44 protein-coding genes (1 of these 44 running past the window's edge) are annotated in these 57671 nt (G+C 70.4%); 19 read left to right on the forward strand and 25 right to left on the reverse strand.

Translation table 11 applies throughout. The annotated features are described in order from the left end of the window. Positions 1–563 (reverse strand): LLM class flavin-dependent oxidoreductase (locus BCF44_RS35525; RefSeq protein ID WP_116178855.1); only part of this gene is annotated, 563 nt, incomplete at its 3' end. Between the two features lie 157 nt (positions 564–720). Between BCF44_RS35525 and BCF44_RS55910 the strand changes: the two genes are divergently transcribed. Next, positions 721–870 carry a hypothetical protein gene (locus tag BCF44_RS55910; protein WP_170217922.1) on the forward strand — a complete coding sequence of 50 codons (150 nt, stop codon included), beginning with the start codon at positions 721–723 and terminating at the stop codon, positions 868–870. A gap of 37 nt (positions 871–907) precedes the next feature. Here BCF44_RS55910 and BCF44_RS35530 read toward each other — a convergent pair whose 3' ends face one another. From BCF44_RS35530 to BCF44_RS58700, 3 genes are read right to left on the reverse strand one after another with little or no spacing between them, the layout of a single operon-like run. Beyond that, a complete protein-coding gene (locus BCF44_RS35530) occupies positions 908–1912 on the reverse strand; it encodes an isopenicillin N synthase family dioxygenase (RefSeq protein WP_116178856.1) in 1005 nt (334 codons plus the stop codon). Then, positions 1909–2994 (reverse strand): YeiH family protein, encoded by a 1086-nt coding sequence (locus BCF44_RS35535; protein WP_116178857.1) that lies wholly within the window; start codon positions 2992–2994, stop codon positions 1909–1911. The genes BCF44_RS35530 and BCF44_RS35535 overlap by 4 nt, the downstream gene beginning before the upstream one ends. Then, the gene (locus tag BCF44_RS58700) at positions 2991–3122 is read right to left on the reverse strand and encodes a hypothetical protein (protein WP_281283176.1); all 132 of its coding nucleotides are present in this window, start codon (positions 3120–3122) and stop codon (positions 2991–2993) included. The genes BCF44_RS35535 and BCF44_RS58700 overlap by 4 nt, the downstream gene beginning before the upstream one ends. 325 nt (positions 3123–3447) lie before the next feature. Here BCF44_RS58700 and BCF44_RS35540 point away from each other — a divergent pair, with 325 nt between their 5' ends. The 9 genes from BCF44_RS35540 to BCF44_RS35580 all read left to right on the forward strand — a co-directional run bounded on the left by BCF44_RS35540 (position 3448) and on the right by BCF44_RS35580 (position 15285). Beyond that, the gene (locus BCF44_RS35540) at positions 3448–4623 is read left to right on the forward strand and encodes an ROK family transcriptional regulator (RefSeq protein ID WP_211353364.1); all 1176 of its coding nucleotides are present in this window, start codon (positions 3448–3450) and stop codon (positions 4621–4623) included. A gap of 121 nt (positions 4624–4744) precedes the next feature. After that, positions 4745–5233, forward strand: a complete 489-nt coding sequence (locus tag BCF44_RS35545; RefSeq protein ID WP_116178859.1) for a flavin reductase family protein — start codon at positions 4745–4747, stop codon at positions 5231–5233. A 17-nt stretch (positions 5234–5250) separates the two neighbouring features. Beyond that, positions 5251–6303, forward strand: coding sequence for an ABC transporter substrate-binding protein (locus tag BCF44_RS35550; protein WP_116178860.1), 1053 nt, complete (start codon positions 5251–5253; stop codon positions 6301–6303). After that, a complete protein-coding gene (locus tag BCF44_RS35555; protein ID WP_116178861.1) occupies positions 6300–7139 on the forward strand; it encodes an ABC transporter permease in 840 nt (279 codons plus the stop codon). Before BCF44_RS35550 ends, BCF44_RS35555 begins: the two co-directional genes overlap by 4 nt. Then, the gene (locus BCF44_RS35560) at positions 7115–7849 is read left to right on the forward strand and encodes an ABC transporter ATP-binding protein (RefSeq protein WP_116178862.1); all 735 of its coding nucleotides are present in this window, start codon (positions 7115–7117) and stop codon (positions 7847–7849) included. The genes BCF44_RS35555 and BCF44_RS35560 overlap by 25 nt, the downstream gene beginning before the upstream one ends. Continuing rightward, on the forward strand, positions 7846–9183 hold the full coding sequence (locus tag BCF44_RS35565) for an LLM class flavin-dependent oxidoreductase (protein WP_116178863.1): 1338 nt from the start codon (positions 7846–7848) through the stop codon (positions 9181–9183). Before BCF44_RS35560 ends, BCF44_RS35565 begins: the two co-directional genes overlap by 4 nt. Further along, positions 9180–10511 carry an LLM class flavin-dependent oxidoreductase gene (locus BCF44_RS35570; protein ID WP_116178864.1) on the forward strand — a complete coding sequence of 444 codons (1332 nt, stop codon included), beginning with the start codon at positions 9180–9182 and terminating at the stop codon, positions 10509–10511. The genes BCF44_RS35565 and BCF44_RS35570 overlap by 4 nt, the downstream gene beginning before the upstream one ends. Then, positions 10508–14239 (forward strand): ABC transporter ATP-binding protein, encoded by a 3732-nt coding sequence (locus tag BCF44_RS35575; protein ID WP_116178865.1) that lies wholly within the window; start codon positions 10508–10510, stop codon positions 14237–14239. The genes BCF44_RS35570 and BCF44_RS35575 overlap by 4 nt, the downstream gene beginning before the upstream one ends. Then, a complete protein-coding gene (locus BCF44_RS35580) occupies positions 14236–15285 on the forward strand; it encodes an LLM class flavin-dependent oxidoreductase (protein ID WP_116178866.1) in 1050 nt (349 codons plus the stop codon). The genes BCF44_RS35575 and BCF44_RS35580 overlap by 4 nt, the downstream gene beginning before the upstream one ends. A gap of 200 nt (positions 15286–15485) precedes the next feature. On the opposite strand, the gene BCF44_RS35585 is transcribed toward BCF44_RS35580, so the two are convergent. The 5 genes from BCF44_RS35585 to BCF44_RS35610 form a co-directional block, all read right to left on the reverse strand. After that, positions 15486–15818, reverse strand: coding sequence for a winged helix-turn-helix domain-containing protein (locus BCF44_RS35585; RefSeq protein ID WP_116178867.1), 333 nt, complete (start codon positions 15816–15818; stop codon positions 15486–15488). Continuing rightward, positions 15815–16291, reverse strand: coding sequence for a hypothetical protein (locus BCF44_RS35590; RefSeq protein ID WP_116178868.1), 477 nt, complete (start codon positions 16289–16291; stop codon positions 15815–15817). Before BCF44_RS35590 ends, BCF44_RS35585 begins: the two co-directional genes overlap by 4 nt. A gap of 580 nt (positions 16292–16871) precedes the next feature. Then, complete coding sequence (locus tag BCF44_RS35600) at positions 16872–17903, reverse strand: beta-keto acid cleavage family enzyme (RefSeq protein WP_246015955.1); 1032 nt, start codon at positions 17901–17903, stop codon at positions 16872–16874. 61 nt (positions 17904–17964) lie between these two features. Then, positions 17965–18864 carry a TauD/TfdA dioxygenase family protein gene (locus BCF44_RS35605; protein WP_116178871.1) on the reverse strand — a complete coding sequence of 300 codons (900 nt, stop codon included), beginning with the start codon at positions 18862–18864 and terminating at the stop codon, positions 17965–17967. Between the two features lie 33 nt (positions 18865–18897). Then, positions 18898–19872, reverse strand: coding sequence for a quinone oxidoreductase family protein (locus BCF44_RS35610; protein ID WP_116178872.1), 975 nt, complete (start codon positions 19870–19872; stop codon positions 18898–18900). A 125-nt stretch (positions 19873–19997) separates the two neighbouring features. Between BCF44_RS35610 and BCF44_RS35615 the strand changes: the two genes are divergently transcribed. Next, positions 19998–21056: an AraC family transcriptional regulator gene (locus BCF44_RS35615; RefSeq protein WP_116179132.1), complete on the forward strand. Its 1059-nt coding sequence runs from the start codon at positions 19998–20000 to the stop codon at positions 21054–21056. A gap of 507 nt (positions 21057–21563) precedes the next feature. On the opposite strand, the gene BCF44_RS35620 is transcribed toward BCF44_RS35615, so the two are convergent. The 4 genes from BCF44_RS35620 to BCF44_RS35630 all read right to left on the reverse strand — a co-directional run bounded on the left by BCF44_RS35620 (position 21564) and on the right by BCF44_RS35630 (position 27044). Continuing rightward, on the reverse strand, positions 21564–21977 hold the full coding sequence (locus BCF44_RS35620; RefSeq protein WP_246015956.1) for a YkvA family protein: 414 nt from the start codon (positions 21975–21977) through the stop codon (positions 21564–21566). A gap of 151 nt (positions 21978–22128) precedes the next feature. Then, positions 22129–22254: a hypothetical protein gene (locus BCF44_RS58705; RefSeq protein ID WP_281283177.1), complete on the reverse strand. Its 126-nt coding sequence runs from the start codon at positions 22252–22254 to the stop codon at positions 22129–22131. Between the two features lie 105 nt (positions 22255–22359). After that, the gene (locus BCF44_RS35625; RefSeq protein WP_116178874.1) at positions 22360–26748 is read right to left on the reverse strand and encodes a cation-translocating P-type ATPase; all 4389 of its coding nucleotides are present in this window, start codon (positions 26746–26748) and stop codon (positions 22360–22362) included. Between the two features lie 2 nt (positions 26749–26750). Continuing rightward, complete coding sequence (locus BCF44_RS35630) at positions 26751–27044, reverse strand: hypothetical protein (RefSeq protein ID WP_116178875.1); 294 nt, start codon at positions 27042–27044, stop codon at positions 26751–26753. A gap of 437 nt (positions 27045–27481) precedes the next feature. Between BCF44_RS35630 and BCF44_RS54860 the strand changes: the two genes are divergently transcribed. Continuing rightward, the gene (locus tag BCF44_RS54860; protein WP_147328754.1) at positions 27482–27949 is read left to right on the forward strand and encodes a hypothetical protein; all 468 of its coding nucleotides are present in this window, start codon (positions 27482–27484) and stop codon (positions 27947–27949) included. 372 nt (positions 27950–28321) lie between these two features. Here BCF44_RS54860 and BCF44_RS35640 read toward each other — a convergent pair whose 3' ends face one another. The 7 genes from BCF44_RS35640 to BCF44_RS35670 all read right to left on the reverse strand — a co-directional run bounded on the left by BCF44_RS35640 (position 28322) and on the right by BCF44_RS35670 (position 41686). Next, the gene (locus BCF44_RS35640) at positions 28322–29485 is read right to left on the reverse strand and encodes a pyridoxal-phosphate dependent enzyme (protein ID WP_116178877.1); all 1164 of its coding nucleotides are present in this window, start codon (positions 29483–29485) and stop codon (positions 28322–28324) included. 18 nt (positions 29486–29503) lie between these two features. After that, on the reverse strand, positions 29504–30487 hold the full coding sequence (gene sbnA / locus BCF44_RS35645; RefSeq protein ID WP_116178878.1) for a 2,3-diaminopropionate biosynthesis protein SbnA: 984 nt from the start codon (positions 30485–30487) through the stop codon (positions 29504–29506). Between the two features lie 36 nt (positions 30488–30523). Then, a complete protein-coding gene (gene sbnB, locus BCF44_RS35650) occupies positions 30524–31579 on the reverse strand; it encodes a 2,3-diaminopropionate biosynthesis protein SbnB (RefSeq protein WP_116178879.1) in 1056 nt (351 codons plus the stop codon). Further along, positions 31576–32580 carry a TauD/TfdA family dioxygenase gene (locus BCF44_RS35655; RefSeq protein WP_116178880.1) on the reverse strand — a complete coding sequence of 335 codons (1005 nt, stop codon included), beginning with the start codon at positions 32578–32580 and terminating at the stop codon, positions 31576–31578. The genes sbnB and BCF44_RS35655 overlap by 4 nt, the downstream gene beginning before the upstream one ends. Positions 32581–32702: 122 nt before the next feature. After that, positions 32703–35147 carry a non-ribosomal peptide synthetase gene (locus BCF44_RS35660; protein ID WP_116178881.1) on the reverse strand — a complete coding sequence of 815 codons (2445 nt, stop codon included), beginning with the start codon at positions 35145–35147 and terminating at the stop codon, positions 32703–32705. Positions 35148–35158: 11 nt separating this feature from the next. Continuing rightward, complete coding sequence (locus BCF44_RS35665; RefSeq protein ID WP_116178882.1) at positions 35159–37708, reverse strand: Pls/PosA family non-ribosomal peptide synthetase; 2550 nt, start codon at positions 37706–37708, stop codon at positions 35159–35161. Positions 37709–37837: 129 nt separating this feature from the next. Continuing rightward, a complete protein-coding gene (locus tag BCF44_RS35670) occupies positions 37838–41686 on the reverse strand; it encodes an nSTAND1 domain-containing NTPase (protein WP_281283178.1) in 3849 nt (1282 codons plus the stop codon). Between the two features lie 257 nt (positions 41687–41943). On the opposite strand from BCF44_RS35670, the gene BCF44_RS35675 reads away from it, so the two are divergent. The 6 genes from BCF44_RS35675 to BCF44_RS35700 all read left to right on the forward strand — a co-directional run bounded on the left by BCF44_RS35675 (position 41944) and on the right by BCF44_RS35700 (position 52239). Continuing rightward, complete coding sequence (locus BCF44_RS35675; protein ID WP_246015958.1) at positions 41944–43038, forward strand: PLP-dependent cysteine synthase family protein; 1095 nt, start codon at positions 41944–41946, stop codon at positions 43036–43038. After that, positions 43032–44303 carry an MFS transporter gene (locus BCF44_RS35680; RefSeq protein ID WP_170217923.1) on the forward strand — a complete coding sequence of 424 codons (1272 nt, stop codon included), beginning with the start codon at positions 43032–43034 and terminating at the stop codon, positions 44301–44303. The genes BCF44_RS35675 and BCF44_RS35680 overlap by 7 nt, the downstream gene beginning before the upstream one ends. 15 nt (positions 44304–44318) lie before the next feature. Then, positions 44319–45371 (forward strand): PLP-dependent cysteine synthase family protein, encoded by a 1053-nt coding sequence (locus BCF44_RS35685; protein ID WP_116178886.1) that lies wholly within the window; start codon positions 44319–44321, stop codon positions 45369–45371. Between the two features lie 177 nt (positions 45372–45548). After that, positions 45549–48512: a helix-turn-helix transcriptional regulator gene (locus BCF44_RS35690; RefSeq protein WP_116178887.1), complete on the forward strand. Its 2964-nt coding sequence runs from the start codon at positions 45549–45551 to the stop codon at positions 48510–48512. A gap of 311 nt (positions 48513–48823) precedes the next feature. Continuing rightward, the gene (locus tag BCF44_RS35695) at positions 48824–51136 is read left to right on the forward strand and encodes an ATP-binding protein (RefSeq protein ID WP_170217925.1); all 2313 of its coding nucleotides are present in this window, start codon (positions 48824–48826) and stop codon (positions 51134–51136) included. Positions 51137–51471: 335 nt separating this feature from the next. Further along, on the forward strand, positions 51472–52239 hold the full coding sequence (locus BCF44_RS35700) for a Crp/Fnr family transcriptional regulator (protein WP_116178889.1): 768 nt from the start codon (positions 51472–51474) through the stop codon (positions 52237–52239). Here the strand turns inward: BCF44_RS35700 and BCF44_RS35705 are convergent. From BCF44_RS35705 to BCF44_RS55920, 3 genes are all read right to left on the reverse strand, one after another. Next, positions 52213–53013, reverse strand: a complete 801-nt coding sequence (locus BCF44_RS35705) for a Crp/Fnr family transcriptional regulator (RefSeq protein ID WP_116178890.1) — start codon at positions 53011–53013, stop codon at positions 52213–52215. The two genes, BCF44_RS35700 and BCF44_RS35705, sit on opposite strands and share 27 nt — an antisense overlap. 396 nt (positions 53014–53409) lie before the next feature. After that, a complete protein-coding gene (locus tag BCF44_RS55915) occupies positions 53410–53667 on the reverse strand; it encodes an HC3 family zinc finger protein (protein ID WP_170217926.1) in 258 nt (85 codons plus the stop codon). Continuing rightward, positions 53658–53870 (reverse strand): hypothetical protein, encoded by a 213-nt coding sequence (locus tag BCF44_RS55920; protein ID WP_170217927.1) that lies wholly within the window; start codon positions 53868–53870, stop codon positions 53658–53660. Before BCF44_RS55920 ends, BCF44_RS55915 begins: the two co-directional genes overlap by 10 nt. Before the next feature lie 1083 nt (positions 53871–54953). Between BCF44_RS55920 and BCF44_RS35715 the strand changes: the two genes are divergently transcribed. Further along, a complete protein-coding gene (locus BCF44_RS35715) occupies positions 54954–55325 on the forward strand; it encodes an SSI family serine proteinase inhibitor (protein WP_170217928.1) in 372 nt (123 codons plus the stop codon). Positions 55326–55641: 316 nt separating this feature from the next. Here the strand turns inward: BCF44_RS35715 and BCF44_RS35720 are convergent, their stop codons facing one another. Further along, the gene (locus BCF44_RS35720; RefSeq protein ID WP_116178893.1) at positions 55642–56604 is read right to left on the reverse strand and encodes an MEDS domain-containing protein; all 963 of its coding nucleotides are present in this window, start codon (positions 56602–56604) and stop codon (positions 55642–55644) included. A gap of 524 nt (positions 56605–57128) precedes the next feature. Continuing rightward, a protein-coding gene (locus tag BCF44_RS35725) for an FAD-dependent monooxygenase (protein ID WP_116178894.1) crosses the window boundary here: on the reverse strand, positions 57129–57671 show its 3' end. Its footprint extends 1059 nt past the window's final position; the window shows 543 of its 1602 coding nt (coding positions 1060–1602); the start codon falls outside the window, past its right edge; the stop codon is at positions 57129–57131.

Consider the following 57671-nt stretch of genomic DNA (forward strand, 5'->3'; position numbering starts at 1 on the left):
CCGACGAAGTCGATGTAGTGCAGGCGGTCGCGGTCCAGGTAGCGGCTGGTGGCGACGTCGCGGATGACCGCGTCGTCCTCCCACGAGTCCCACAGATCACGGACGGCCCTCGTCGAGTCGCGTGCCTCCCGGGCGCTGTCCTCGACGAGCGACCGGCCCCAGGCCCGCGCCGCCTCACGCGCCGTGCTGAGGCCGACGAGCCAGCCGGCCCGGCCGACCGAGACGTGATCGATCGACGCCAGCTGGGACGAGACGTGGAACGGCTCGGCATAGGTGGTCGACACGGTCGGGACGATGCCCAGGGTCGTGGTCGACGCGGCGATGAACGCGGCCCGCTCCACGGCCCCGATGCGGCCGACCGGCTGCGGTCGGTCGCCGGGCGGCAGCAGGTCATCGTCCACAGTGGCCAGTGTGAAGCCGGAGTTCTCCACGATGGTGGCGGTCGAACGGATGTGGTGCGGCGTGAGTAGTCGATCGGGTGCGTGGGAGGCGCGCCGCCACGCCGCCGGGTGCGCGCCGTCGCCGTCGATCTCGATGGCCAGATGCAGGCCGGGATTCGGCATGGCTCAACCGTATGTCGCGTGAGATTTCCCGGCCCGGATGTCCACAGCGTGGAACGGGCACGGTCGGCGTTGACGGTTGACGGCGGGCGTTGCCGATGACGGGTGCGTGAGAGGTTCGAAGGATGCGCCGGTCGTCCTTGTGCGGCAGGAAGAATCGGTGTCCGACAGACGTGTGTCGGACACCGAGCTTCTCTCGGCGCGCCTGGTTCCGCTGCTCGGCACCACGCTCCAGCCGGGCACCTCGGGGCTGCCACACGGCGGCCAGGGCATCCAGCAGTCCACGGTCAACCCCGCGCCGACGCTCTGAACCGCTGTATCGGTGAACCCCGTCGAGGGTTCACCGGTCAGCGTTCGGTCAGCACGTCCGACCACCAGCGCTCGGCCACCCGTGGGTGCGAGCGGAGCCAGCCGAGCAGGGCGTTCTCGCCATAGGCCGCCAGCAGTGGGTTGTCCGGGTCTTCGGTGACGCCGCGTGCCCGGGCGGCGAGTCCGGGCGGCAGCGTGACCGGTTCGACGACGGCGTCCAGTCGTGGGGCGAGGAAGAACGCGGCCGAGTACCGGTCGACACCGTTGGCCGGGCTGACCACACGGTGGTTGGTCGCGCGGAGGTAGCCCAGCGTGGCGATCTCCAGCATCTCGCCGATGTTGACCACGAAGCTGCCGGGCCGCGGGGTGACGTCGATCCAGCCGCGGTCGCCGGCCCGCACCTGGAGGCCGCCGATGTCGTCCTGCTGGAGCAGGGCCAGGTAGCCGTAGTCCTTGTGCGCGCCGACGCCCTGGTCGGACGTGGCCCGACCGGGATAGTGGATCAGCTTGAGATGGGTGGCGGCCTCGTCATCGAACCAGGCGGCGAAGTAGCGCTCGTCCTGGCCCAGCGCCGCGGCCAGGGCCCGCAGCACCTCCTGGCTCACGCGCAGGGCTTCGGCCTGCCAGGCCAACACCGTGTCCCGGAGTTCGGGCAGCGCGGTCGGCCACTGGTTGGGGCCGATCAGCCGGAGCCACGCCGGGTCGCCCTCGCGCACCGTGCGCGCCGGTCGTTCCGGGCCGATGTCGATCTGCTCTCGCCAGTCGGGTGTGCCGCCGGTGTGCTCGTTGCCGACCCTGGTGTAGCCACGGAACTGGGCCGAGTTGACGTTCTCGATTTCCAGGCGCTGCTCCAGAGGCAGGGCGAAGAAGCGCCGAGCGGCCCGCGAGACACCGTCGGCGACCGCAGCCGGCACACCGTGTCCGACGACGTAGAAGAAGCCGACGTCGTGAGCCGCGTAGCGCAGATCGGCGAGAAAGGCGGCGCGGACATCCGCTCGCCCCCGGAACCGGGATATGTCCAGTACCGGCAGGCCGGTGCTCATGCCAGCCAGCCGGACGTCAGCAGCACCAGGCCGAGTGAGCAGGCGGCGACCACGACCAGGCCGAGCGCGGCGACGACAAGGGGCCGCAGGCCGCTGCGAGCGAGTTCGCGGAGGTCGAAGTTGAGGCCGACGCCGGCGAAACAGAGCAGGAAGGCCCACTTGGAGAGGTTGCCGAGGCTGGTGACCTCGGCCTTGGTGAACAGGCCGGCGGTGGCCAGCGCGGACACCGCGATGAAGCCGAGCACGAACTTGGGGAAGGTGCGCCAGACGAAGGCGGCCCGCCCGCCGAGGCCGGCGGCGACGGTCCGGCCGCCGCGGGTGGACCAGTAGGCGGCGTAGCCGAGCACGACAAGCCCGATGAGGGCGTTGCGGGTGTTCTTGACGGCGACGGCGATCTGCTGCGCCTGGGCCGAATACGCGGCGCCGGTGGCGGTGGCCTCTGCGGTGTTGTCGACGGCGAGGCCGGCCCACAGACCGAACTGGGTGTCGGAGAGGTTGAGCAGGTGGCCGATGGCCGGGAAGCTGAACAAGGCCACCGCGCCGAGCGCCAGGATGGCGGCGATGGCGTAGCCGGAGTCCTCGTCGTCGGCGTCGATCGCGCCGCGGCCGGCGATGATCGCCGACACGCCGCAGATCGAGGTGCCGATGGCCAGCAGCGTGGAGAGCTTGCCGCTGAGCCCGAACGCCCGGCCGACCAGCAGGATCACGGTGGTGGCGATGGCCATGTCGATCAGGATGATGCCCAGGCTGAAGCCGCCGAGCTTGGCCAGGTCGCCGAGCACGAAGCGAGCCCCGAGCAGCACGATGCCGGTCTTGAGCCAGAACTCGTAGGTGGCCACGCCGGGCCGGAACAGCGCCGGTAGGCCGACCACGTTGCGGATGACCAGCCCGATGACGATGGCCCACAGCACGTACTCGATGTCAGGCAGGGCGGTGCCGGTCGCCTTGCCCAGGCTGCGCAGGCCGTTCTGGGCGAACGTGCCGAGCACGCCGACCGCGAGGAGCAGCAGCAGGCCCGGCAGGTAGCGCACAGCCGGGACGGCCGCGATCCCCCGTCCGGCGGTGGTCTCGGCGGTGCTCATTTGACGAGGAAGGAGATCGCCGGCAGCACGCCGGTCGCGGCCAGCAGGACGAGCACCGTGCCGACGATCACCGCGGCCCAGTCGGCGCCGATCCTCGTGACGGGGTTTCGATCGTTCGGGGATCCCATGGTTCGCCTCCGAGGACTGTCTGCTGTGGACCATCGCCTGGGCGGGTAGCAGCACTGTAGGGGCGATGGTGCCGGCCGACCAGGACGTCCATCACGTGGGACGAACAGGGCAGGCGACGGGTTTCCGTTCCGCGCAAGGGGGGTGCGGCGGCTCTCATGATGTGAACGGGCTGGGCACGCCGGCGCCGTCTCTGTCACCATCGGCGCATGGCTTCCCAGGCGGCCGGGCTCTGCTCCCGCCGGCACATCGACCTCCGCCGCCATGCGGCGGCGATGTGTCGCGCCGGCCGCCCCGGTCCCTGATCCCCGGCACGCTGGAGAAGCCATGCAGCGCACGACATCGACCGCCGGCACGGTGTTACGCGCCGTCCTTGAGCACGGGCCGGTCTCGCGAAGCGCGGTCGCGAGGATGACCGGACTATCGGCGGCGTCGCTGAGTCGGCAGACCGCGGACCTGGTTCGCGCCGGCTTGCTGCGTGAGTTGCCGGAGGTGAGCGGGCCGAACGGACTCGGCCGCCCGCACGTGCCGCTCGATCTCGACACCGACCGACACGTGGTGGCCGGGGTGCACGTCGCCGTTCCGCACGCGACCTCGGTCGTGATGGATCTGCGCGGCCGAATCGTCGCCACGCACACGGAACCGCATCGCGGTGCGGGGCCGGAGGCCGTGCTCAGGCGGGCCGGCGGCACGGTGCGGTCGTTGCTCGACACGTACGCCGATGGCGCGACCCCGCTGGGGGTGGGGTTCGCGTCCGGCGGCTGGGTCGACCCGGACATGGGCACGGTCGTCGAGCACGAACTGCTCGGCTGGCGTCATGTTCCGGTCGCGAACCTGCTGTCCGAGGCCACCGGGCTGCCGGTGCGCATCGACGGCCACTCGCGCGCGCTGGTGCACGCCGAGCAGCTGTTCGGCGACGCCCGCGGCAGCGCCTGCGTGGTGCTGTTCGTCGGCAACGTGGTGGACACGGCCTTCGCCACCGACGGAGTAGTCCACTATGGACGCCGGTCGGCGGCGGGCGGCGTCGCGCACCTACCTGTTGCCGGCAGCGACTACCCGTGCACCTGCGGCCGCCGGGGCTGCTTGCAGGCGTCGGTGTCGGAGTGGGCGATGGTGGGTCGGGCGTTGCGGCGGGGGATCATCGACAGCCCGTCGTTCCCGGCGTTGCTGGCTGCCGCCCGTGATGGTGACACGGCGGCGCTGAAGTTGTTCCGCACGAGGGCGGAGTTGGTCGGGCGGGCCGCCGCGATGTTGTTCGACGTGCTCAATCCCGAGGTGCTCGTGGTGGTGGAACAGGGCGTCAGCAACCTGCCGGGCTGCCTGGACGTGCTGCGGGCCGAGGTGCGGGCCCGGTCGACGGCGTGCGAGCGTCCTGAGGAAACCGTGCTGCCGACCAGCTTTCCCGGCGCCGTGCTGGCCATCGCGGCCGGCGCCGTGCTGTTGGACGTGCTCTACACCGATCCGCTGGGCCCGGTGCGGCGCCGTTTCGCTCCCGCGATGTGAAACGGACTTAATTCCCGGCTGCGTTATGTAGACCGGCCGGAACCGGGCGGCGAGGATCGAATCGTCAGTCCCCAACGGGTTTTCGACACCAGATGTGTCCATCGTGGAACAGGGGTGTGTCATGACCGCGACCGTTCCCGGACTGGAACCGACGCAATTCAGGAACGTGTTCCGCCGGCACCCGGCCGGTGTCGTCGTGATCACGCTGGATGCCGGCCACGGTCCGGTCGGCTTCACCGCCACCTCGCTGAGCTCGCTGTCGCTCGAGCCGCCGCTGGTGTCCTTCGGCATCGGTGTCGGCACGTCGAGCTGGCCGCATGTGAGCCGCGCGAGCTCTGCCGTCGTCAACTTCCTCGGCGCCCACCAGGAAGACGTGGCCAGGACGTTCGCGACCAGCGGCATCGACCGGTTCGCCGCGCCGACCGAGTGGACCCGGCTGCCCGACGGCGAACCCGTGCTCGCCGGCACCGCGGGCTGGCTGCGGGTCACCGTCGAGCAGACCATGGCCGCGGGTGACCACCGCATCGTGATCGGCCGGGTGGTGTCCGCGTCGCTGGCCGACGGCCACCGCCCGCTGATCTATCACGACGGCAGCTATCACTCGATCTGAGGAGCGAAGGAAGAACAATGAGGCCGACCGTACGACGAAGAACTCGAATCCTCGCCGCCATCGCGTTGTGCGTAGGCCTGTCCGCGTGCGCGTCCGGCGAGTCCGACAGCCCGAAACTGGCCGCCGATGCCGTCATCGCGGACACCGTGCCGCCCGGCACCGCGCTGTCCGTGGCGGTGCACACCACCGAGGTCCAGCTCAAGACCACCGGCGACGTGTCGAAGCTGCCGTTCACCGTGAAGGACTGGCCGACGCTGAGCGCCGGGCCCGACGTGATCCAGGGCTTCCGGGCCAATGCCGTCGACATCGCCAACAACGCCGGCATCCCGCCGATCCAGGCGCACAACACCGGCCTGGACGCCAAGATCGTCGCCGTCGAGACCCGCAGCAAGCCGCTGTACCAGCTGGCGACCGCGCCGCACACCTCGATCACCAAGCTGTCGGACCTGCGCGGCAAGAAGATCGCGCTGTCGCCCGGCCAGGCCCAGGGCGTGGTGGTCCTGCGGACGCTCACCGAGCTCGGACTGTCCAAGAAGGACGTCACGCTCGTCGAGCTGCCCAGCACCCAGTTCCTCACCGCGTTGCAGGCCGGCCAGGTGGACGTCGCGCCGCTCGCGGAGCCGACCACCACCAAGTACCTCGGCCAGTACGGCAAGGACGGCGCACGCAAGATCGAGACGCACGCCGTCGACGCGCTGAGCATTCTCTGGGCGCCGACGGCCGTGCTGAACGACCCGGCGAAGGCCGCCGCGGTCAAGGCCTTCATCCCGTTCTGGGCCCGCAGCCAGGTGTGGGCGTGGGAGAACCAGGACGCCTGGATCGCCGCCTACTACGTCAAGGACCAGAAGGTGAGCACGGCCGACGGCAAGCGGATCGTGGCCGCGAGCGAGAAGCCCGCCTTCCCGACCAACTGGGCGGACGCCGTCAAGTGGGAGCAGCAGACCATCGACGTGGTCACCGGCTTCGGCTACTTCGGAAAGTCCTTCAACGCCGCGGACCTGTTCGACCGGCGCTTCGAGAGCGTCGCAGCGAACGCGGTGCCCGCGCAGTACCGGGGAGGACAGTCATGACGACGGTCGTGTCCGAGGCGGTGACCCTCGCGCCGCCGGAGCCGCTGGTGGCGGCCCCCCGCAGACGGCTCCGGCCCGGCAAGCCGATTCCGTTCGGACGCCTCGTAGGCGTCGCCACCGTCGTCGGGATCTGGGCGCTGGCCTCCGCCGTCGGGCTGCTCGATCCGCGCAAGCTGTCCGCGCCCTGGACGGTGTTGCAGACCGGCATCGACCTCGCCCGGGACGGCACGCTGGAGGCCAACACCGCCGCGTCGCTGCACCGGGCGGTGCTGGGGTTGGTGATCGGCGTCGCCGTCGGCACGCTGCTGGCGGTGCTGTCCGGCCTCACCCGCCTCGGCGAGGCGCTCATCGACGGGCCGATCCAGGTCAAGCGGGCGATCCCGGCCCTGGGCCTGATCCCGCTGATGATCCTCTGGCTGGGCATCGGCGAGACGTTCAAGGTGGTGCTGATCGCGATCGTGGTGGCGCTGGCGATCTACGTGCCCACCCACAACGCGCTCACCTCGATCGACAGCCGCTACGTCGAGCTGGCCGAGGTGGTCGGCCTGTCCCGGTGGGGGTTCCTGCGCAAGGTCGTGGCGCCGGGCGCGCTGCCGGGCTTCTTCCTCGGCCTGCGGCTGGCGGTCACCGGCTCGTGGCTGGCGCTGATCGTGGTCGAGGAGGTCAACGCCGTCGACGGCCTGGGCAAGATGATGTACAGCGCCCAGGACTACGGCCAGTCCGACGTCATCCTGGTCGGTCTCGTCCTCTACGGCCTGTTCGGCTACCTGTCCGACAGCCTGGTCCGACTCGTGGAGAGGCGGGTGCTGTCGTGGCGACGGACGTTGGCCAACTGAGCGCGGTGCGCGCGACCGGCCTGGTCCGCCGCTTCGGCGAGCACGTCGTGCTGGACGAGCTGAACCTGGAGATCGCCGCCGGCGAGTTCGTCGCGCTGCTCGGCCAGAGCGGCTCCGGCAAGACCACGCTCCTGCGCGCGCTGGCCGGCCTGGACCGGGACGTGACCGGGGAGGGCACGCTCGCGGTGCCGCCGAAGGTGTCGGTCGCCTTCCAGGACTCGCGGCTGCTGCCATGGCTGCGGGTGCTGGACAACGTCGTCCTCGGGCTGGCCAAGGGCCGTGACGTCGGCAGGGCCGCGCTGGCCGAGGTCGGCCTGGCCGGCCGCGAACGGGCGTGGCCGACCCAGCTGTCGGGTGGTGAGCAGCAACGGGTCTCGCTGGCGCGCTGCCTGGTCCGCGATCCGCAGCTGCTGCTGGCCGACGAGCCGTTCGGCGCGCTGGACGCGCTGACCAGGACCAAGATGCACGGCCTGTTGCGTGACCTGCTCCGCCGGCACCGGCCCGCGGTGCTGCTGGTGACCCACGACGTCGACGAGGCCATCCAGCTGGCCGACCGCGTGCTGGTGCTCGACGCCGGCCGCATCGTCCTGGACCGCGCCGTCGACGTCCCGCAGCCCCGGTCCCTGCGCGACCCCGCGTTCCACGAGTTCCGCGACCTCCTGCTGAGCGCGCTCGGCGCGACGGCCACCGCCGACGGGAGCACCCGATGACCACACGGCAACTGCACCTCAACGCGTTCCTGATGAGCGTGGGGCACCACGAGGCGTCCTGGCGGCTGCCCGAGAGCGACCCGCACGCCAACCTCGACATCGAGCACTACAAGAACCTCGCCCGCATCGCCGAGCGTGGCCGGCTGGACTCGGTGTTCCTGGCCGACAGCCCGGTCCAGATGGGCGATCCGGGCCGGCGGCCCAGCGGCCGGCTGGAGCCGACCGTGCTGCTCACCGCGCTGGCCGGGGCCACCGACCACATCGGACTGATCGCGACCGCCTCGACGACCTACAACGAGCCCTACAACCTGGCCCGGCGGTTCGCGTCGCTCGACCACGTCAGCGGCGGTCGGGCCGGGTGGAACATCGTCACGACCGCGGGTGTGGAGGCGGCGCAGAACTTCGGCCTGGACGACCTGCCGGCGCACCGGCACCGCTACGAGCGGGCCGCCGAGTTCGTCGAGGTCTCGAAGAAGCTGTGGGACAGCTGGGACGACGACGCGATCGTGGCCGACAAGGAACGCGGCGTGCACGCCGAGGCCGACCGCGTGCACGTGATCAACCATGAGGGGCCGCACTTCAAGGTGCGCGGACCGTTGAACGTGCCACGCCCGCCCCAGGGCCACCCGCTGCTGGTGCAGGCCGGATCGTCCGAGGACGGCCGGGACTTCGCCGCACGCCACGCGGAGGCGGTGTTCACCGCGCAGCAGACCCTGGACGAGGGCAAGGGTTTCTACGCCGACCTGAAGGACCGGGCCGCGCGGTTCGGGCGCGACCCCGAGCAGGTCCTGATCCTGCCCGGCATCGTGCCGGTCATCGGCGACACCGAGGCCGAGGCCCGCGAGCTGGACGCCGAACTGGAGCGGCTGATCGTCGCGGAGTACGCCAAGGTGCAGCTGGCCAACCGGTTCAAGCTGTCGCCCGACGAGCTGGACCTCGACCGGGAGCTCCCCGGGAACCTGCCGACCGAGGACGAGATCGAAGGCGCCAAGAGCCGGTTCACGCTGATCGTCGAGCTGGCCCGGCGTGAGCGGCTGACCGTGCGGCAGTTGATCGGCCGGCTCGGCGGCGGACGCGGACACCGCACGTTCGCCGGCACGCCCGTGCAGGTCGCCGACACCATCCAGCACTGGTTCGACCACGGGGCCGCGGACGGCTTCAACATCATGCCGGCCGTGCTGCCGTCCGGCCTGGAGTCCTTTGTGGACAAGGTGGTGCCGATCCTCCAGGAGCGCGGGCTGTTCCGCACCGAGTACACCGGCGCCACACTGCGCGACCACTACGGCCTGCCCCGGCCGGCCGGCCAGTTCGCCCGGCCGGGAGTGTCCGCATGACGCGCCGACTGCACTTCAACCTGTTCATCCACGACACCGGGCACCACGAGGCGTCCTGGCGGCTGCCCGACGCGCATCCGCTGGCGCACCTGGACATCGACTACGTCGAGCGGCTGGCCCGGATCGCCGAGTCGGCCAAGTTCGACTCCCTGTTCCTGGCCGACAGTCCCGTGCTGTGGGGCGACCCCGGGCGGCGGCCCAGCGGCTCGCTGGAGCCGACGGTGCTGCTCACCGCGCTGGCCAGGGCGACAAGCCGGATCGGCCTGATCGCGACCGCGTCGACCAGCTACAACGACCCGTTCAACCTGGCGCGGCGGTTCGCGTCGCTGGACCACGTCAGCGGCGGGCGGGCCGGCTGGAACATCGTCACCACCGCCGGCGACGACGCCGCCCGCAACTTCGGACTCGACGCGCAGCCGGCCCACGCGGACCGGTACGAGCGGGCGGCGGAATTCGTCGAGGTCTCCAAGAAGCTGTGGGACAGCTGGGACGACGACGCGGTCGTGGCCGACAAGGACCGCGGCGTGCATGCCGAGGCCGACCGGGTGCATGTGATCAACCACGAGGGCACGTACTTCAGGGTGCGTGGCCCGTTGAACGTGCCGCGCTCGCCGCAGGGCTATCCGCTGCTGGTGCAGGCCGGATCGTCCGAGGATGGCCGGGACTTCGCCGCACGCTACGCGGAGGCGGTGTTCACCGCGCAGCCGACCCTGGCCGAGGGGCAGGTGTTCTACGCGGATGTCAAGCGCCGGGCGGCCGAGGCCGGCCGCGACCCGGACACCGTGAAGATCCTGCCCGGCATCGTGCCGGTGCTGGGGGAGACCGAGGCGCAGGCCCGAGAACTGGAAGCCGAGCTGGACCGGCTGATCGTGCCGAAGTACGCCGTCGAGCAGCTGTCGAAGCAGCTGGGCGTGCCGGCGGAGCGGCTCGCGCTCGACGATCAGCTGCCGGCCGACCTGCCGTCCGAGGACGACATCGAGGGCATGAAGAGCCGCTACACGCTGATCGTCGAGCTGGCCCGGCGTGAGCGGCTGACCGTGCGGCAGCTGATCGGCCGGCTCGGCGGCGGACGCGGACACCGCACGTTCGCCGGCACGCCGGTCCAGGTCGCCGACACCATCCAGCAGTGGTTCGAGCAAGGCGCGGCCGACGGCTTCAACATCATGCCCGCCGTGCTGCCGTCCGGCCTGGAGTCCTTTGTGGAGCGGGTGCTGCCGGTCCTGCGGGCCCGGGGTCTGTTCCGCACCGAGTACGAGGGGAGCACCTTGCGCGAGCACTACGGCCTCGCCCGCCCGGCCAGCCAGTACGCCCTGGTGACGGCGCAGTGACCAGCAGGCTGCTCGGATACTGTCTGCGGCACCGCCGTGACCTGATCCTGTCGTACGGCGCCGCGCTGGTGGCCGCGACGGCCACGGTGGTGCTGCCGCTGATCATCCGGCAGATCGTCGACGACGTCGCCGCCGGCCGTCCCGGCGTGGTGCTGCCGCTGACGGTCGTGCTGGTGGCCGTGGCGGGCGTGCGGTTCGGCTGCGCCTACCTCCGCCGTTACCGGTCCGGACACCTTTCCCTCGGCGTGCAGTACGACATGCGCGCCGACGTGTTCGACTCGCTGCTGCGCCTCGACGGAGCCCAGCAGGACGACCTGCGCACCGGCCAGGTGGTCAGTCGGTCCATTTCGGACATCACGCTGATCCAGACGTTGTTGCAGATGCTGCCCAACGTGGTCGGCAACCTGCTGATGTTCGTGGTGTCGCTGGTCGTCATGGCCGTGTTGTCGCCGCTGCTGACGGTCATCGCGCTGGCGGTCGGTCCGGCGCTGTGGCTGATCGCCTACCGCAGCCGGCGGGACCTCTTCCCGGCGAATTGGCACGCCCAACAGGAGGCCGCCGAGGTCGCCGGCGGGGTCGAGGCGGCGGTGACCGGCGTGCGCGTGGTCAAGGGCTTCGGGCAGGAGAGCCGGGAACTGTCCGAACTGGAGGGACGTGCCCGCCGGCTGTTCGCGTCCCGGCTCCGGGTCGCCCGGCTGACCAGTCGCTACAGCCCCGCACTCCAGTCCGTCCCGGCGCTGGGCCAGGTCCTCGTGTTGGCCCTGGGCGGCTGGCTGGCGCTGCACGGGCACATCTCCCTCGGCACGTTCCTCGCCTTCTCCAGCTACCTCGCCGGCTTCGTCAGCCCGGTCCGCCAGCTCGCCACCCTGCTGACCGTCAGCCAGCAGGCCCGGGCCAGCGTCACCCGCGTGCTGGAGATCATCGACACCGAACCGGGCGTCGCCGACCCGCCGGACGCCGTGGAGCTGCCGGACCACCCGCTGACCGTCGAGTTCGACGACGTCGTCTTCGGTTACGGCGACGGGGAACCGGTGTTGCGCGGCCTGTCGCTGCGCGTCGAACCCGGCGAGACCGTGGCCGTCGTCGGCGCCGCCGGCTCCGGCAAGTCCACCCTGGCCCAGCTGCTGCCTCGGCTGTACGACGTGCGGTCCGGTTCGGTCCGCGTCGGAGGCGTGGACGTGCGGCAGCTCTCCGTCGCGTCGCTGCGATCCCGGCTGGGCTTCGTGTTCGAGGACAGTTTCCTGCTCTCCGACACCGTCCGGTCCAACATCTGTTACGGCAGAACGGACGCGCCCGAGCAGGCGGTGCTGGCAGCCGCGGCGATCGCCCAGGCGGCGGGATTCGTGGCGGAGCTGCCGGACGGATACGACACGGTGGTGGGGGAGCAGGGCCTGACCCTGTCCGGTGGCCAGCGACAGCGGATAGCGCTCGCCCGCGCGTTGTTGCTGGACCCGCGGGTGCTGGTGCTCGACGACGCCACGTCGGCGGTCGACACCCAGGTCGAGGCGCTGATCCAGGAAGGGCTCGCCGGCGTGACCGGCGCCCGGACCACATTGGTGATCGCGCACCGGCGGTCGACGCTCGCACTGGCCGACCGCGTTGCCGTACTCGACGACGGCCGGATAGTGGACGTCGGCACCATCGAGGAACTGGACGCCCGCTGCGAGCTGTTCCGGGCGTTGCTGTCCGGCGACGACATGCCCGATGTCGACGAGCAAGCGGCCACCGAACCGCCGCGCCCCGACGGGCGCACCCCAGAATTGTGGCCGGCAGTGGTCGAGGCGCGGCCCGGTGGCGTGGAATCCCGCGTGGCGACCATGTTCGCCACCGCGGCCGCCGGGCACGGCGGTCCTGGCCGCTTGGCGTCGGCGGGCGGCGGCCTGCTGATGTCGGCGCCGGCCGGGGAGGAGCTACTGGCCCGGCTGCCCGAGCCACCGGCGCGGGACTACGACCCGGGAGTGCCGCCGGAGCTGGCCCGAGCCGCCGACCTCTCGTTCAGTCTCGGCCGCCTGTTACGTCCGTTCCTGACGCCGTTGCTGGCGGGCCTGCTGCTGGTCGTGCTGGACGCGGCCGCGCAGATCGCCGTGCCGGTGCTGGTGCGGACGGGCGTCGACCAGGGCGTGGCGCAGGGTGCCGTGACCGCGCTGTGGATCGCTTCGGCGGTGGCGGGTGTCGTGGTGGTGCTGGACTGGGCGGTGAGCGTGGCGCAGGTGCGGGTCACCGGCCGAACCGGGGAACGGCTGCTGTACACGCTGCGCGTCAAGACGTTCGCACAGCTGCAACGGCTCGGGTTGGACTACTACGAGCGCGAGCTCGGCGGCCGGATCATGACCCGGATGACCACCGACGTGGACGCGCTGTCGAACTTCCTCCAGACCGGCCTGGCCACGGCCGTCGTCAGCGTGTTGACCATCCTCGGCGTTCTGGTCGCGCTGGTGGCGATCGACGGCGGCCTGGCGTTGGTGCTGGTCTGCGTGCTGCCGGTACTGGTGGTGGCGACGGTGGTGTTCCGGGCCCGATCGGTGCCGGCATACACCGAGGCCCGGGAGCGGGTCAGCGCGGTGAACGCCTATCTCCAGGAGCACGTCGCCGGTATCCGCGTCACCCAGGCGTTTCGACGGGAACGGCACAACGCCGCCGAATTCGCCCGCCGTGCCCGGGCGTTCCGCGACTCGCGGCTGCGCGCCCAGCGGTACATGGCCACCTACTTCCCGTTCGTGGAGTTCCTCTCGGCCGTGTCGACCGGCCTGGTGCTCGTGATCGGCTCGGACCAGGTGCGGGCCGGCGCGGTCACCGCCGGCACGCTGATCGCCTTCGTGCTCTACGTCGACCTGTTCTTCTCGCCGGTGCAGCAGCTTTCCCAGGTTTTCGACGGCTACCAGCAGGCCGTGGTCGGCATGAGCCGGCTACGCGGCCTGATGCGCACCCCGACCACGACACCGGCGGCCACCGATCCCTCACCGGTGCGGGAACTCCGCGGGGAGGTCGTGTTCGACGACGTGCACTTCGCCTACGGGCAGGGGAAGGAGGCGCTGCGCGGCATCACATTGCGCATCCCTGCGGGCAGCACCGTCGCCCTCGTCGGGGAGACCGGCGCCGGCAAGTCGACGGTCGTGAAACTGCTGGCCCGGTTCTACGACCCGACCAGCGGCGCCGTTGTCGTCGACGGTCAGGACCTGCGGCAGCTCGATCTGGCCGGCTACCGGCGACGGCTCGGCCTCGTCCCGCAGGAGCCGCACCTGTTCGGCGCCACGGTGCGGGACGCCATCGCCTACGGCCGTCCCGATGCCACTGACGCGGAGGTGGAAGCCGCCGCCCGGGCCGTCGGCGCGCACGGCATGGTGGCCACCCTGCCGCAGGGCTACCTGCACCCGATCGGCGAGCGTGGCCGCAACCTGTCCGCCGGTCAGCGGCAACTGCTGGCGTTGGCCCGCGCCGAGCTGGTGGATCCGGACATCCTGCTGCTCGACGAGGCCACCGCGTCGCTGGATCTCGCGACCGAGCAGACCGTGCGGCTCGCCACGGACGCGCTGGCCCGCCGCCGAACCACGATCGTGGTGGCCCACCGCCTCACCACCGCCGCCGTCGCGGACCTGATCGTCGTGGTCGACGCCGGCGCGGTGGTCGAACAGGGCACGCACGAGCAACTGCTGGCGGCCGGCGGCCGCTACCACCGCCTATGGACCGCCTTCACCCACATGTCCGCTCCCGAGGGGATGCCCGCATGAGCTCCGAACTCCTTTGGTACATCCCGAACCAGGCCGACCCCGGGCACCGCGGCGACACCGTCACCGACGACCACAACAGTCTGGCGACCCTCACCGAACACGCCCGGGCCCTCGAGCGGCACGGCTGGGACGGCGCCCTGATCGGCACCAGTTGGGGACGTCCCGACACCTTCACCGTCGCCACCGCGCTGGCCGCCCGGACGGAGACCTTCAAGCCGCTCATCGCGATCCGGCCGGGTTATTGGCGGCCGGCCAACTTCGCCGCCGCCGCCGCGACGCTGAGCCACCTCACCGAGGGCCGGGTGCTGGTGAACATCGTGTCCGGGCAGGACGAACTGGCCGCATACGGCGACACCGAGGGCGTACAGGCCGACCGCTACGCCCGCACCAAGGAGTTCCTGCAGATCGCGCGCAGACTCTGGACCGAGGAGAACGTCACCTTCCACGGCTCGCACTTCGGCGTCACCGACGCCACTGTCGCGCCGCGGCCCGGCACCTTTCGGCCGCCTCGGCTGTACTTCGGCGGCGCATCGCCCGCGGCCGAGGAAGTAGCCGCCGCCGAAGCCGACGTCCAGCTGTTCTGGGGCGAGCCCCTCGACGGCGTCGCCGAGCGGATCCAGCGGCTGAAGGCGTTGAGCGACGAGGTCGGCCGCTCGCATCCGCCGCTGGAGTACGGGCTGCGCGTCACCACCTTCGTGCGGGACACCACCGACCAGGCCTGGGCCGAGGCGGAGGCCAAGGTCGCCGAGATGGCCAACGGCAGCATTGCCCGTGACCCCAACCGATTCGTGGCCACCGGGCAGCGGCGGCTGTTCGACCTGGCCGCGCGGGGCGCGGTACTCGACGACAACCTCTTCACCACGCCAGGGAGGTTCGGCGGGGGCGGCGCCGGCACCACCTGGCTGGTCGGCTCAGCCGAGGACGTCGCCAAATCGCTGCGCAAGTACCAGGAACTCGGCGTCACCCACTTCGTGCTGTCCGACACTCCGTACCTGCCGGAGATCAAGCGTCAGGGCACGCAACTGCTGCCGCTGCTGCGCGACTGAGAGGCCCGTTCACCACGCTCAGGCACGTCCTCACGTTGGCCGTCACTGTTGTCGCCACACTTGTCCTCACCCCCTCGGCGTCCGCGACTGCCACCACTGATCGTCCTGACCAACGCCGCGGGCGCCGGCCGCTGGGCCGCGGGTATGTCGGGGTGGGTGATTGCTGAACGCGTCAGCGGCTGACCGGTCGTCGGGCTGCGCTACGACTGCTCGGATGACCGGCTGGGTGGGACCACCGACCCGCCGGCGCGGGCGACGATCTCCTGGAGCGCCAACACATGCTGGTCGAAGGCGGTGCGGCCGCTGGTGGTCAGCCGGGCCGAGGTGCGGGGTCGCTTGCCGACGAAAGCCTTGCGGATCTCGACGTAGCCGGCGTCCTCCAGCGTGGTGAGCGCTTTGGACAGGGTGGAGTCGGACAGGCCGACGCTGTCGCGCAGGACCGCGAAGTCCGCCCATGCGGTCGCGGCGAGGAAGGCGACCAGCGACAGCCGCGAGGGCGCGTGGATCAGCTCGTCGAACCTGGGCGTGGTCACCGCTGGCTCCTGGACCGGCGCACCAGCGTGTCCGCCTCCCACCGAACGAGCATCGGCCCGACGACCGCGAACAACACCCCGGTGACCGCGGCGGCGATCGTTCCTGGATGGGGCACCCCGGCCGCCTTCAGGCCGAACCCGGCCGCCAGCCCCACGCCGAGCAGGCCCACCACAAAGGCCGCCAACCCGGTCAGTGTCCTGCGGGCGCCCAGGCCGCGGCGCGGCGAGGCGGCGCGGGCCGCGCGGCGCACCGGCACGTCGATGAGGCCCGAGGCGACCACGAACAGGGCAAGACCGACCCAGAGGAGCACGTCGCGCCCGGACTCGACGACCGCCGCGAGCGCGGTCATCAGGACGGCGTAGGCCCACCACCACCAGCCGGGGAAGACCTTCCGCCGGATCACCTGCTCGCGCCGACGGTCGATCTCGTTGAGTGCGCGTGCGGCGTCGGCCGGATCGACCTGATCGCTCATGTTCCCTCCCCGATAGTACTTTCCGGATGGAAAGTACTTGACGGTGTCCCGACCCGCAAGTGCCGGCGGCGCGGGGACCAACGGGCGCCGCCCATCAGGATGCGCAGGCCGAAACGTTCTCGGCCCCCGCACCATCGGCTTCGTCACCCGCATCAGCGATTGCACGCCCAGGTAGTGATCCAGCGGTGCCGCTTCGCGTCGCTCACAGGCCAGCCTCGAGCCCCGACGATCAGGTCCACGTTCACGTTGGCCAGCTCGGAGAGGGCGGCCGGCCACGACCGCGACGACCGGCTCGCCGTCCGCGGGGAAGATCTGACGTCGCTCGAAAGGCATCACGATCGCGTCATTCGCCGATGCCTCAAAGCGCAGCTGGTCGCGCAGCCCGGTGAGTTCGAACGGGTGGAGGCGCTAATGGTGCTCATTCACCCGAGGCTGGTCGAACCGAAATGGGTGGCAACGCGGTCACAAGTCACGCGACGGTAGCGAGGGCGTCAAGGCGTTTCATGGCAACTTCCAGACGGACTCGGACGTCGTCGGCCTGAACGTCCGCCGCCCTGATCATCCCCAGTGGACAGTGGCATCAGGCGTGGTGCGTGAAGCCGACCTGCCCCGGTCGACGGTTCGGTGCGAACCCGGCCTTGGCCAGGGTTTCGTCGGCGTCGGCGTACCGCTCGCCGATCTTGTAGATCTCGAAGGCTTCCTTGCCCGTGGCCACCTCGCGGCCGAGTTCGCCGGCGATGCGCACCAACTGCTCGACCTGCTGGACCGAAGTGACCTTCCGGCCCTTCTTGCCCCACAACGTGTCCTCGTTGCCGCAGCGGGCGTGCAGACCCATTGCGATCGCCATGGCGTTGACCGGCAGGACACTGCGCATGAGGGTTTCCAGCGTGAGCACCGCGCCGTCAGGGACGCGGCGGATGAACTCCATCATGTTGTACGGGCTGGGGCCGTCGAATCCACCTCCGATACCGACCCAGGTCAGCACGAGTGGACCGGTGTGGACGCCTCGCCGGATCAGCCGCTCGACGGTTTCCAGTTGCGCGATGGTGGCCAGCTGGAAGTGAGGCTGGATGCCGGCGGCTTGCAGCCGCCTGAGGTGTTCCTCGACCCAGCTCGGGCCGGCCGGGACGACCATCTCGCGGTATGCCTCCGCCACAGCCGGTCGTGTGAAGGACGTGCCCGCGATGTCGTCGGCTGTCATGAGCTCCGTGATGTTCATCTGGCTGGTGTTGATGGCGATGGTCACCTGGTCCGGTGCGGGATCCAGCGCGGCCAGCATGTGGCGGGCCTCGTCGCTGAGCCACCGGGCGTCTGCCCCGTCGTGTTCCGGTGCGAACGAGATCGAGCCGCCGACCTGAAGGATCATCTCGGGGACGGCGTGGCGCAGCCGGCCGATCAGCTCGTTGAACCTCGACAGTCGCTTGGAGCCCTTGCCGTCGACCTCCCGGACGTGGATGTGCAGCACGGTGGCGCCGGCGTTGTGGCAGTCGACGGCCTGCTGGACGTGCTGGTCCATGGTGAGCGGCAGGTCTTCCGGGAAGTCGGCGGGTTCCCATTCCGGCCCGTAGGGAGCGGCCGTGATGACCAGCTTTTCCTGGTTCTCGGGAAACAACGAGTCGTCGAGGAAATGTATGATTTCTCCAATCGCCGGAGAGGAGCGGCCAGCCGGCCGGTCAGAACGGGCGGTCGCCCATGATTCCGGCCCGCTCCATCTTGCGGACCGCGGGCCAGTAGTCCTGGACCGCGTAGTGCTGCGTCGACCGGTTGTCCCAGATCGCGACGCTGTTCTTGGCCCACCGCCAGCGGACCTGGTATTCCGGCACCGAGGCTTGGGCGATCAGGTAGTTGAGCAGGTTGCTGCCGCCGGGGGCGTAGTCGATGCCGTAGCGAATGTTCTTCGGGGTGTGGAAGTTGACGAAGTGCGTGGTGAACCCGTTGACGAAGAGTATCTTTTCCCCGGTTTCCGGGTGGGTGCGCACGACCGGGTGCTCCGCGTCGGGGAAGCGTTCCTTCAGCTGGTGTCGTTCATCCATCGGCATCTCGGCGCCGAAGGTGGCCTCGATGCTGTGCCTGGCGCGCAGTCCGTCGATCTGCGTCTTGGCGTGGTGGGGCAGCTTCGCGTATGCCTCGGCCATGTTCACCCAGATGGTGTCGCCACCGACCTCAGGGGTCTCCACGCAGCGCAGCACGCATCCCATCGGTGGCTTCTCCCGCCAGGTGGCGTCGCAGTGGAAGGCGTTTTCGTAGTGCTCGGCTGGACTGTCGAGGTCCTTGTAGATCCGGACCAGGCCCGGATGTTCTGGGTCGCTGCCAGCCACCGGGTGGTCTTCGAGCTCGCCGAACCGCCGGGCGAAGGCCACGTGCGCGGCGCGGCTGATGTCCTGATCGCGCAGGAACAGGACCTTGTACTCGAGTAGCAGCGCCTTCAGTTCGACGAACAGCGCGTCCTCCCGGACCACGTCCCCGAGGTTCACGCCGAACAGTTCGGCGCCGATGGAACGCGTGAGCGGTTCGAATTTGATCGCCGACGGCCCGGCGGGAGCCGGGCCCGTCAGCTCACTGGTGTTGGTCACGGCGCATCCTTCGATCGCGTTTTCTGGTGGTGGTCACAACGAGAAGACGGACGAGCCGACGCTGCGGCCCGCCTCCAGGTCGTGATGAGCCCGCACGGCGTCAGCCAGGGCGTAGCGCTGGTTGACGCCGACCTTGATGCGACCCGACTCGACATGGCCGAAGAGTTCTCCCGACAACTCGGAGCGCTCCGCGGGGTCGGCGATGTAGTCGGCGAGCGCCGGGCGAGTGACGAACAGCGATCCCTTGGCGGCGAGTTGCATGGCGTCGATCGGCGGAACCAGCCCGGACGCGGTTCCGAAGCACACCAGCAGGCCGCGCCGGGCGAGCGAATCGAGGGAAGCCGAGAAGGTTGCCCGACCGATGCTGTCGAACACGACCGGCACACCGGCCCCGCCGGTGAGTTCCCGGACCCGGCCGGCCACATCCTCGCGCGGATAGACCACCACGTGGTCGCACCCGTGGGCACGCGCTACCTCGGCCTTCTCCTCCGTCGACACCGTGCCGATCACCGTGACGCCCAGGAGTTTCGCCCACTGCGTGACGATCAGGCCGACACCGCCTGCCGCCGCGTGCAGCAGAACGGTGTCTCCCGGCTTCAGCGGGTGGATCCGGCGGAGCAGGTAGGCCGCGGTCAGCCCGCGCATGGTCATCGCGGCGGCAGTGTCGAACGTGATCGTGTCGGGGAGCACGATCAGTGGTGCGGCAGGCATCACGCGCTCGGTGCTGTAGGCCCCGAGTGGGCTGCCGGTATAGGTGACGCGATCGCCCTCCCGCACGTGTGCCACCCCTGGTCCCACGGCCTCGACCACACCGGCCGCTGCCACGCCCATGCCCGCGGGCAACTCCACCGGGTAGAGGCCGGAGCGGAAGTACGTGTCGGCGAAGTTCAATCCGACCGCCTCGTGGCGGACGCGGGCCTGGCCCGGACCTGGATCGCCGACCTCGACGGTTTCCCAGCGCATGACCTCCGGGCCACCGGTTTCGTAGTAGCGAACCGCGTTTGCCACGGCGTTCTCCTCGGATCTTCATCGGCCGACGGCCATCGGCCACCTTCAGCACCAGACAGTAGGCAGCATCGACGTGCGATACTTATCCTGAGGTGACAGCGGAATATTCAATCCGGGACACGATCATGAAAGCCCTCGCCCGCTACGCAGCGTTGAACAGCTACGTCGAGGTCAGCCGGTCGGTCGGCATCGACCCGGCACGGCTGATGAGAGGCGTCGGTCTCGACCCTTCCAGCCTGGGCCTTCCGGATCGCTGGATTCCCGCCGTGGCGATCGCCCGGCTCCTCGAGCAATCAGCGGCGACATCCGGGTGTGAGGACTTCGGCCTGAAACTGGCCGAACGTCGACGATTGGCCAACCTCGGCCCCCTGAGCCTGGTCATCCGCGAGGAGCCAGACCTCCGCGGCGCCCTCAGAACGCTGATCCGTCACGAGAACATGTACAACGAGGCCCTGCGAATACACATGGCGGTCACGAACGGCCTGGCAACCGTGCGCATTGGTTTCGAATTCGGCGAACCCACGGGGACCAGGCAAGCAACGGAGCTCGCGATGGGCACACTCCACCGGCTGCTGCGCGACTTCCTCGGCACCCAGTGGCAGCCGCTCACCGTGTGCTTCACACACACGGCGCCGGCGGACCCGAGCGCCCATAGAAGGTTTTTCGGCCCCGCACTCAAGTTCGAGCAGAAGTTCAACGGCGTCGTTTTCTACGAAAACGACCTTGAAACACCGAACAAGACGTCGGACCCGCAGTTGCGCGCCTATGCTCAACAGTTCCTCGACTCCGTTGGATTTCCAGAAGAAACGACAACTCTGGATCGGGTCCGGGAACTCGTCGAGCTTCTGCTGCCGACCGGCCGATGCTCCGTGGAGCAGATAGCCCGTAGCCTCGGCGTCGACCGTAGAACCGTCCACCGGCACCTCGCCGACGAGAACGAGACGTTTTCGTCGGTGTTGAACTCGGTGCGAACCGAACTGGCCGAGCAGATGGTGAGCAGCGGGCGTCACTCCCTGACCGAGGTTGCCACCCTTCTGTCCTTCTCCTCGTCGAGCAATTTCTCTCGTTGGTTCCGGGGGAGATTCGGCTGCAGCCCCAGCCGATGGTGCGCCGAAAAGAGCGCACGCTCTCCAGGTAAACCGTCACCGCGCAATCCGCCGAGTCCAGCAGCGCGAGCGCCGTAGCACCGACCAGGACGATGGATGGCACCCTGACCAGCAGGGCTACCTCTCGAACGGCCACACGGTCGGCCGTTGCCCGACCAGGCTCGAACGATGCGCACGTTGCTCCCCGACATGGGCAGTGACATGGCGCTTGACTTTGGTGGATGGGGTTTTCGGCACCCCCTGCTGCGCGGCGCGCCGGCCGGGCGGCGAACCGGTGGTGGCCCGCGCCACGGTCGCAGCCGCGCAAGCTGGCGGATGACGGGCTCGTGCATGCGACCGGCGACCACGTCGCACAGGTCGATCAACCGCGCCGGGGCCGTCCGAACATGGCGGCACCTGCATCGGCTGCACCATCCCGGACCAGTTGGACGGCGCTGCGCCGCCCGCGACGACAACCGCGCACGATCCGCATGGTGCGGGAGAACGCGGCGAAGACCCCGGGCGAGCAGCACCCGGGGTCTTCGCCGCGGTGGGCACGGCCACCGGGTTTCAGTGTGAACAGAAGATGACCATTGGTGATTCCGCTCAGCGATCACGAATGCGACGCCACCGCCGGCGGGGGGCGTCCGGATCGCGCGGAGGGCGACGGCGACCGAGGAGCCGCTCGAGCACCGCGGGATTGCCGGACCACGCGGCGATGAGAACCTCCCGCGCGACCTGGCGGCTGGCATAGCGCAGGGCGACGACGAGAACGACGACATTGTCCAGCAACCCGATCACCGGAACGAAGTCCGGGATCACGTTGATCCCCGAGAGCGTGTACAGGCCGGCGAACGCCAGGACGTATCTGGCCCGGCGGGGCACTCGCGGGTCCCGCCGCAATGCGAACACGGCCTGCACGCAACACGGCACGAAGCGCGCGACCTCCTTCGCCAGCCCTGGCGGCAGCAGCCGCGCCACCAGGGCGAGCACCAGGCACGACGCACCGAGCACGAGCACGGTCGCAGCTGTCCCGAGAGCCCATCCCAGCATGGCGCACCGTCACCAAGTTTCCGCTTTCCGCTGGATCATCTGACATAACCACGACATGCTCGAAATGCACAGTCGGCACATTGTGGCCATTGGCGTGAGATGGCCAGCAGGCACGGAGCTAGTCGGCCATCGCGACCTTCGGCGAGAAAACCCTCGCAAAGATCACCTGCGCCACGCGGACGGCGATGATCTCGAGGAGAATCATCGCCGCCTTCGCGACGACAACAGCAAGTAAGTCAGCCATCGGATTTCCTCTCCTACGCCCGATTCGTCGGCTCAAACGTCCGAAGAATAGGGTGCCCCGCTGTACTGGCGTGGAGTCGCAGCTTGCCAGCAGGTTAAGAGACGGTTATCCGGCGGCCTCGATCGCCCGTCTGTCCACCGTGCGCCGCGACCGCAGCGCCAGACTGACCAGCGCGGCCGCCACCGACGTGCCGACGGCGATGGTCCACCCGTGCGGCCATAGGGGACGAGAGCCGAAGAAGTGGCTGACCCCCGGCGTCTGCACGATCGCCGCCAGCGCGGCGAACGACAGAACGGTGGCCACGAGCACGAGCCGGTCCCGGCGGCCGGCCGCGAGCGTCTGTCCGAGCTGCGCTCCCACCAGCGCGACCAACGCCGCGGTGTTGGCCTGGTTGCGAGTGCCGGTGAATCGACCCAGCACCCACGCGGTGCTGGTGGCCGCCGTGGTGATGGTGGCGCGGCGGTAGATGTCGCGGGTGAGCGACGGCCCCAGCGAGGCGTCCGGCCCCTCCGCGAGCAGCACCTCGGCGGTGGCGCCGGGCGGCGGTCGCAGGGCGATCGCCATGGCGGGCAACACGTCCGTCAACACGTTGATCAACAGCAGCTGGCGCGCGTTGAGCGTCTCCGCCGCGCTGAGCAGGCCGGTGCCGACGGTGAAGGCGATCTCGCTGAGGTTGCCCCCGAGCGGAATGGCCACCGCGTCGCGCACCGACGCCCACATCGCGCGGCCCTCGACGATGGCGGCCGTGATCGTCTCGATCCGGTCGTCGGTGATCACGACGTCCGCGGCGTGCCTCGCCGCCGGCGTGGCGTGCCGGCCCAGTGCCATGCCGACATCGGCCAACCGGATGGCCGGCGCGTCGTTCGCCCCGTCACCCGTGACGGCGACGACCCGACCCGCGGTGCGCAGCACCCGGACGATGCGGGCCTTCTGAGCCGGGCTCACCCGGGCGAACACGGTGATGTTCGGCAGCTGACGGGCGAGTTCGGCGTCGTCGACGGCGTCCAGTTCCGAGCCCGTCATGATCCGATCGCCGTTGACCACGTTGAGTTCCGTCCCGATGGCCTCCGCGGTGTCGGGATGGTCGCCGGTGACCATGACCACCCGCACGCCCGCCTGCCGCAGCTGCTCGACCGCGCGCAGGGCGGTCGGCCGGACCGGATCCGCCAGGGCGAGCAGGCCGGTCAGGCACAGGCCGCGCACCCGGTCGTCGTCGAAACCGTCGCCGTCCGACGCGGCGTGCTCGGCAACGGCGAGCACCCGGTACCCGCGGCTCGCCAACCGCGTCACCTCCTGGCTGAACCGCCGATGGGCCTCGTCGTCGAACGGCCGCATCCCGTCGCCGTCCTTGGGACGGCGCCAGTGGCTGCACCGTGCGAACACGATCTCCGGCGCGCCCTTGACGCTGACGAGCAGTCCCCGCTCGCCGTGCCCCAGGACGGCGTGGAATCCCCGCGCCGGCTCGAACGGCATCGAGTCGACCAGTTCCCAGCCGGCGGCTCCTTCGGTCGTGCCCACCCCGGCGCCGATCGCGCCGTCGACGACCGCGCGATCGGTGGGATGCGCGAGCGGCCGGTTCTCGTCGGGCACGGGACTGGCGCGCAGGGCGGCGCCGACCACGCGGCGCAGCGCCGGCGTGAGGTCGTCCGCCGGACGGTCGGCGAACCCGTCGCTGACGCGGTGCAGCCGGATCCGTCCCTCGGTGAGCGTCCCGGTCTTGTCGAAGCACAGCACGTCCACCCGGCCGAGGGCCTCCATTGTGGACGGATTGCGCACCAGGGCGCCGTGGCGCGAGAGCCGACGGGCGGCGGCGAGTTGCGCGACGGTGGCCACGAAGGGCAGCCCCTCCGGCACTGCCGCCACCGCCAGACTCACGGCCCGTCCCAGCGCCTGGGCGATGGGGCGGCCACGCAGCGCGTCGATGCCCAACAGCGTCACGCCGGCGCCGACGGAGATCGGCAGTGCCAGTCGCACCAGCGAGTTCAGCCTGGTGTGCACGCCACCGGACCGTGGCCCGCCGCCCATCAGGGTGGTCCGGCCGATCTCGGTGTCCGTGCCGACGGCGGTGACGACCGCGACCGCCGAGCCGGCCGCGACCACAGTGCCCTGATAGAGCATGCAGTGCCGGTCCGCGATCACCCGGGCCGGTGCGACGCCGACGGTCTTGCTGACCACCTGGGACTCGCCGGTCAGGCTCGACTCGTCGACCTCCAGGTCCTGTGCGACCAGCAGTCGGCAGTCGGCGGGCACGGCGTCACCCGCGTCGAGCTCGACCACGTCGCCCAGCACGAGCTGGTCCGCCGACTGCTCGAGCCGCTGTTCACCCCGCCGCAGCCGGGTCTGCATCGCCACGGCCTCGGTCAGGCGGTGCAGCGCGCGGTCGGCTCCCAGTCGCTGGGTGCCGCCCACGAGCGCGTTCAGTCCCAGCACTCCCACGATCAGGATGGTGTCGATCATCGACCCGACGCTCCAGGACAGTCCCGCGCTGCCGGCGAGCACCGGCGTCACCGGGTTGTCCAACTCCTCCAGGAAGGTCTCGGCGACGCCTCCGGCCCGCTGCACCGCCTCCTGGTCCGGCCGGCCCTGTCGACGCCGTGCGGCCTCCTCGGCGTCCAGCCCGTCGGGTGACGTCCCGAGCCGGTCGAGCACGATGTTCGCCGGCATGGCGTGCCACGGGGTGCGGGTCACCGGCACCGGCGCGGGCATGCGCATCGGCCGGGTGCCCCACCATGTGCCGGCGGCCAGCGCCAGCAGCGCCGCGACCTGGACCGGAACCTGGGCACGGCCGGGTGCGCTCTGCGCCGGTCCCAGCATCGAGAGCAGACTGCCGGCGGTCGCGCCCGCGATGGCCATCTGGGCGCTGCGCCGGCTCGCCTTTCGCGCGAAGGGCACGGACTGGAGCAACAGGCATGCCTCGCCGAGGCCGGGTCCGCAGAGCAACGAGGAGCCCCAGGGCGGCGGCGTGTCGGCGTGGGCGATCCCGATGCCCACGTCGGCGGCGGCCAGACCGTCGGGGCGATGGGCCGAGACGACCGCCACGACGTGGCCGTCGGCCTGAAGTGCCCGCACGGAGGACACCAGCTCCACGTCGCCGGGCATCCACCTGTCGGCGTCGAGCCGCTTCTCCAGCGCGCCGTCCGCGCCGGCGACGACCACGGCGCCGGCGGCCCGCGCCGCCGACACCAGCGCCTCGGCCAACGGATCGAGCTCGGTGACCACGCTGACCAGCCCCACGACCTCGACGCCGCGCCGAAGTGCCAGCGCGAGAGCGCCCCGTGTCGTCCATTCGCGCACCCGGGCGTCCGCGCCGAGCGGGTCGTCGGCGACGGGCACGACCGACCACCCGTCGCGCTCCCGACGGATGTCCGGGGCCGCCGGGTGGACCAGTTCGTGCGCACGCGCATGCAGCTCGTCCAGTGCGACGCTCGAGTCGACCGGCACGATCTCGTCGATGATCTGCTCGCCGGTCCGCAGGATCGCCGCGTCGAGCACCACCATGTCGACGCGGTCCAGCCGCCGCAGCGCATCCGGGTCGACCGTGAGGACACGACGCCGTGCGATGCCGCGACCGAGTTGGCCGGCGAACGCCTCCCTGCCCATACGCGCCGCACGCGGCGCGCTGGAGACCAGAACGCCCAGCGCGCGCTGCCGGTTGCCGAGGAGTGTCGCGCCCGCACCGGCCGTGCCGAGCGAGGTCACGACGTCGGCGACCCGGTCGGTCGCTCCGGCCGGGAGCGGGACCGGACGCGGTGCGCGGTCGAGCGGTGGGGTGTCGTATGCACCCTCGCGGTCGGCCAGCGCTCGGTGCCACTGCTCCCAACTGCGTTGCCGGGCCAGCCCTTCCATGATCATGGAACCGCGATGCCAGGCGTCGTTGACCAAGAGCAGGGGGACCTGGGCCATGGCATTGGCCACCGACCCGGTGAGCGCGAACAGCGCGTCGGCCGCCGGCCGGCCCACCGCGCCTTCCACACAGCCGCGAACGCGGGGTGAGTAGTCGGCGACGGCGACGAGCGCGGACAAGGCCGTGGGCGCCTTGGGGAGCGGAAGCAGTCGGCCCGCGAACGCGTAGGGCAGGCCGAGCAGATCGACGCCGAGCGCTATCGCCTCCGACGCCATCCCACCGGCCGGGCCGGGAAACTGCCCGCGTGCCGCGTGCGGGACGGCACGCATCGCGTGTGCCTCCTCGACCTCGCGGATCATCAGCACGAGGTCGTCGACCTTGACCTTGTCATGATCGAACGTGACGACCGCCCAACTCAGCGCGGCGTTCACCTCGGCGGTGCGCACACCGTACGACTCGGTCAGGCGCTTCACGAGTTCGCGTGCCGCGTCTTCGGTGCCGGGTCGGTGAATGCCGTGGATCTCGATGTAGGCGCAGTCGCGGACGACACGGACGCGACGGTCGACGCCGGCCGGCAGGCACGCCCGAGCGGTCGCGACCGCGCCGCCGGCGATCCTCGACGCCCATCGGAACAGTGGAGGGAATGGCATGGCTATTCCGCTGGCTTTCCTGGCTTCGCCGGCTTTTCCGGCTCTTCCGACACCGGGGCGGGCGGCTGCGTCTCGTGCTCGTGGTGATGCCGGATGGTCCACTGCACCACGATCATCCCGGCCGCCGCCATCGCGACCACCGGCAACTCGACGATCCCGAACACGGCGACCAGCCCGAGGCCGCCGTAGTACGCCAACTGGGTGGGGGGCGGCAGGACCTCGCGCACCTTGTGCACAGCGGCCGCCACCTCCTGGCGGCCGACCGGCGTGGGGAACTCGGGCAACCGCCACTGCACCGTGGCAAATGGAAGAGTCAGAGTCCCCGTCCGCGGCCCACCGCTCTCCGGGACGTGTTTTTCCACTTCTTGACCGGCGGCTCCGGTTTCCCGCCCCTTGTCCAAAGATCGCGCCCCCTTTGCTTCCACTGTAGACATCGCCTCTCCCGTGAGATTTGCCAAACTTCGCGGAAATTACGAAGCTACCGGCGTCGACGGGACGACAACGGGGCCATCTGTGGCGCGTCCTCGTCAATGACGCGGGCGCGCCCGAGGGGCCACACACGGGCACACCCCCTCCCAGCGCGGCGGATTGCGGTGTCGGGGGCCGCGGAAGTGGCCTCTTACCGGGGTGCGACCGCGCTCATACACTCCGAGAAACGGGGCGACCACAGGAACGTCGAGGCGACAAGCCACCCCGAAAGTGGGTATCTCTCATGAAAAGTCGACGAGTAAATGTGCGGACATGGTCGGCAATTGCCGTCGGATTGCTGGTCTTTCTGACCGCCGGAGGGGCGGCGACCGTTTCCCGGACCACGGTCGTCGCAGCCGCGGGGCAGACCAAGGTTGCCGACCCGGCTGAAACGAACCCGAACGTCACGGCAGGTCCGGCGGGAACCATTCGAATCGGCTCCGGCCGATCCGCGACATGCCAGTGGACCCAGTACTCTCCCGACGGCATCACCATGCAGGTGGACACCTCCGCCGCCGGCTTCGCCGGCACCCCGGTCTATGTGACGTCGATCGGCGGTTCCAGCTCGCACTGGAGCCTTGCGGGAACGGGCGCTGTCTATGCTCCCGACAACGGGAACCTGCGAACCGGCTTCCGCATCTATCTGCGCTGGGCCGTTCCGGACGGCGCAGCCCTCACTCCCGTCATGGCGTGCAACTACGGCTGGTTCGTCCAGTGGATCGGCAGCGAGTAGGTCCTCGGCGCCGCGCGCTCGTGCCCCTTGGCGTGTTCCCGACACTGGCGCGAAATTGTGAGGATTCCACGACTTGGCCCCTCCCGTCGGCGATGTGGGCGCGGCATGCTGGGATCGCCGTCCGGCAGCACGAGGCGTCACAGTCGGTGGATCGGACGGTGCTAGTGCAGACCAAGGAAGCACAAGAGGAGGTCTGACCGGCAGGTGGTCTCCCGGTTACCGTCACGTCATGACCGACTTCACCGGGAGGCCGCCACTGCCGGCGTGGAAGCTCGAATACGGCAGCTGGTCCGGTGCTGGTGTGGCGACCCGGTGGACCGGCGGTCGCCGGTCCCTGGCATTACTCCTCAGGTGCCAGGGACCGTGCCGCCGTCAGCACTCGCCCGCCAGAGCCCGCTCGACCTCGTCGAGCCCTTGGGCGACGGCCACTCGGCCCGCGCCGGGTGGCGCACCGCCCGCCTTCACTTCCCGCCCGGTGACCAGCAGGACCGTGGTTTCCAAGCGGTCGACCAGGCCGCGTTCGACGGCGCATTCCAGCCCGGCGAGCGCCGCCGCCCCGGCGGGTTCGGCACCCACTCCCGCCCGCCCGGCCAACGTCGCCACCGCGCTCAGCAGTGCGCTTTCGGTGACCGCCAGCAGTGAACCGCCGCTTCGGCGCACCGCGTCCAGCACGGCGTCACCGATGGCCGGGCGCACCACCGCGATGCCGTCGGCCGCCGTTCCCGCGGGATTCAGGTCCGCCGGCCCGGCGGGCACACCCGACCAGGCGCGCACCAACGGCTGGCAGCTCTCGGCCTGCACGCCGATCAGGCGCGGTTGCCGCGTGGCGAGACCGCAGCTGACGAGTTCGGCGAAGCCCTTGTCGAGCGCCACCAACGTGGGACCGTCGCCGACCGGGACGATCATCGCGTCCGGGAGCCGGCGGCCGAGCTGTTCCCACACCTCGAACGCCACTGTCTTCTTCGCCTCGATGGTGAACGGGTTGGCGCCGGTGTTGCGGTCGAGCCAACCGAACGCGCGCGCCGCGGCCCGGGAGAGGTCGACCGCGGCCGCGTAGCCCGCGGGCACCCGGAAGACCCACGCGCGGGCCTGCGTCATGAGCGCGAGCTTGTCCGGTTGGCAGTCCGTGGACACGAAGATGACGGCCCGCATCCCGGCCGCCGCGGCGCCGACGGCGGTGGCCACGGCCGCGTTGCCGGTGGAGGCGGTCGTGATCGTGCCCACCCCGCGCCGCAGCCCGTCCTCGATCACGAGTGCGGTGGCACGGTCCTTGTTGGACGCACTGGGATTCCGCGTCTCATCCTTGATCCACAGGTGCGGCGTGCCCGATGCCTTTCTGAGAGCCGGCACGGACAACAGCGGCGTGCCTCCGATCGGCATCGGGTATCGCACCGGACCGTCGGGCACCGGCAGCAGCTTCCGGTATCGCCACATGGTGAACGATGCCGGGCGCGTCCCCGCCATCAGCGCGGAGCCGTAGTCGTACTGCAGCCACTCGCATCCCGCCCGGTCGAGCGACCCGGTCACGCTACCCATGTGGCAGCCCTCCGCACCTCATGCCGACCGGGAACCGGTCAGCTCGTCGGAACCGAGCACGTCGTCGCCGTAGAGATCCTGTAGCCAGTTGGTCTGGTAGACGGTGTCGAGGTAGCGCTCGCCGAGGTCCGGCGCGATGGCCACCGCGGTGAGTCCACACGCGTCGTACCGGGACAGCCATTCCGTGGCGCCGCTGACCACCGTGCCGGTGGAACCGCCGAACAGGAAACCGTTTCTGGCCAGGCGATGGCAGGCGCGAATGGTGTCCGCCTCCTCGACGTGCACGATGTCGTCCACATAGGACTCGTCGAGCAGCGGCGGGCGGACGCTCGTGCCCAGGCCGGGAATCATCCGGCGGGACGGGGGGCCGCCGAAGGTCACCGAGCCGGCGCTGTCCACCGCGACGACCCGCACCCGCCGACGCCATTGCCGGAAGTAGCGCGCGCAGCCCATCAGGGTCCCCGTGGTGCCCGCGCCGACGAACAACACGTCCAGCCCGGGGAACTGGCGGGCGATCGCCGGCGCCGTCCGGCGGTAGTGCGCCCTCCAGTTGCCCGGGTTGGCGTACTGGTTGAGCCACACGTACCGGTCGTCGGAGGCGCACAACGCGCGGACATGGGCGAGCCGCGCGGCGAGGAAACCACCGACTGGATCCGGCTCGGTGATGACGTGAACCTCGCTGCCCAATGCCTCCATCATGCGCCTGGTCGACAGGTTGCACCGGGAGTCGGTCACGCACAGGAACCGGTGGCCCCTGCTCGCGGCGAGCATGCTCAGCGCCACGCCCAGGTTTCCCGACGAGGACTCGAGCAGGACCGAGCCGGGCCGCAGGAGTCCGTCCCGCTCGGCGGCCGCCACCATCTCCGTCGCCGCCTTCAGCTTGATCGAGCCGGCGAAGTTGAAGCCCTCGCACTTCAGATAGAGCGAGCGCCCGACGATCGACCGAAGGTCGACGTAGAGCCCCTCCTCGTTGAAATCCTCGGGAACGGATATGACCGACACTCTTGACCCCCTGTCCGCGGCCCATGGACCGATCGCTCACCCATACCGACGCAGCTCGTGGAAGAAGTCGTCGACGACGTGCAGCTCGCCGGAGCGGACCACCTCGTCGTAGACGTGCTTGCCCACCGCGAGGTCGAGCACGCCGAGACCGAACGGCGAGAACACCAGCGGCCGATCCGCCGGCGTTGCCGCCCGCCCGGCTATCACGTCGCCCAACGTGCCGTGGAGGAAGTCCCGGTTGCCGGTGAGCTGTTCGGCCAGGTGCGGCGAGGTGTCGGCCCTCAGGCAGTGTTCGACGTCGTCGACGATGTTGGTCGAGGCGAGCACGATCTCCGGTGCGAGATCGCGCAGGGACATGTGCAGCACCAACGGGTTGTGCTCGAACCACGACAGGTCTTCGACATGCGGCCGACCGGCGTTGGTGGCGAAGACCACCAGGTCGCTGGCTCGGAGCAATTGCTCGGCGCTGTCGTACGCGGTGATCTGTCCGGCGGCGCCGGACCGTTCGAGGTAGCCGCGGAAGCCGGCGACGCTGTCCGGTGCCAGGTCGTACACGCCGGTCTCGTCGAACGACCAGCCGGTGCCGACCAGATAGGTGTGGATGTAGCGGGCGATCAGGCCCGTCCCGAAGAACCCGACGCGCGTCGGGCGCCCACGGCCGCGGCTGAGCCAGTCGGCGGCCGACGCCGCCAACGCGGCCGTTCTGGTGGCGCTGATGATCGAGCCTTCCATGCAGGCGAACGGGTAACCGGTGTCGTGGTCGTTGAGGATCAGCACTGCCGACGCGCGCGGGAGGCCGGCCGCCACGTTGCCGGGGAAGCTGGAGATCCATTTCAGGCCGTCCACCCCCACCTGGCCGCCGATCGACGCGGGCAGCGCGATGATTCGGGCGGAGGGGCGGTCGGGGAAGCGGAGGAAGTAGGACGGCGGGTTCACCGAATCACCGGCGCTGTGCGACCGGTACGTGTCCTCGACCAGTTCCACGATCTGCTTCTCGCGTCCTCCCAGCGCGCGCTGCACCTGGGCGCCGGAGATCACGGCGAACGACGGCATGGGTCTGGATTCCGGTGCGGTGGAACGACTGGCGGTCATCCGGCGGTCACCTCCACGGTCGGCGAGCAGTCCGCCAGGCGCACCGCGTCGGCCATCGCGACGAGCACTTCCCGTGATCCCTCGAAGGGCTCCCGGCCGTGCGCGGTGCGGAGGTTGTCGACGACCATCAGGTCGCCGGCCTGCCACGGCTCGCGCACGGTGTGGTCCTGGTAGACCTCGTTGAGCAGCTGTACGACGTCGTCACCGATGGGGTCGCCGTCGCCGAAGCTGGTGTTGAACGGCAGCGCCTCGGCGCCGTAGACGTCGACCAGGTACTCCCGTACCTCGGGGGCCAGCGTCCACTCGTTGAGGAATGCGATCTGGTTGAACCAGCAGCGCCGGCCGGTGACCGGATGGCGCACGACGGCGCTGCGGCGCTGCCGGGTGCGCAGTCCACCGTCCGGTTGCCACTCGAACTCGATCGCGTTGGCGCGACAGTAGCCCTCGACGGCCGCGCGGCTGTCGGTGCCGAACGCCTGCGCCAGGGAAGCGCCGATCTCGTCGTTGTAGTTGCGGGTGAGCAGCCAGCCCTCCCACTCGAACCGCTCGACCAGCTCGGTGGGCAGCGCGTCGAGCACGGTCGGCGAGTCGGCCGTCACGGTCGCTCCGCCGGCGGCGGGCGCTCGCAGGCACGCGAACAGCATCAGGCCGGGGAACTCCAGCGTGTAGCTCAGTTCGTGATGCATGCACATCTGCTGGTTCGGCGGCCACTTCGATGCCGAGTACACGCCGTCGGAGTAGACCCGCCGCGGCGCGAAGGACTCCCGATCGGTCATCAGGCCGGTGGCCATGCGCCGAAAGACGGCGCTCGTCTCGGCCTCGTCGCGCAGCGACAGACCACGGACCAGAACCGAGCCGTGCTCGGCGACGACGGCGCGCACCGCATCCCGGTGCTCGGCGATCCAGCCCGTCGCGTCGCCGGCGGCGTCGGTCCGCAGTATCGGTGGTTTGCCGGGTCGCAGGTCCACATCGAGCAGTGCTGCCGGGGACGAGAACGACATCTCGGTTTCCTTTCAATGTTGTTGCCGCGCGTTCCGCGCGGGGCTCGGCCCCTTCGGGGCCGGTGCCTTGCCCTTGCCGGGCAAAGCGCCGGCGGGGCCTCACGAGGCTTGGGCTGTGGCGTTCACGAGGAAGCCAACAGTTCGGCCAGGTCGGCGAGGATCGGGTGCGAGACGAGGTCGGCGGGGGACACCGCGCGGTCCAGGGCGATGGCCAGCCGCACCGCCGACAGCGACGTGCCGCCGCGGTCGAAGAAGTGGTCCCGCCGGCCGATCTGGTCGGTGCGCACGCCGAGCACCTCCGCCCAGGCGGCCGCCAGCCGCTTCTCGGCCGGCGTGCTGGGCCCCTGCCCGTTCTCCGCTGTGCCGTCCCGGCCGGCGAGTGCCGTGAGCGCCGTCCTGTCGATCTTGCCGTTCGGGGTCAGCGGCAGGCTTTCCAGCCAGTGGAAGGCCGTCGGGACCATGTAGCCGGGCAGCGATTCCGCCAGCCGGCCCCGCAACTCGTCGGCCGCCAGCGGCTGCCGGCCGGAGTGGAAGGCCACCAGGCAACTGCTCCGGTCCGCCCGCTCGGCGACCACCACCGCCGCGTCGCGGACACCGGGCACCCGCGCCAGGGCGTTCTCGACCTCGCCGATCTCGATCCGGAAACCGGAGATCTTGACCTGGTTGTCCCGGCGGCCGAGGAATTCCAGCTTGCCGTCAGGCTGCCAGCGGCCGTAGTCGCCGCTCCGGCAGACGCGCCGGCCCTCGCGGTGCGGATCGGCCATGAAGACCGCGCGGCTGCGCTCGGGGTCGTTGACGTATCCGCGGCCGACGCACACCCCGGAGAAGACGATCACGCCGGGGGCGCCCAGCGGCACCGGCGACAGGTTCTCGTCGACGACGTAGACGTGCACGTTGGCGATGGGACGGCCGAGCGGGACCCGGTCCCGGTCCGGCGCCCGGTCCATGACCTCGTGGACGGCGTCGTCCGAGGTCTCGGTCAGCCCGTACGTGTTGACCAGCTTGATCCCGGGCTGGGCGGCGAACCAGCGGTGCACGAGTTCCCGCTTGAGGAAATCACCGGTGGGCGAGACGGTGTGCAGGTCCGGCAGTTCACGGGGGCGCCGCTCCAAACAGGACAGGAAGACGTCCAGATAGGACGGCACGACCTGGAGCACGGACGCCCTGCCGTCGACGATGGTGTCGACGAACCGCTCGACGTCCAGGACGGTCTCCTGCTCGACCAGCAGGGTCCGTCCGCCCACCAGCAGCGCGGCAACCAGCTGCCACACCGAGATGTCGAAGCACTGGGGTCCGGTCTGGGGGACCACCTCCCCCTCGCCGATCTCCAGATCGGCGATCTTGGCGCGGATGTGGTTGAGCATGCCCGCGTGCTCGCACATCGCGCCCTTGGGTGTTCCGGTGGAGCCCGAGGTGAACAGGATGTAGGCGAGTTGGTCCGGCGCGACCTCGACGCCGAGATCGCCGTCGGCGTGGTTCTCCTCGTACGCCGTGTCGACACGGACCTTCCGAACGCCGGGGAGGGTGGCGAGGGCGGCGTCGAGCGTGGCGGTGCTGCCGCGTTCGGTCAGCACCAGGCCGCACTCGGCAAGGGAGAGTGCGGTCGCGATGCGACCGGCCGGGAAGTGCGGCTCGATGGGCAGGTACACGCCGCCGGCCTTGAAGATCCCGAGGACGGAGGCCATCCAGTCCAGGTTGCGCTCGGTCACCACCGCGACGACGCCCTCGCGGCGTAGGCCTCGCGCCAGCAGTGCCCGTCCCAGCTGGTTGGCGCGGGCGTTGAGCTCCCGGTAGGTCCACTGCCGCTCGCCGTGCACGGCCGCGATCGCATCCGGGTGCATCCGCACCCGCTCCTCGAACAGCTCGTGCACCCGGCGGTCCGGCAGCTCTCGGCGAGGTCCGGCGAGCCCGTCGAGCTGGAAGCGGAGTTCTTCGTCGGAGAGCAGGCTCTGCCGGCGGTGCTCGGCGTCCGGATCGGCGGCGATCAGCGCGAGCGCGCTGCGGTGGTAGCCGGCGATCCTGGCGGCGCTGTCGGCGTCGAGCACGTCGGTCCGGTACCGCAGCCGTAGCCCGCCCTCCGGTGGAAGTTCCACCCACAGCACGGTTTCCTCGGCGAGGTCCCCGCCGATGCCGGTCGGATCGAACACCACCTCGAACGGCGGTCTGGTCGTGCTCGACTCGCCGCCGAGCTCGTCGAGCGGAAAGTCCTTGTGCGACAGGAGCTCCGACTCGGCGCGATGGGTGTCACGCACCATTTCCCGCCACGAGCCGGGTTCGGTCGTCAGCCGGCAGGGCAGGGGCCGGCCGCCCGTCGCGGGGACGTAGCCGGTGGCGACATCGGGCTCGCCGGACAGCGCGGCAAGCACCTTGGCGTGCGCCGCCAACAGCACCGATTCCCACGACACTGCCCACTCGTTCGCCCGCCGGCGCAACGCCGTCGTGACATCGTCGGGAATCGCCGAGTGATGCTCGGCAATGCCCGGCGTCGGGTCGAGGGTCCACCGCGGGATCGCGGTGAGTCCGCCGGCGTTGAGCACGCCGCGCCAGAACTCCGCTGACACGTCCATCGAGCTCCTCCTCATCCCTGGTCGCCGATCGCAGCAACGCCGACGCTGTCGTCGCGGCGGACCTGCGTGTGGGGTGCGGTGTCGGGCATCTCGCGGGCCGGGTTTCCGCCCCACCGGGCGTGCGGCGGAACCTCCTCGCCCTTCATGAGGAAGGAATCGGGGGCGAGCACCGCGCCGTCGCCCATCGTCACGCCGTAGTGGACCAGCGCGCCGACCCCGATGGTGCAGCCGGAACCGATGCTGGTGCGGTCGGACTTGAAGACGTAGTCCTCCTGCGAGTGGCACTGGACGAACGAACCGGCGTTGAGGGTGACGTCGTCGCCGATCGTCACCATGTTCTTCTCGGACATGCCGCAGCCGTCGTCGAAGAGCCTCCGGCCGAGCCGGACGCCCACCATCCGCCAGAACCACGACTGGAGCGGCGTGCCGATGAAGGCCGCCTGAAGCCCCGGTCCCGTCTGCATCTTGAAGAAGCGCTCGGACCGCCAGAAGTCGATGTCGTAGATCGAGCAGTACTTCGGCCGCATTCCCCGGAATCCCGTGGACGCGCGTTCCACCAGCGCGACGTGCGTCAGAGTGAACAGCAGGATGAGCACTTCGGACAGCGCGAGCGCCGACGCGCCGAACGAGGGGCGCAGGCTCGCGGCGAGGAAGCCGAACACCGTGAGCCCGAAGGTGTAGCTCCACCGCGCCAGCAGCCAGTACCCCATGGTGCGGAGGTTGTGCCGGTTCTTGGCCGCGAGCCGGTGGCGGACCTCGTCGCCGTTGGCGAGGTGGTTGAGCTTCGCGTCGCGGTCGACCGTCCGCGGGATCTCGAAGCTGGGCGACCCCAGGAGCCCGACGCCCTCCCGGATCTCCCCGTCGATCGGGACGAGGACCTTCGTCGCGAGCAGGCAGTTGTCGCCCGTCCTGCCCCGCGCGGGATAGACGATGTCGTTGCCGAGGAAGTTGTTCGGGCCGATCGACGTCCGGGACACGCGGAAGGACGTGCTGGAGTAGTCCGCGTTGGCGATCGACAGCCCGCTGGCGATGACCGTGCCGCTGCCGACGGAGCTCAGGTAGGGGTTCTCGTGCTTGACCTGCGAGCCGAAGTTGGACCCGGTCTGCACTACGGGGGAGAGCCGATAGCCGAGGCAGCGCAGGTAGTGGACGATGTAGGAGCTGTCGCCGAAGAGCTCGACGAAGAACCTCCTGTTGGTCAGGCCCATGATCGCGTGGTGGGCCGCGTAGCGGATGCCGTACAGGCGATAGACCTTGCCCGGTTCGATGACGAGGTTGAGCAGGCGAGGGACGGTGACCACCAGGAGGAGGCCGAGCAGCGCGGCGCCGAAGAACAGCACGAGCGATGTCACCAGCGCGACACCGACTACCGTCCAAGCCGCGGAGGCCGAACCCGAGTCGGACAGTGCCCCGAGCCCCGGAACCGCGTTGAACAGCCAGTCCGTGGCGCCCAGTATCAGCGGCACGTACAGCAGCAGCGTGCTCGCCAGCTGCCCGACGCCGTAGACGGCCCTTCTCCCGACGCCGCAGTCGGCCGGCGCGACCGCCTGGTAGTCCGCTTCGGTCGGCTGCGCGGGGGAACCGTGCCAGCGCTCGGCATGAGGTATGCCCTGTCCCGTGTGGAGCGCGGAGACATGGCCGAGCTGGGCCCCGTCGCCGATCGAGGTCTCGATGTCGAGCACCGCCTTCTCGCCGACGAACGCGTCCTGCCCGACGGTGACCGCGCCCGTCTGGATCCAGCCGGCGCGGGCGCGGTAGCCGGTGAGGTAGGTGTCCTTCCGGATGACCGCGCCGTCGCCGATGGTGAGCAGGTCGGTGCACACGGGCGCGTGCCGCGAGAGGATCACGACACCACGGCCGATCCGCGCGCCCAGCGCCCTCAGGTAGAGCACGTAGAGCGGCGAACCGGCGAACAGGACCGCCGGGTTCAGCGTGACCAGCGTCTTGACCAGCCAGAACCGGACGTAGGCCAGACTCCAGACGCGGATCCGCCGGCGTTTCCACCGACCGATGAGCGTCCATTTCGCCGCGATCGGCAGGGCGCACGCGGCGAGGAAGGCCACACTCCCGACCAGCACCGTGCGCAGGTAGTCGTCGAGCAGGTTCCCGCTGGCGGCGATCCACTCGATGGCTTGGTCGAGGCCGAGCGCGACGAGGTAGGCGTACCCGAGCAGGAGCAGGACCTGGAGCGTTCCGCAGAGAACGTACTGCCGCGTGCTCCCCGGCGGCTCCACCTCGACGGGCGCCCTGGCCGGCTCGACGGGCGTGTCGCCCGGGGGTGCGAGCGCCGCTGCCAGGCTGGCGATCGTGGGGTGTTGGTAGACGTCCTTCATGGACACCGACGGCAGGTCCGCCCGTTTCCTGAGCCTGGCGCAGAAATGGGCCATCACCAACGAGTCGGCGCCGAGATCGTCGAAGAAGTGGCTGTCGACCGGCACGTGCTCGACGCGCACGACGTCGGCCAGCACCTCGGCGAGGATCCCCGCGGCGTCGGCGCCGCACCGGATGGTCGACGGTTCGGCCGGATCGGCCGTCACGGTCTCGACAGACTTGCCCGTCACATGAGCTCCCTGAACGAGGAGTCGGCAGATGTGCACGATGTTCGGAAAGGAACACGACAAGCGTGCGTCGGGCCGTGTGACGGAACATCCGCGAAGTTACCTACACCGGTACGGGTCCCGGCGTGTCACCTAGGCGCAGGGCGGGTCGTAGGGAGCGTCGCCGAAGTAGCGATCCCACACGTCGTTCGAGACGGGGTCGCGCGTGATGTCGCAGATGTGTTCCGCCACCAGGTCGGCGTCGGTCTCCCACAACCGGGTCGTGTGGTCGTGGGCGACGGTGGCGATGGTGTGGCCGTCCGGGCTGAACGCCACGGCGAAGACCGCGGTGAGGTGTTCGGCCGACAGGACGGCCGTCGCGCTCGGATGCTCCGGGTCGGTGACGTCCCACAGCCGTACGGTCCCGTCGACGCCGGTGGAGGCGAGGGTGTCGCCGTCCGGACTGAAGGCGGTGCCGAAGACCATGCCGCTGTGTCCGGTCAGGGACGGCAGCGGCCGCGGCCCCCGCGGGTCGGTGACGTCCCAGAGCCGGATCACGCCGTCCCACGTCGCCGTGGCGACCAGGTCCCCGTCCGGGGAGAACACGATCGATCGCACCGGTTGGTCCAGGCCGCCGACCGTGCCGACGAGCGTCGGCTTGCGCGGGTTGCTGACGTCCCACAGCCGTGCGGTCTTGTCCCAGCTCGCGGTGGCCAGCAGCTTGCCGTTGGGGCTGAACGCCACCACACGAACGGTTTCGGTGTGGCCGGTCACCGTGCTCAGCAGCGCGGGCGCGCGGGCGTTCCTGATGTCCCAGAACCGGACGGTGTGGTCGTCGCTCGCGGTGGCGAGCAGTTGGCCGTTCGGGCTGAACGCCACCCAGCGGATCTTGCCGTTCTGTCCGGACACGGTCGCCAACAGGCTCGGGCGGCGCGGATCGGACACGTCCCACAGGCGGGCGGTCCTGTCCCAGCTCGCGGTGGCCAGCAGCCGGCCGTTGGGGCTGTAGGCCAACGAGCGAACCGTGTGGGAGTGGCCGGTCGGCGTCGCGGACAACAGGGCCGGCCGACGAGGATTCGAGACGTCCCGCAGGCGTAGCGTGCGATCGTCGCCCGTGGTGGCCAGCACCCGGCCGTCCGGGCTGAACGCGACGGCGTAGACGGCGTCCGCGTGGTCGGCCAGGGCGGGACCGGTGACCTCCCACAGCCGGGCCGTGTTGTCGGCACTGGCCGAGGCCAGGGCGGTCCCGTCGCGGCTGAACACCAGGGACGTGATCGCGTCGGTGTGGCCGTTCAGCACCGCGACCGGACCCGGCCGGCGTGGATCGCTCACATCCCACAGCCGGATCGTGCGATCCTCGCCCGCCGTGGCGAGCATGTGGCCGTCCGAGCTCAACGCGACCGCCCCGGCCGTGCCATCCGGTCCCGGCAGCGTGGCGGCCAGGTCGGCGTGCCGTGGATCGCTCACATCCCAGAGCCGGACGGTGCGGTCCTGACCGGCGGCGACCAGCAGCCGGCCGTCCGAACTGAACTCGGCCCCGAGTTGGCCGTTCCCGGCGAGGGAGCCGACCAGCCGAGGATCGGACCGGTCGGCCACGTCCCACAGCCGCACCGACCGGTCGTAGCCCACGGTGGCCATCGTGTCGCCGCGCGGGCTGAAGGCGACCGCGCGGGCGCCGGAATGCCCGCTCGTCCGACCGGCGGGCCTGGGCTGCTGCGGATCGCTGAGATCCCACAGCTGAACCTCGCGGTCGCGGTCCACGGTGGCCAGCACGGCCCCGTTGGGCGCGAAGGCTGTCGACCCCACGGCGTCGGCGTGGTTGGGAATGGTGCCGAGGTCGCGCGGTTCGTGCCGGTCGGCCACGTCCCACAACCGAACCGTCCCGTCCGTGCTGCCCGTGGCCAGCAGATTCCCGACCGGGCTGAACGCCGCCGAGCCGACGATGTCGTCCGACGCGCGGGTCACGTCTCGGCTCGAGGCCAGCGGGCTCGGCTGCCACCAGTCACTGAGATCCCACAGGCTGAAGCCACTTCGCGTGGTCGTGGCGAGCGTTCGGCCGTCCGGGCTGAGGGCGAGCGCGTCCGTGAGATCCGCTCCGCTCGTCAGGACCGTGGCCCGCGGTGCGGCCCAGGAACCCAGCAGACTGCTCCGGGTTTCCACCGTGGGCATGAGGCGGTAGGCGGCGAGGCTGAGCTGACCCGCCAGCTCGGGGTTGGCGGCCCGCAGTCCGGTCGCCTCGCTGGCCACCTTCCCGGAGATGGCCAGGTTCCGTTGCTCGATGGTGTCTTCCCGGGCCTGTACCGCGTACATGGTCGCCGCGGCCGCGAGAAGGATCAGGACGGTGAGACCGGCGACGAGTCGGCGAAGGCGACGGGTGTGGTGGCGTGCGGCCTGATGTTCGTCCTGCTCGAGCTGGATCGAGGCGTCGAGGAACTGGCGGGCCAGTGGGGTCACACCGCCGCCGGGGCCCGCCTCCTGCACCGATTCGCGCACGGCGGCCAGGCGCGGGCCTCGGTAGAGGGTGGCCGGGTGTCGGCCCTCGCGCTCCCAGGCCTCGGCGGCGTCGATGAGCCGTTGCCGGCTGAGCAGCCAGGCGCGGTCGTTGTCGATCCAGCCGCGCAGCCTCGGCCAGGCCCGCAACAGGGCTTCATGGGTGATCTCCACGAAGTCGCGGTCCAGGGTGAGCAGCCGGGCCGCGACGAGCGCCTCCATGGCGACGGCGGACGCGGCCTGATTCGACGACTGGCCCACCAACCGGTCACGTTCGATGCGACGGCCGCTGTGCTCGCTGTCCTCGCCGATGCGCACCAGACGCAGCAGCAGGTGGCGGGCTTCCCTCTGTGCGGTCGCGTCCAGGCTGGTGTAGACGCGTTCGGCCGTGGTGGCGACCGCACCGTGGATGCCGCCCGTGAGCTGGTAGCCGGCCACAGTCAGGCGGTTGCCCTCCCGCTGCTGCCAGGTCGCCAGCAGCGCATGGGAAAGCAACGGCAGGACGCGCGATTCATAGGTCGCGTGTTCGTGGTCGGCGCCGTGCTCGATGCCGAGGTCGCGCAGCAGTATCTCGACCAGTCCGGGTTCGAGGTCGAGCTTGGCGGCCCGGGCCGGACCGGTGACCGCCTCGATGAGCTCGGCCCGGTTCATCGCGGTGACGGCGAACTGGTTGTCCTGGACCGCGCCGAGCAGCTCGGCATGGCTCAGGCAATGGCTGTAGAAGTCGGCCCGCACGCCGACCACCACCAGCGCGGCCGCCCGCTGACCGCCGTCGCCGGGACGGGACGCGTCGCACAGCGCCCCGATGAACGCCCCGTGCTCGCTGTCGTTCTCGCACAGCGTGAAGACCTCCTCGAACTGATCGACGATCAGCACGAGGCGGCCCTCGCCGGGCCCGAGCGTCATCCGCAGCGTCGAACCCCACCGCCCCGCCCGGATCTCGTCGCGCAGTTTGCCGGCGGGTATCCCCAGCAGCGGGGCCGCGTGCTCGGCCAGCGCGGCCGTCGGGTGCGCGGTCGGCGTCATCACCAGCACCGGCCAGCCGGCCGACCCTGTCGCCGGCAGGGCGCCGGCGGCCAGGGCGGGAATCAGTCCGGCGGACAGCAGCGAGGACTTGCCCACGCCGGACGCGCCGAACACGATCAGCGGCTGATCGCGGTCGACGCACTCCGCGACTCGGCCGACCAACGCCGCCGTGCTGCGCGCCCGACCGAAGAACCAGCGGGCGTCCTCGGGACCGAACGCCGCCAGCCCCGGGTACGGGCACGCGGGGGCGTCGTCGGCCGGGGCCACCAGGCCGGCCAGTGCCCCGTCGGCCTGGAGCACCTCGTCCACCCGGCGGGCCAGGTCCGGCGTCGCCGGTTTGTGGCCGTTCTCCACATTGCTCAGATAGCCCCGGCTGTAGTGGGTGAGCCCGGACAGCTGGGACAGTGACAGTCCTTGCTCGTGACGCATGCGCCGCAACGCGGCCGCGAAGCCCTGTGCCTTTCTCGAGCCGTTTTCCCTGTTCACAGGCTGTATCCCCCACGGTAGTCGGGCAGGGATACGGGAAACTTCTCCTCACGGTCGCCGCGTTCGTGGAAACTCGGTGCTGGTGCGAGACAAGCTCACATGTGTCCAGTTTGTGGTCTCACCCCGGCGGCAGGTGCCAGGGGGATCTACCGCCGGGGAAGTTTACGTGCGCGTACGCCGAGGGGTTGTGCCATGCTCATGACAGTGTCCATTGCTGGACAGCTGGGCTTGTGCTTGTCCGGCACGGGTTTCGGACGGTGAACGGGTCACCGGGGCGTCCGGGCAGGTGTGCGGATCTCGCTTCGACCGTGGGAAACACGCCGGTGCTGTGGATAGATTCCCCGTTCGCGCCGGGGAATCGAGGATTCTGGGCGAAGCTGGAGGGGGCGAACCCCGGTGGGATGAAGGACCGACCGGCCCTGCACATGGTCACACGTGCGCGGGAGCGTGGTGAACTCGCCCCGGGCTCGATGATCGTCGAGTCGAGCAGCGGATCCTTCGGTCTGGGCCTGGGATTGGCGGGAATCGCCTTCGGCCACCCGGTGACGGTTGTGACGGATCCCGGCATGGAGCCGATCGTGCGGCGCACACTCCGCGCGCAGGGGGTACGGGTGGAGGTGGTGCGCCAGCCCTGCCCGGTCGGAGGCTGGCAGCAGGCTCGGTGCGACCGGGTGCGGGAACTGCTGGCGACGTGGCCGGGCGCGTACCACCCCGACCAGTACGGCAATCCCGACCATGCCGCGGGTTACGCGACCCTCGCGTTGGAGTTGGTGGCACAGCTCGGCTGGATCGACGTGCTGGTGTGTTCGGTCGGCACGGGTGGTCACTCGGCCGGCGTCACCCGGGTGCTTCGGACGTACTTCCCGCAGCTGCGGCTGGTCGGCGTGGACACGGTGGGATCCACGATTTTCGGTCAGCCCGCCTGGGGGCGCCTCATGCGCGGTCTCGGGTCGAGTGTCTATCCGCGCAACGTCGACTACGCCAGCTTCGACGAGGTCCATTGGGTGGCGCCGGCCGAGGCGGTGTGGTCGTGCCGGCAGCTGGCCAGGACTCGGTACGCCAGCGGCGGCTGGAGTGTGGGCGCGGTGGCCCTCGTCGCGGGGTGGATCGCCCGGACGCAGCCGTCGGACCTGTGCGTGGTGGCGATCTTTCCGGACGGTCCGCTGCGCTATTTCGACACCGTCTACAACGACGGCTACTGCCGGCGCCACAAGCTGCTCGACGCGCCACCGGCCGCCCAGCCGGACGAGATTCCCGATCCGTCGGCCCGCGAAGTCACCTCCTGGACGCGCTGCCGACGTGTGGTGGATCCGCTCACCCGGCCGAAGCGCGGCGGGGCGAGACGGTGCTGAGCGCGATCCGATCCGTCCGGTCGCTGTCCCGAACCGCGCAGTTGTTGCTGCTGAACCAGTTCGGCGTCAACCTCGGCTTCTATCTGCTGATTCCCTATCTGGCCACGCATCTGCGGGAGACCCTGCACCTGTCGACGGCCGTCATCGGGGCGGTCATCGGCGCGCGCACTCTCAGCCAGCAGGGGCTCACCCTGTTCGGCGGGTCGGCGGCGGATCGCCTCGGATGCCGGCCGGTGATCATCGCCGGATGTGCGCTCCGCACGGTCGGATTCGCGGCGTTCGCGTTCCTGGACAGCCTGCCCGGGCTGTTCGCCGCGACCCTCCTGACCGGTGTCGCGGGCGCGATGTTCAGCCCGGCCGCGCGGGCGTACCTGGCGCACGAGTCCGGCGACCAGCGACTCCGGGCGTTCGCGTTGCTCAACGTGGCCGGCGAGGCCGGAACGCTGCTCGGCCCGCTGCTCGGCGGCGTGCTGCTCGGCGTGGCATTTCCCGTCGTGGCGATCACGGCGGCAGCTGTCTTCGCCCTGCTGACCATGGCCCAGCTCGTCGCGCTGCCTGCTCGTCCACCGCGACCGGCAGTGCAGTCGGTGCTGATGGACTGGCGAGAACTGTGCGTCGATCGGCGTTTCCTGCTCTTCGTCTGCGCCACTTCCGGAATGTTCGTGCTGTACAACCAGCTCTACCTGGCCCTACCGCTGGAGGCCAGTCGTCTGTCCGGGGTGGCCAGCACGGTCGCGTTGCTGTTCGTCGCCTCCACCCTCGTCACCCTCGGCCTCCAGGTCCGTGTCACCAACTGGTGCCGGCGCCACTGGGAGCCGACAACGGCCATCGGCGTCGGACTTGCGTTGTGCGGCTTGGCCTTCGTGCCGCTGGCTGTGACCGGCTCCGTGCAGTCGACCGCGGCCGGGCCGCACGACGGCGGGATGGCGGCTGCGTTGCTGTCCTTGCCGGCCATCTTCCCGGTGGTGGTGGCGACGATCGTGCTGACACTCGGCGTCGTCGTGGCGCAGCCGTTCGTCCTGGATCTCGTTCCGGCATTCGGACGTAGCGGGCTGACCGGCACGTATCTCGGCGGCTACGCCATGGCCGCCGGGATCGTCGCCACGATCGGCAACATCGCCGTCGGTTGCGTCGCCGATCTGGGGATCCGTCTGGACATGCCGTGGCTGCCTTGGCTATTGCTCATCGGTCACGGGCTCGCCGGCACGGTCCTGATCGGCGTGGCGCGCGCCCACGCGACGTTTCCTGCTCGAGACGGCTCGTGACAAGGAAGGACGCTCATGCGTTGTGACACCATCCTCGACGCCATCGGCAACACGCCGCTGGTGCGCCTCAATCGGCTCACCGAGCCGACCGACGCGGCGGTGTGGGTCAAGCTCGAGTGCCTCACCCCAGGGGGCAGCGTCAAGGCGCGGCCGGCCCTGGGCATGATCCGCGCGGCGCTGCGCTCGGGAGCGCTCACCGCGGACGGCACCATCGTCGAAGCCACGTCCGGGAACTTGGGCATCGCGCTGGCGATGATCGGCTCCGCGCTAGGCATCAGGGTGCAGATCATGATCGATCCCCGCACGCCCGCGCCGAGCGCGCGGACCATCGCCGCCTACGGCGCCACACCGATCCTGGTCGAGGAATCCGACGAGCACGGCAAGTACCAGATCCCACGGATCCAGGCGGCCGAAGCCGTCGGCCGAACCGTTGCGGGCGCCTATGTGCCCAACCAGTGGGACAACCCGGACAACCCGGCCGCGCACCGCGAGGCTGCCTCGGAAATCGTCGACGACCTCGACGGTGACGTCGATGCCATCGTGTGCGCCACCAGCAGCTGCGGCCAGCTCACCGGCATCGGCCGATGGATCAGACGAGTCCGCCCCGACTGCCTGATGGTGGCGGTGGACGGCCGAGGCTCGGCCGCGATCGGCGGTCCCCTCGGTCAGCATCTTCTGGTCGGCCTCGGTTCCGCTTTCACCCCGGGCAACTTCGACCCCGCAACCGTCGACGAGGCGTACTGGTGCGGCGACGCAGAGGCATTCGGCACCTGCCGGCTACTCGCGAGCAATGAAGGTATGCTGCTCGGCGGCTCGTCGGGCGCCGCCGTCTTCGTCGCACTGGCGGTCGCCCGACGACTGGGTCGTCACCACAACGTCGTGGCCGTAGCACCCGACGGCGGCGATCGCTACCTCGACACCATCTACGACGACACGTGGATTCGAGATCACGACCTCACTCTCGCCTCTACCGTGGCCCAACTCCGTGAACGGCTGGCGGACTACTCTCCATTCCCCGGAGACCAACTCAAGCCGTGGCGCCACTATCCCGCCAGCCCCGAACCGTGATCGACCGGAACGGCCCGGCAACGCTCGCCAAACCCTTACGTCAGGCCACGCCGCCGGTTGACGACCGTGCCTCCTGTTGATCGTTTCCCCTGCTCGTGACCTGTATCCCGGCCCGTCGTCCACGGGAATACGGAGAACCCCTCCCCGGTGCCCCCGTGGTGGCGAAAACTCGCTGCCATGAGCCCGACCTGTGTGACCAGAACACTGAGTTGTCGTGACGAGGAGGCTTCAGGAGGTGGCATTCGGGTCCATGAAGGAGCGGCCGGCGGCATTGGTCCTCTGGTCGGAAGGCAGCGAGAACTGGGTTGCCTGAAGAGGATCCGCGCGGCGGCCGCGGATGGGAACGCCATTCAGGTGGCGGAAGTGGTGGGCGAATCGGGTATCGGCAAGTCGCGGTTGTTGGACGAGTTCGGCGCGGCAGCGGCCCGTGACGGGTGGACGGTGCTGACCGGCCGTGCGTCCGAATCGGATCGGGGCAGCCGATTCGGTGTCTTCGTCGACGTGCTGGGTGATCACTTCGCGTCGCTCGACCCGATCGAGCCGTGGCGACTGCGCCTCGGCATCCGTGCGTTGTTGGAGAAGCTGGCGCCCGGGCGTGGCCTGGTGCTGATGCTGGACGATCTGCACTGGGGGGACGACGCCTCGCTGGAGTTGCTGGGGCATCTGGTCTGTCACCCGCCACGAATACCTCTGGTGCTCGCGGTGGCATACCGTCCCAGCCTGGCGCCCGGCCGGTTGACCGCGGTGCTGGCTCAGGCGGCGCGGCAGGGGAGGACGAACCGGGTCGAGCTCGGCCCGCTGGACGCCGAGGCGGTGGCCGAGTTCCTCGGTCCCGATGTCAGCACGCGGCGGTGCCAGGTCCTGCACGAGGCCAGTGGCGGGTGCCCGTTCTACCTGGCGGCGCTGGCACAGGTTCCCGAGGAGCAGCTCCGGACCGAACTGCTGGCCGCACCGCCGCCGGACGGCGCCCGGTCGGGCGACGCGGTGGTGTCGGTGAAGGCCGTTCCCGCTGTCGTCCGGGCGAGCATGCAGGCCGAGATGGCCGACCTGCCGGAAGGTGTTCGGGTGGTCGCACAGGCGGCGGCGGTGGCCGGTGACCTGTTCGAGCCCGATGTGGTCGCCGCGATCGCCGGCATGAACCGACAGGACACCGACCGGGCGGTGGACGAGTTGGTGGCCCGTGATCTCATCCGCCCGAAGGGTAGCGGCCGGTTCGGTTACTGGTTGCCGATGATGCGCGCGGCCGCGTACGCCAGCGGAGGCGGTGGCTGGCTGATTCGGGCACACGCACGAGCCTGGGCGGCGTTGGAGGAGCGCGGAGCCTCGGTGTTCCGGCGGGTTCACCACGCGGAACGGTGCGCTCGGACCGGGGACGAGCGAGCGATCGCCGTGCTGGTCGACGCCGCGCGAATGACGGCCACGCGGGCGCCCGCGCAAGCCGTGCGCTGGTTGTCCCTCGCACTGGACCTGCTGCCGGACAAGGGCGAGGACGACGAGCGACGGTTGGAGCTGCTGGCCGACATGGCGACCTTTCTCGGCATGTGCGGCCGACTGGAGCCGGCTCGCGACGCCCTGCACGAGGTGGTGCGGCTGCTGCCCCGTGACGCAGTGGCTCAGCGGGTGCATGCCGTGGGGTTCTGCGCCACCGTCGAACACCTCCTGGGCCGGCACGCGGAAGCCAGCGGCTTGCTCCTCGCCGAACTGCACCAGCTGCCCGAGCACCACGGTGACGGAGGCGCCGATGTGGACGACATGATCACCGCGCTGAAGCTGAAGCTGGCCACCGCGAGCCTGCTGTGTGCCGATTTCGCCCAGGCCCATACCTGGGCCGGTGCCGCCCGTCGTGCCGTCGGCGGCGCCGGAGACCGTCTCCTGTCGGTCGCCGCGGCGAGTGTCCTGGCCCTGTCCGACTACGCCGTGGCCGACATTCCCGCCGCACAGCGCAACTGCGACCGGGCGGCCGAGCTCGTCGACGGGCTCACCGACGGCGAACTGGCCCGACAACTGGACACCGTGGTCTGGCTGGGCTGGGCCGAACAGTGTCTGGAACGCCACGGTGCGGCACGACGCCATCTCGAACATGGCCTTTCCCTGTGCCGAGCCACCGGTCAACACCACCTCATGACCTACCTCGTCGTCGGCCTCGCCAGCACACTGCTAGGGCAGGGACGGTTGCGAGAGGCCGCCGACACCGTCGCCGAGGCGTGTGAATCGGGTCAACCGGTACACGGCCCCGCCCTGCGGGCCGCCGCGCTGGCGATGCGGTGCCGCATCGCGACCTTCACCGGCGACACCGACCAGGCCGTGCGCTGGGGCGAAGAAGCGTGCCAGCTGGCCGGACCGGCCGACGATTGGCTGTCGGTGCTGGCGTCGGCGTTCTTCGCGCATGCCCGCCTGATGGCCGGCGACCCCCAGGGCTGCGTCTCCATCCTGGCCGACGCCGGTGGTGGCGCGGAACTCCCGATGATCCCGGAGCCGGCCCGCCCCGGCTGGTTCGACGTCCTCACCACCGCCGCCCTGGCGCTGGGCGACAGCCGTGACGGCGAGCAGTGGGCCACGCGCGCCGAAACCGCTGCCGCCCGCCTCGGCCTGGCCGGGAGCACGGCCTTCGCGCGACTCGCCCGTGCTCGAGTCCACTACGCCACAGGTGACACCGTTGGCGCGGCCGACGCAGCTCGCGGGGCCGCCGGCACCTTCCGGCAGGTTGGTGATCCCTTCGACGAGGGCTGCGCATGGCTGCTGGCCGGCACCGCCACGGCTGGCACCGGTTCCCGCGCGGAAGCACTGCGCGAACTGGAGCGGGCCCACGCCCTGTTCGTCCAGTGCCAGGCCACCGGCCAACGTCACCACGCCGCCCGCGAAATGCGGAGGCTCGGCCGTCGCGTCCCCAAGGGCGTCAGCGGGCAACGCAACCCCCACAACGCAGTCGGCGCGGCCGCCCTCACCCGCCGCGAAACCGAAATAGCCCGCTGGGTCATGCAAGGGCTCACCAGCCGGCAGATCGCCACGAAGCTCTTCCTCAGTCCGCGCACCGTCGAACACCACATCGCCAACATTCGCGCCAAGGTCGGCGTCACCACCCGGGCCGGCATCGCCACCGCGCTCCTCACCGCCGAACACGCCGAGAGCACCTCGGCCTGACCCGACCCGCGGACGACGATGTCCGCGTCGGCAAGGCTCACGGCTCCGACGGCGTCCAGTCGCCAGTGACGAGTCTGCGTCAGTTCCGGCCCTTCCGTCCCGCCGGGCCGCTGCCGCATTCTCGGTGTCGACGGCTGCCGGCTGCCCTGAGCCGTGTTCGGTATGGAGGCCCGCCCAGTGCACCAGGGACGGTGGTGGACAACTGCGGGCCCGGTGAGCGCGGTGGCTCTCTTCACCGAACAACCAGAACGCCAGGACCGGTGATGGCGGGCGTCGGATCGGGTCGGGTGACGGGCAACTTGCCGAGCGATGTGACCACCTTCGTGGGCCGCCGTCGTGAGAGCACCATGGCCAAGCGCGTGCTGCGGCGCACGCGGCTGCTCACGCTGACCGGGATGGCCGGGGTCGGGAAGACCCGGTTGGCGGTGCGGGTGGCCACCCAACTCCGCGATGCCTTCCCGGACGGGGTGTGGCTGGTCGAATTGGCCGCCGTCAGCGATGACACACTGCTGGCCGAATCGCTCGCCGACGTCCTGGGCGTGCGTGACCTGCAGGGACACCGCTGCTGCGCCATGGCCATGCTGTCCGACTACCTGGCCGACAAGAAACTGCTGCTGTTGCTGGACAACTGCGAACATCTGCTGGCCTCCTGCGCGGCACTGACCAGCAGACTGCTGACCGCGGCGCGGGGCCTGCGGATCCTGGCCACCAGCCGGCAACCCCTGAGTGTGACGGGGGAGCACCTGCTGGAGGTGCCGCCGATGTCGGTGCCCGAACTCGATCCGGGGCAGCCGCTGAGCCCCCGCGCCATCGATCGTCACGAGGCGGTGCGGCTGTTCGCCGAGCGGGCGGCGACGGCCCGGCCCGGCTTCGTCGTCGATGCCACCAACCGGGACACCGTCGCGCGGATCTGCCGCCGGCTGGACGGGATCCCGCTGGCCATCGAACTGGCGGCGCTGCGGGTCCGGGCGTTGCCGGTCGGCCAGATCCTGGCCGGGCTGGACGACTACCTGGAATTCCTGGCCAAGGGGAGCCGGGTCGCCGTGCCGCAACTCCAGACGCTGCGCGCCGCGATCGACTGGAGCTACGCGCTGTGCTCCCCGCTGGAGCAGCAGTTGTGGGCCCGGGCCTCGGTGTTCGCCGGTGGGTTCGATCTGGACGCGGCCGAGGCCGTCTGCAGCGGCGATCCCATCGTCCGGGAAGACGTCTTCGAACTGGTGGCCGCCCTCGTCGACAAGTCCATCCTGACCCGAGCCGACTACGACGCCCCGGCGCGGTACCGGATGCTGGAGGCCATTCGGCAGCACGGCAGGGAACAGTTGGTCGCGTCCAGCCAGCAGGCAGTCCTGCGTGCCCGACACCGTGATCACTACCACCACCTGGCCATCCGAGCGGAACGGGCGTGGCTGGGCCCCCACGAGGTGGCGTGGTTCGCCCGGCTCCGGCACGAGCACCCCAACCTGCGGGCCGCGTTGGAGTTCTGCCTGACCGAACGCGACCAGGCGCGGCTCGGGCTGGAGATCACCGCTGCCCTGCTGCACTACTGGGTCCGATCCTGTTGCCTGGAGGAGGGGCGCCGGTGGCTGCGCCGGGCACTGGAGTTGGACCGGCAGCCCAGCCGGCAACGGGCCAAGGCGTTGTGGGTCAGCGGCTGGCTCACCCTCCAGCATGCCGACATGACCACCGCGCTGTCCCTGCTGAAGCAGGCCGACGTGCTGGCGCGTCAACTCGGCGACGAGCCCGCCCTCGCCTACACCACGCTGTGCCTGGGCACGGCCGCGTTCTTCCAGAGCGACCTGCACCGCGCGGTCGCCCTCCTGGAGGACGCGCTTGCCCACCACCACGCGCTCGCCCACCCGGCCGGCGCCTGGCTCGCCCTGGGGTATCTGGCCCTGACCACCGCGGTCCTCGGACAGCCGGACATCTCGGTCGGCTTCAGCCGCGAGCGGCTTGCGCTGTGCGACAGCCGTGGCGCGTCCGCGTCCCGGATCTATCCACTGTGGGGGCTCGGCCTCGGCGAGTGGCTTTCCGGCGGCCGACAGCTGGCCGGGCGACTGATCCGGGAAACCATCGAGACCGCACGGGATTTCGGCGACGAGTGGGCGGTCGCGCACTGTCTGGAGACACTGGCCTGGATCGCGGGAACGGACGGCCTGCACATGCGTGCCGCCCGGCTGCTCGGCGCCGCCCACGCGGTCTGGCGGTCGACCGGGACGCCTCCGTCCGGCCCGAGGTACCTCACCTCCTGGCATGACCAGTGCGAGCAGCGCGCGCGTATCACGCTCGGGGACAAGCAGTTCGGCGCGGCTTTCCGGCAGGGCACGCGGTTCGGCATCGACCATGCCGTCGACTACGCCCTCGTCGAACCCGTCGGAACGACGACCACGGTTGCGCACGCCGTGATTCCCTACCACCGACCGGCGCTCCTGACGCGCCGGGAGCGGCAGGTCGCCGAACTCCGCAGCAAGGGGCTGTCCACCGAAGACATCGCGGCCACGCTGCTCATCGCCCCCCACGCCGCCGAGGGGCATCTGCACCGCATCCTGATCAAACTCGGCCTCACCGACCGCGCCCAACTCGCCGCGTGGATCACCGAGCACCTGCCCCCGTCGGACGATCAGTAGCTCCGCCGGGTCCCGAGCGGAGCAAACCTCGTTGTATGACATAGCAATCAGGTCGTCGGGTGACACGCCGCTCGCCGCCCCGACCACTCGGCTGGCGAGTTGACCTTCCGCCGATTGCGGCGAATGCTCGTGCATGCGACGTCTGGCGCGGGTACGAAGGAATCAGTGTCGCTACGTCGTACGGGGGATGTCACCATCGCCCGATCAGGTGGCGTCCACCGCCGTTGTCTACTGTCCCCCGGCCTTCTTCTGGCAAGTTGCATCCTGCATATCGCGTCGTAGGGCTCGTCGACCGGTGTCCCGTCCCCGTCGGCAGTGGCTGGAGGGAGCGACAGATGGAGGACGCCAGGCCCGAGCATCGCCGCGCCGGGCTGGAGAAGGCACGATTCGCGGCTTGTTGCCTGTCGGGCGGCGAGAACCCCGAGAACTCCGGCGACGTCGACTTCGGCGTGTTGTCGACGCTGGCCGCCCAGTTGTCGCCGCGGTCGCTGCGGCCCGGCGAGAAGCTGTGGCAGGCGGACCGGCTCCCGTCGGCTGTCTGGATCATCCAGCACGGCCTGGTCGAGATGGCCGTCGGGCGGGGCGCGCGACGCCGGGTCGTGCAGACCGCCGGCGCCGGCGAGGTCGTCGGCATCGTTCAGCTGCTCAGCGGACAGGCTCTGCCGTGCCAGGCGCAGGCGGTGGACGCCGTGTCGGCCCTGGAATGGCCGGCCGGCCTGTTCCTCGGCGCGCTGCACCGGCGCCCCGCACTGGCCCGGATGCTGCTGCCCACGCTGAGCCGACGAGTGACCAGCGGCTGGCTCCGGCTCGCCTCGGTGGCGGTCAGCAGCCTCGAGGTCCGTGCGGCGCGGATGCTGTTGATCGAGGCCCGGGACGACGTCGTCGCGTTGCCGCAGGACGTCGTCGCCTCGATGATCGGCGCCTCCCGGCAGGCGCTCAACCGAATCCTGCGGGGACTCCAGACGGTCGGCGTCATCGAGCTGTCCTACCGGGCGATCCGGATCCTCGACCGCGCCGCCCTGGTCCGGCTCGCCCAGCCCTATCGGGACGAACCGGTCACCCGGCCGGGCGCGGCGTCAGCGGCACCTGTGCAGCGGGCGTAACCGTGGCCCAGGAGACAGCTCGTGCCGTGCCGGCGCCGTCGTGGACCGGGCCAGGTCGTCGAGCCGGTCCCGGTCCAGCAGTTGGATCCTGCGGTACTGAAGCTCGATCGCCCGGTCCCGCTGGAAGTCCCGCAGCACGCGGTTGAGGGCCGGCCGTGACGCGCCGATCATCGACGCCAACGTCGCCTGCGAGACCGGCACCACGCCGTCGCGTTCCTCCACCAGCAGCATGCGCGCCACACGCACCTCCAAGCTGCTGGCCAGCACGGCCGACAGCCGAAGCCGACTGTCCACGATGCGGTCGACCAGACCGTCCAGCACCAACCGCGCCAGCGCGGGATTCCGCTCCAGCTGAACGAGAAACTCGCGCACCGGCCACAACAGCGCGGAGACGTGGGTGGCGGCCTGCACGCGGCACGGGATCCAACGGCCCGACACCAGCGGCGCGACGCCGAACGCCTCCCCGCGGCACAACGTCTGCACCACGCACCGGTTGGCGCCGACGTCGACGGCGACCTCCGCGATGCCGTCCTGAATGATCCATACACCTGGCGGCCACTTCCCGGGCGAGCACAGGTCCTCGCCGACGCGGAGTTGCCGGGCGCGCAACTGTTCCGCGAGCGTCGACAGAACGGACCGCTCCTCGTGGCGCCTGGCGCCGAGCGCGCGCATGGCGAATCGCGCGTTGGCCAGCGTGAGCGGCACATTTCTCGGTGCGACGTGCCGGTCTCCGGTCGCGTCCGGCGCCGGCGGATTCCCCACCACTTCGTCCACCCGTGTCCTCCAGAAGATCCACCCCTGGGCCGCACGGCATTTCCCGGCGGCAGTCCGGCATACCGAATGCGGCGCACGACCATTGTCGGCGCAACGACCATTTGGCGTACGAGTGCCGGACTCCCATCGTCGCGGCGAAGCCGCCGGGTCGGAACGGACACTGTCGTCCCGAGGACGTTTTGCTCACCCGCGGCGGTTCGGCGACTTGATCTCGCGGCGTGGACCGGCAAACCTGGGCGTCGCCCGGCTGTTTCGCGTTCCGGCCGGGCGCTCACGTTTCCTCACTGCCACAAGGACCATTGATGCCCGCATCGACCTGCCCGGCCGCGGTCGGGCGACCGCACGGCGACAGCGACCGGGGTCGGCGTCGACCCCGGTCGGGCAGGGACTCACTGGTCACTCCAGGGGGCTGGCCTGACCGTCATCCGCCCAGCGGAGCTGGATCCGCCGGGCCTCGTCGTAGCAGTGCGAACACGTCGGCCAGTACCACTCGTCCCGATGGGCCCGATGGCTGACGATGACCACGCCGCACAGCGCCGGCAGCTCGGTGCCCGGCCCCGCGGGACGTTCCGCGAGGTAGCAGTGCCTGCGCAGGGCGGCGGGCTGCCAGGTGAAATGGGGCTGTAGCAGTTGTCCGCACTGGTTCACAGGCACACCTGCTCCAGGCAGGAGGTGCACAGTGGGCCGGGGCCGGGAATTCGCATTCCCTCCACGGAAAGCACGGCCGCGCAGTACGCGACGACCCGGTCCGCCACGACGTCCGGCGGAGGGACGGGCGCGATGTGGCGAACGCGCCCGTCGTCCGCGCCGCCCCGCCCGCCGTGCGCGGCGAAGACCTGAACTCCCTGGCGGTTCAACTCCAGTAATCGGGACCGGGCCCCACTCGGTGCGGGATCGGCCGTGGTCCACCGCGTGCGGACCCGCGTTCGAATTTCGCGCGGGCCGCAGGTCAGTTGCTCGATGGTGTGTCGCAGGGAGGGTTGACGGAGCCTTTTTCCCATCAGTCGGATCACTCCTCGTGACATGCGGCTTTTCGTCGTGCGCATTCGAGTCTGCGTGTCCGACCCGTCCTTTCAACCGTGTGGCCATCCGCCAGGGGACGCAATGGTGTCTCATCGGACAGTGTTCGCCGGTCCGTGACGGACACACCGGTGGTGGTGTGACTGGCCGTTATCGGGACCCGGCACACGGAGTGACGCGCTCAGGAGAGCCACAGCGGTCTCTCGCCGCGCCCGACCCCGACACCACGCATGACACGGCCCCGGGCACCCGAACGGAGAAGTGCCTGGGGCCGCCCGCCAGCCTGACAGCGCTCCCGCCATGACCGCCAGGCCAAGCCGGAAACCGGGGCAGCCGGCCCGACGGGGATGGAGTCGCGCAGCGATACCGAACCGGCCGCCCCCCACGAGCACAACACCAGCCAGGCGCGACCTCCGCCATTTCTGTCCGAAGTCTGCATTCCACTGCCCGGCAACCACTGACGTGGGTGACTGTGATGCCTCGTGCTGCGGGCGGCAAGCCCGATGATGCCGCACCCCGCACCCCGACGCCAGGTCCAAATACGCGGATCACTCGCAAATCGGCGACAGTGTCGGCAACTGGCCAAGTCTGGCCCCAACTGACGATGGGGGTGCCGGGGTGCGCGCGCAACCAGTCGGCGGGCTGTCCGATGTGCGGCCGGCCGGCAGGTCGGCACCGGGGTTGACGACAATGCGGCGTGGCGTCGGCGGTCGGAAGCGGGCACATGGACTCTGTGGACTCAGGGCCTACGACCGTCACGGGTGTCACGTCGGGTCGCGCATGCTGGCCAGCGCCGGACCGGGCGACCCGCCTGAGGGAGCACAACTCTCTCGTGACCTCCTGCCGGCAGGAGGTCACGACTGTGGACTTTGGGAGTCGCAACGATGTCATGCCAGCTCTGGGTCGCGTCGCTCGTGCTCATGAGTGCGGTGATCGTGGACCAACACGGGGGCGCCGCTCTGCGTGCTGATGAACCGCAACTGGGGGCGAAACTACAGCTGACGAAGGTCGCGGGCGCCGGGAACTCGGTGAAACGACTGGAACGCGTGCTCTTGTGCAACCCGGTGGGAGGCGATCATCCGAACGGTGATGCCGCATGTCACGATCTCGGCGTCGCATCCAGTGACTTCGACCGTCTCCCCGGGGATCCCCAAGGGGTGTGCGGCGCGGGGTACGACCCGGTCACCGTTACCGCCAGGGGGGCATGGGAGGGGAAGCGGGTCAACTTCGAGAAGACGTACGACAACCCGTGCAAGCTCCGCCTGCACACCGGTCCGGTCTTCGAGTTGTAGGTCCGTCGCCCAGAACTGGGCGGTCGGCCCGGCCGGGAGCCACTCGACCAGCCGCACCCCCCGCCCAGTCCCGGGCGTTCGCCCCCGGATGGGTACCGGTCCCCCGACCCGCCTGTCGTCGGACCGGTACCCCCGCGAACCCGGGGCACGTCGGGGGGTGCGCGCCCCGGATCTGAGCATTACTCAATCAGAGGCGACATCCCGACGCCAGGGGGACATGACGCCACTGGCCGGGACTGGCCAGGAATCGTTCAACATCCCGTGCGAGCGTCGTCGGTGATGAACGTCATGGGACGAGTTCGGCCGGTGTCGGACGTCAGTCGACGTCGTGCTCTTCCTCGGCGCGCGGACCCGGCACGGCCAGTTCGATGGTGCACCCGGAGTCGTCGGAGCTGATGTCGAGCCACTCGCAGATCTGGTTGGCCAGCCACAGACCGTCGCCGTTCTGCTCGCGCAGCGCCGGAGTGCGGAAGCCGACGAACGGGGGGAGGTCGTTGAGCGGCTGCGCGCTGTGCACCGTGCAGACCACCCGGCCGGCCGCCAGCCGCACCCACGCCGTCACCCGTTCGATTCCCCGTTGGTGCAGATACGCCATCGCCTCGCCGACCGCGATGGCGAACATCGCCGCGTTGTCCTCCGACGGCAGCAGCCGCTCGGCCTCGCCGAGAACGCGCAGGCGGGTAGCGGCGAGGGCGCCGTCGAACCGGACGACCTCGGCGTCGTCGCGCGGGAGCCTCGGCGGCGGCGACTGCCGCTTCGCGAACTCCGCGGGCGTGACGAACTGCGAGCAGGGCTCGGCCCGGCGCCCGGCAACGCACTCGGGATGGGTGCGGAGGGCATCCCTGATGATCGCGGCGTCGACGGCCCTGGTGTCGTACGGGCAGATCATCCAGATCGTGGTGTCGGCGAGCACCACGTTCAGGCCCGCCTCCATCCGCTTCCACGCGGCCACCTCGCGCTGGGACCGGCCGAACCAGATCGGCTCGGCGAGAATGCGCACGACGCCGCTCGGCGCGGCCGGCCGGTGGCGCGTCCAGTAGCGCTGGAACGCGGTGGCTCGCTGCGGCGGCCGGCGGCCGAAGTACGCGGACTCGGCGTAGTCGACGTCGCTCGCCTGGGCGCCCAGCGCCTGCTGCACCAGGTCCAGGTTCGCCGACGTCGTGGTGACCAGCACCGGTTCGTTCCGGCGGAGGCCGTCCTGCACGAACGGGACCGCCATCGACAGGAATTCCGCATCGCTGCCGTAGATGCAGCTCTGGTGCAGAAAGCCTGACTTCATCACACCTCCCATGCGCCGCAGCGCCCACGTCCATCCGGTGTCGGATGCGGTCCACCGCCGACCGGGGCAGGGCCGGCGGACCGACAGCCGTGTGCTGGCTCCCGACGTGGCGGCTGACGGCCCCGTGCCTGGCGGGAACGCCGGACGACGGACCACGCGGATTCGTGGTGGGAGGCGACACTACCTCCGGCCACGATGACGCGGAACCACTCCGGACGCGATCGTACTCCTTCGACGCGTCCGTCGTCGGAGTTGGACGAGAACACCGTTCTGGCACTGGGGGTTGCGGATTCGGCCCGAGATGTCCGCTCTGTTGTGGAGGATCACTCGGGTTGGCACGGCCGGGTCGGACAGCACTGTCCGTCGGGCCCGGTGGCGACCGGACAGTCCTGTCCCGTCCTCGAAATCCGGCGCCGCGCCGGGGCGTGTCCCGGGGATGATGGCGGTGATCCACGGAACACGCCCCGGCTCTTCCCTCCTCCGCGACCCACGGCGCGGAGGAAGACGACACCGGGCGAACGGGATCACCGAGCGGCGTGGTCCGGTCCGGGATCGCGTGGGACGAGGAACGCGGCCAGGTAGTCGCGTAGCGCGTCGACGTCGTCCAGCGGTGCGACCAGTCCGACGTGCCCGTCCGGCCGGACGAGGGTGAGGTGGTGGACGCCGGCCAGGCGGCGTGCGGAAGACGGGTCCACAACGGCGATCGGCACGATGTCGATCGACGCCGGGTAGTCGGCGCACACCTGCTGGAGCCGTCCGACGACGGCCGGCTGCGCTCGGGCCACGGCCAGCAGCAACGTCCAGCGGTCGTACCCCAGCAGCCGATGCAGTCGCACGGGCTCCGCACCGCCCTCGCGCGTGACGAAGACGTCGGGGATTCGATCACCCGCACGGCACCGGCTCCCGATGCGCCGGCCCTTCTGTCGCGACAGCGGACTGTCGCGATGGCTCCGGCCGAAGTCGCTCATCAACCACTCCACCCGTCGCTGGAAGGCCGACCACGGCAGGGCGGCGCGGAGGACGGCGGTTCGCAGTCGGTGCAGGGGTTCCGGCAGCAGGACCTCCGT

Origin of the sequence: Kutzneria buriramensis (assembly GCF_003387475.1) — a bacterium.
GTDB classification, from domain to species: domain Bacteria; phylum Actinomycetota; class Actinomycetes; order Mycobacteriales; family Pseudonocardiaceae; genus Kutzneria; species Kutzneria buriramensis.

Coding starts and splice junctions, on each gene's coding strand:
- BCF44_RS35555 (WP_116178861.1), top strand. CDS start 6,300: ATGACGACGGTCGTGTCCGAGGCGGTGACCCTCGCGCCGCCGGAGCCG.
- BCF44_RS35580 (WP_116178866.1), top strand. CDS start 14,236: ATGAGCTCCGAACTCCTTTGGTACATCCCGAACCAGGCCGACCCCGGG.
- BCF44_RS35570 (WP_116178864.1), top strand. CDS start 9,180: ATGACGCGCCGACTGCACTTCAACCTGTTCATCCACGACACCGGGCAC.
- BCF44_RS35655 (WP_116178880.1), bottom strand. CDS start 32,580: ATGTCGTTCTCGTCCCCGGCAGCACTGCTCGATGTGGACCTGCGACCC.
- BCF44_RS35700 (WP_116178889.1), top strand. CDS start 51,472: ATGGAGGACGCCAGGCCCGAGCATCGCCGCGCCGGGCTGGAGAAGGCA.
- BCF44_RS58700 (WP_281283176.1), bottom strand. CDS start 3,122: ATGGGATCCCCGAACGATCGAAACCCCGTCACGAGGATCGGCGCCGAC.
- BCF44_RS35535 (WP_116178857.1), bottom strand. CDS start 2,994: ATGAGCACCGCCGAGACCACCGCCGGACGGGGGATCGCGGCCGTCCCG.
- BCF44_RS35565 (WP_116178863.1), top strand. CDS start 7,846: ATGACCACACGGCAACTGCACCTCAACGCGTTCCTGATGAGCGTGGGG.
- BCF44_RS35715 (WP_170217928.1), top strand. CDS start 54,954: ATGAGTGCGGTGATCGTGGACCAACACGGGGGCGCCGCTCTGCGTGCT.
- BCF44_RS35685 (WP_116178886.1), top strand. CDS start 44,319: ATGCGTTGTGACACCATCCTCGACGCCATCGGCAACACGCCGCTGGTG.
- BCF44_RS35720 (WP_116178893.1), bottom strand. CDS start 56,604: ATGAAGTCAGGCTTTCTGCACCAGAGCTGCATCTACGGCAGCGATGCG.
- BCF44_RS35640 (WP_116178877.1), bottom strand. CDS start 29,485: ATGGGTAGCGTGACCGGGTCGCTCGACCGGGCGGGATGCGAGTGGCTG.
- BCF44_RS35690 (WP_116178887.1), top strand. CDS start 45,549: ATGAGCCCGACCTGTGTGACCAGAACACTGAGTTGTCGTGACGAGGAG.
- BCF44_RS35530 (WP_116178856.1), bottom strand. CDS start 1,912: ATGAGCACCGGCCTGCCGGTACTGGACATATCCCGGTTCCGGGGGCGA.
- BCF44_RS35615 (WP_116179132.1), top strand. CDS start 19,998: ATGAAAGCCCTCGCCCGCTACGCAGCGTTGAACAGCTACGTCGAGGTC.
- BCF44_RS35540 (WP_211353364.1), top strand. CDS start 3,448: ATGCAGCGCACGACATCGACCGCCGGCACGGTGTTACGCGCCGTCCTT.
- BCF44_RS35625 (WP_116178874.1), bottom strand. CDS start 26,748: ATGCCATTCCCTCCACTGTTCCGATGGGCGTCGAGGATCGCCGGCGGC.
- sbnB (WP_116178879.1), bottom strand. CDS start 31,579: ATGACCGCCAGTCGTTCCACCGCACCGGAATCCAGACCCATGCCGTCG.
- BCF44_RS35550 (WP_116178860.1), top strand. CDS start 5,251: ATGAGGCCGACCGTACGACGAAGAACTCGAATCCTCGCCGCCATCGCG.
- BCF44_RS35660 (WP_116178881.1), bottom strand. CDS start 35,147: ATGGACGTGTCAGCGGAGTTCTGGCGCGGCGTGCTCAACGCCGGCGGA.
- BCF44_RS35545 (WP_116178859.1), top strand. CDS start 4,745: ATGACCGCGACCGTTCCCGGACTGGAACCGACGCAATTCAGGAACGTG.
- BCF44_RS58705 (WP_281283177.1), bottom strand. CDS start 22,254: ATGGCTGACTTACTTGCTGTTGTCGTCGCGAAGGCGGCGATGATTCTC.
- BCF44_RS35590 (WP_116178868.1), bottom strand. CDS start 16,291: ATGAGCGATCAGGTCGATCCGGCCGACGCCGCACGCGCACTCAACGAG.